At 65.5% G+C, this 55702-nt stretch carries 57 protein-coding genes (1 of these 57 cut by a window edge); 33 read left to right on the top strand and 24 right to left on the bottom strand.

What is annotated here, in order from left to right; genetic code table 11:
• The 12 genes from xdhB to uraH form a co-directional block, all read left to right on the top strand.
• Positions 1-1463: the 3' portion of a xanthine dehydrogenase molybdopterin binding subunit gene (gene xdhB / locus DV027_RS00290; protein WP_130730006.1), read on the top strand. 886 nt of this gene lie to the left of the window's left edge; only the last 1463 of its 2349 coding nucleotides appear in the window; the start codon falls outside the window, past its left edge; its stop codon occupies positions 1461-1463.
• Between the two features lie 4 nt (positions 1464-1467).
• A complete protein-coding gene (gene xdhC, locus DV027_RS00285) occupies positions 1468-2322 on the top strand; it encodes a xanthine dehydrogenase accessory protein XdhC (protein ID WP_130730005.1) in 855 nt (284 codons plus the stop codon).
• Positions 2319-3275, top strand: coding sequence for a LysR family transcriptional regulator (locus DV027_RS00280; RefSeq protein WP_130730004.1), 957 nt, complete (start codon positions 2319-2321; stop codon positions 3273-3275). Before xdhC ends, DV027_RS00280 begins: the two co-directional genes overlap by 4 nt.
• A gap of 170 nt (positions 3276-3445) precedes the next feature.
• Positions 3446-4894, top strand: a complete 1449-nt coding sequence (locus DV027_RS00275) for a SidA/IucD/PvdA family monooxygenase (protein ID WP_130730003.1) — start codon at positions 3446-3448, stop codon at positions 4892-4894.
• Positions 4895-4936: 42 nt separating this feature from the next.
• Positions 4937-5173, top strand: a complete 237-nt coding sequence (locus DV027_RS00270; RefSeq protein WP_130730002.1) for a DUF4089 domain-containing protein — start codon at positions 4937-4939, stop codon at positions 5171-5173.
• Complete coding sequence (locus DV027_RS00265) at positions 5170-6543, top strand: AtzE family amidohydrolase (RefSeq protein ID WP_130730001.1); 1374 nt, start codon at positions 5170-5172, stop codon at positions 6541-6543. The genes DV027_RS00270 and DV027_RS00265 overlap by 4 nt, the downstream gene beginning before the upstream one ends.
• The gene (locus DV027_RS00260; RefSeq protein WP_130730000.1) at positions 6537-8129 is read left to right on the top strand and encodes a gamma-glutamyltransferase family protein; all 1593 of its coding nucleotides are present in this window, start codon (positions 6537-6539) and stop codon (positions 8127-8129) included. The genes DV027_RS00265 and DV027_RS00260 overlap by 7 nt, the downstream gene beginning before the upstream one ends.
• Positions 8123-9394 (top strand): allantoate amidohydrolase, encoded by a 1272-nt coding sequence (locus DV027_RS00255; RefSeq protein ID WP_130729999.1) that lies wholly within the window; start codon positions 8123-8125, stop codon positions 9392-9394. The genes DV027_RS00260 and DV027_RS00255 overlap by 7 nt, the downstream gene beginning before the upstream one ends.
• Complete coding sequence (locus DV027_RS00250; RefSeq protein WP_130729998.1) at positions 9391-10620, top strand: pyridoxal-phosphate-dependent aminotransferase family protein; 1230 nt, start codon at positions 9391-9393, stop codon at positions 10618-10620. Before DV027_RS00255 ends, DV027_RS00250 begins: the two co-directional genes overlap by 4 nt.
• Before the next feature lie 20 nt (positions 10621-10640).
• Positions 10641-11552: an allantoinase PuuE gene (gene puuE, locus DV027_RS00245; RefSeq protein WP_130729997.1), complete on the top strand. Its 912-nt coding sequence runs from the start codon at positions 10641-10643 to the stop codon at positions 11550-11552.
• Positions 11549-12076 carry a 2-oxo-4-hydroxy-4-carboxy-5-ureidoimidazoline decarboxylase gene (gene uraD, locus DV027_RS00240; RefSeq protein WP_130729996.1) on the top strand — a complete coding sequence of 176 codons (528 nt, stop codon included), beginning with the start codon at positions 11549-11551 and terminating at the stop codon, positions 12074-12076. The genes puuE and uraD overlap by 4 nt, the downstream gene beginning before the upstream one ends.
• Positions 12073-12429 (top strand): hydroxyisourate hydrolase, encoded by a 357-nt coding sequence (gene uraH / locus DV027_RS00235; protein WP_130729995.1) that lies wholly within the window; start codon positions 12073-12075, stop codon positions 12427-12429. Before uraD ends, uraH begins: the two co-directional genes overlap by 4 nt.
• Before the next feature lie 64 nt (positions 12430-12493).
• On the opposite strand, the gene DV027_RS00230 is transcribed toward uraH, so the two are convergent.
• From DV027_RS00230 to DV027_RS00205, 6 genes are all read right to left on the bottom strand, one after another.
• Entirely contained in the window at positions 12494-12754 is a 261-nt protein-coding gene (locus DV027_RS00230; protein WP_165399081.1) for a MafI family immunity protein, read from the bottom strand.
• A gap of 133 nt (positions 12755-12887) precedes the next feature.
• Positions 12888-13916: an isocitrate/isopropylmalate dehydrogenase family protein gene (locus DV027_RS00225; protein ID WP_110566483.1), complete on the bottom strand. Its 1029-nt coding sequence runs from the start codon at positions 13914-13916 to the stop codon at positions 12888-12890.
• 173 nt (positions 13917-14089) lie between these two features.
• Entirely contained in the window at positions 14090-15862 is a 1773-nt protein-coding gene (locus DV027_RS00220) for an aminopeptidase P family protein (RefSeq protein WP_130729993.1), read from the bottom strand.
• 26 nt (positions 15863-15888) lie between these two features.
• Complete coding sequence (locus tag DV027_RS00215; protein WP_130729992.1) at positions 15889-16407, bottom strand: GNAT family N-acetyltransferase; 519 nt, start codon at positions 16405-16407, stop codon at positions 15889-15891.
• A complete protein-coding gene (locus DV027_RS00210; protein ID WP_130729991.1) occupies positions 16400-17302 on the bottom strand; it encodes a 50S ribosomal protein L11 methyltransferase in 903 nt (300 codons plus the stop codon). Before DV027_RS00210 ends, DV027_RS00215 begins: the two co-directional genes overlap by 8 nt.
• Complete coding sequence (locus DV027_RS00205; protein ID WP_130729990.1) at positions 17303-19516, bottom strand: ATP-dependent helicase; 2214 nt, start codon at positions 19514-19516, stop codon at positions 17303-17305. It abuts the gene before it with no gap.
• A 63-nt stretch (positions 19517-19579) separates the two neighbouring features.
• Between DV027_RS00205 and DV027_RS00200 the strand changes: the two genes are divergently transcribed.
• Positions 19580-20275 (top strand): JAB domain-containing protein, encoded by a 696-nt coding sequence (locus tag DV027_RS00200; protein ID WP_242621668.1) that lies wholly within the window; start codon positions 19580-19582, stop codon positions 20273-20275.
• Here DV027_RS00200 and DV027_RS00195 read toward each other — a convergent pair.
• The gene (locus tag DV027_RS00195; protein ID WP_130729989.1) at positions 20272-20964 is read right to left on the bottom strand and encodes an HAD hydrolase-like protein; all 693 of its coding nucleotides are present in this window, start codon (positions 20962-20964) and stop codon (positions 20272-20274) included. The two genes, DV027_RS00200 and DV027_RS00195, sit on opposite strands and share 4 nt — an antisense overlap.
• Before the next feature lie 83 nt (positions 20965-21047).
• Here DV027_RS00195 and DV027_RS00190 point away from each other — a divergent pair, with 83 nt between their 5' ends.
• A complete protein-coding gene (locus DV027_RS00190; RefSeq protein ID WP_130729988.1) occupies positions 21048-21719 on the top strand; it encodes a JAB domain-containing protein in 672 nt (223 codons plus the stop codon).
• Between the two features lie 92 nt (positions 21720-21811).
• Here DV027_RS00190 and DV027_RS00185 read toward each other — a convergent pair whose 3' ends face one another.
• From DV027_RS00185 to DV027_RS00175, 3 genes are read right to left on the bottom strand one after another with little or no spacing between them, the layout of a single operon-like run.
• Positions 21812-22972: a 5-(carboxyamino)imidazole ribonucleotide synthase gene (locus DV027_RS00185; protein WP_130729987.1), complete on the bottom strand. Its 1161-nt coding sequence runs from the start codon at positions 22970-22972 to the stop codon at positions 21812-21814.
• A complete protein-coding gene (gene purE, locus DV027_RS00180; protein ID WP_275100946.1) occupies positions 22969-23478 on the bottom strand; it encodes a 5-(carboxyamino)imidazole ribonucleotide mutase in 510 nt (169 codons plus the stop codon). Before purE ends, DV027_RS00185 begins: the two co-directional genes overlap by 4 nt.
• A gap of 25 nt (positions 23479-23503) precedes the next feature.
• Positions 23504-23704, bottom strand: a complete 201-nt coding sequence (locus tag DV027_RS00175) for a YdcH family protein (RefSeq protein ID WP_061272640.1) — start codon at positions 23702-23704, stop codon at positions 23504-23506.
• Positions 23705-23863: 159 nt separating this feature from the next.
• Here DV027_RS00175 and DV027_RS00170 point away from each other — a divergent pair, with 159 nt between their 5' ends.
• Complete coding sequence (locus tag DV027_RS00170; RefSeq protein ID WP_078526835.1) at positions 23864-24034, top strand: YdcH family protein; 171 nt, start codon at positions 23864-23866, stop codon at positions 24032-24034.
• 51 nt (positions 24035-24085) lie between these two features.
• Here the strand turns inward: DV027_RS00170 and DV027_RS00165 are convergent, their stop codons facing one another.
• From DV027_RS00165 to rpmE, 3 genes are all read right to left on the bottom strand, one after another.
• Positions 24086-24673 (bottom strand): DUF1013 domain-containing protein, encoded by a 588-nt coding sequence (locus DV027_RS00165; RefSeq protein ID WP_130729986.1) that lies wholly within the window; start codon positions 24671-24673, stop codon positions 24086-24088.
• Positions 24674-24971: 298 nt separating this feature from the next.
• Entirely contained in the window at positions 24972-25484 is a 513-nt protein-coding gene (locus DV027_RS00160; protein WP_130729985.1) for an Hsp20 family protein, read from the bottom strand.
• Between the two features lie 185 nt (positions 25485-25669).
• On the bottom strand, positions 25670-25900 hold the full coding sequence (rpmE, locus tag DV027_RS00155) for a 50S ribosomal protein L31 (RefSeq protein ID WP_061272648.1): 231 nt from the start codon (positions 25898-25900) through the stop codon (positions 25670-25672).
• Positions 25901-26149: 249 nt separating this feature from the next.
• Here rpmE and mscL point away from each other — a divergent pair, with 249 nt between their 5' ends.
• Together mscL and DV027_RS00145 are read left to right on the top strand one after the other, a co-directional pair.
• Positions 26150-26659 (top strand): large conductance mechanosensitive channel protein MscL, encoded by a 510-nt coding sequence (mscL, locus tag DV027_RS00150; RefSeq protein WP_078526841.1) that lies wholly within the window; start codon positions 26150-26152, stop codon positions 26657-26659.
• Positions 26660-26896: 237 nt separating this feature from the next.
• Positions 26897-27349, top strand: a complete 453-nt coding sequence (locus tag DV027_RS00145; RefSeq protein WP_130729984.1) for a hypothetical protein — start codon at positions 26897-26899, stop codon at positions 27347-27349.
• 74 nt (positions 27350-27423) lie between these two features.
• On the opposite strand, the gene secF is transcribed toward DV027_RS00145, so the two are convergent.
• Together secF and secD are read right to left on the bottom strand one after the other, a co-directional pair.
• Positions 27424-28374 (bottom strand): protein translocase subunit SecF, encoded by a 951-nt coding sequence (secF, locus tag DV027_RS00140; protein WP_130730221.1) that lies wholly within the window; start codon positions 28372-28374, stop codon positions 27424-27426.
• Between the two features lie 13 nt (positions 28375-28387).
• Positions 28388-29938 carry a protein translocase subunit SecD gene (gene secD / locus DV027_RS00135; protein WP_130729983.1) on the bottom strand — a complete coding sequence of 517 codons (1551 nt, stop codon included), beginning with the start codon at positions 29936-29938 and terminating at the stop codon, positions 28388-28390.
• A 292-nt stretch (positions 29939-30230) separates the two neighbouring features.
• Between secD and DV027_RS00125 the strand changes: the two genes are divergently transcribed.
• Positions 30231-31232 carry a Gfo/Idh/MocA family protein gene (locus DV027_RS00125; RefSeq protein WP_130729982.1) on the top strand — a complete coding sequence of 334 codons (1002 nt, stop codon included), beginning with the start codon at positions 30231-30233 and terminating at the stop codon, positions 31230-31232.
• On the opposite strand, the gene DV027_RS00120 is transcribed toward DV027_RS00125, so the two are convergent.
• The 3 genes from DV027_RS00120 to DV027_RS00110 form a co-directional block, all read right to left on the bottom strand.
• Positions 31220-33046, bottom strand: coding sequence for an ABC-F family ATP-binding cassette domain-containing protein (locus tag DV027_RS00120; protein WP_130729981.1), 1827 nt, complete (start codon positions 33044-33046; stop codon positions 31220-31222). The genes DV027_RS00125 and DV027_RS00120 overlap by 13 nt on opposite strands.
• 53 nt (positions 33047-33099) lie before the next feature.
• Positions 33100-34479, bottom strand: a complete 1380-nt coding sequence (locus tag DV027_RS00115) for an alpha,alpha-trehalose-phosphate synthase (UDP-forming) (protein ID WP_130729980.1) — start codon at positions 34477-34479, stop codon at positions 33100-33102.
• 125 nt (positions 34480-34604) lie between these two features.
• Complete coding sequence (locus DV027_RS00110) at positions 34605-35345, bottom strand: response regulator (protein ID WP_061272669.1); 741 nt, start codon at positions 35343-35345, stop codon at positions 34605-34607.
• Between the two features lie 139 nt (positions 35346-35484).
• Between DV027_RS00110 and DV027_RS00105 the strand changes: the two genes are divergently transcribed.
• The 11 genes from DV027_RS00105 to thiL all read left to right on the top strand — a co-directional run bounded on the left by DV027_RS00105 (position 35485) and on the right by thiL (position 46832).
• A complete protein-coding gene (locus DV027_RS00105) occupies positions 35485-35964 on the top strand; it encodes a sigma-70 family RNA polymerase sigma factor (protein WP_207303380.1) in 480 nt (159 codons plus the stop codon).
• A 105-nt stretch (positions 35965-36069) separates the two neighbouring features.
• Positions 36070-36642, top strand: a complete 573-nt coding sequence (locus DV027_RS00100) for a sigma-70 family RNA polymerase sigma factor (RefSeq protein ID WP_130729978.1) — start codon at positions 36070-36072, stop codon at positions 36640-36642.
• 148 nt (positions 36643-36790) lie between these two features.
• The gene (locus tag DV027_RS17800; RefSeq protein ID WP_061272675.1) at positions 36791-36973 is read left to right on the top strand and encodes a hypothetical protein; all 183 of its coding nucleotides are present in this window, start codon (positions 36791-36793) and stop codon (positions 36971-36973) included.
• Positions 36974-38779: a sensor histidine kinase gene (locus DV027_RS00090; RefSeq protein WP_130729977.1), complete on the top strand. Its 1806-nt coding sequence runs from the start codon at positions 36974-36976 to the stop codon at positions 38777-38779.
• Between the two features lie 98 nt (positions 38780-38877).
• Positions 38878-40593, top strand: coding sequence for a thiol reductant ABC exporter subunit CydD (gene cydD, locus DV027_RS00085; protein ID WP_130729976.1), 1716 nt, complete (start codon positions 38878-38880; stop codon positions 40591-40593).
• On the top strand, positions 40590-42287 hold the full coding sequence (cydC, locus tag DV027_RS00080) for a thiol reductant ABC exporter subunit CydC (protein WP_130729975.1): 1698 nt from the start codon (positions 40590-40592) through the stop codon (positions 42285-42287). The genes cydD and cydC overlap by 4 nt, the downstream gene beginning before the upstream one ends.
• Positions 42288-42421: 134 nt before the next feature.
• Positions 42422-42796, top strand: a complete 375-nt coding sequence (locus DV027_RS00075) for an OmpA family protein (protein ID WP_130729974.1) — start codon at positions 42422-42424, stop codon at positions 42794-42796.
• Between the two features lie 23 nt (positions 42797-42819).
• Positions 42820-44652, top strand: a complete 1833-nt coding sequence (gene recQ, locus DV027_RS00070) for a DNA helicase RecQ (RefSeq protein ID WP_130729973.1) — start codon at positions 42820-42822, stop codon at positions 44650-44652.
• A 47-nt stretch (positions 44653-44699) separates the two neighbouring features.
• The gene (nrdR, locus tag DV027_RS00065; protein WP_130729972.1) at positions 44700-45206 is read left to right on the top strand and encodes a transcriptional regulator NrdR; all 507 of its coding nucleotides are present in this window, start codon (positions 44700-44702) and stop codon (positions 45204-45206) included.
• Positions 45207-45278: 72 nt separating this feature from the next.
• Positions 45279-45824 (top strand): transcription antitermination factor NusB, encoded by a 546-nt coding sequence (nusB, locus tag DV027_RS00060; RefSeq protein ID WP_130729971.1) that lies wholly within the window; start codon positions 45279-45281, stop codon positions 45822-45824.
• 21 nt (positions 45825-45845) lie between these two features.
• A complete protein-coding gene (thiL, locus tag DV027_RS00055) occupies positions 45846-46832 on the top strand; it encodes a thiamine-phosphate kinase (protein WP_130729970.1) in 987 nt (328 codons plus the stop codon).
• Between the two features lie 117 nt (positions 46833-46949).
• Here thiL and DV027_RS00050 read toward each other — a convergent pair whose 3' ends face one another.
• Positions 46950-48110 (bottom strand): hypothetical protein, encoded by a 1161-nt coding sequence (locus DV027_RS00050; protein WP_130729969.1) that lies wholly within the window; start codon positions 48108-48110, stop codon positions 46950-46952.
• Positions 48111-48266: 156 nt separating this feature from the next.
• On the opposite strand from DV027_RS00050, the gene DV027_RS00045 reads away from it, so the two are divergent.
• Positions 48267-49064, top strand: a complete 798-nt coding sequence (locus DV027_RS00045; protein ID WP_130729968.1) for an SDR family NAD(P)-dependent oxidoreductase — start codon at positions 48267-48269, stop codon at positions 49062-49064.
• 255 nt (positions 49065-49319) lie between these two features.
• Positions 49320-50294 (top strand): glucokinase, encoded by a 975-nt coding sequence (gene glk, locus DV027_RS00040; protein ID WP_130729967.1) that lies wholly within the window; start codon positions 49320-49322, stop codon positions 50292-50294.
• 118 nt (positions 50295-50412) lie between these two features.
• Here glk and DV027_RS00035 read toward each other — a convergent pair whose 3' ends face one another.
• Positions 50413-50886, bottom strand: coding sequence for a hypothetical protein (locus tag DV027_RS00035; RefSeq protein ID WP_242621667.1), 474 nt, complete (start codon positions 50884-50886; stop codon positions 50413-50415).
• 45 nt (positions 50887-50931) lie between these two features.
• On the bottom strand, positions 50932-51159 hold the full coding sequence (locus DV027_RS00030) for a hypothetical protein (RefSeq protein WP_130729965.1): 228 nt from the start codon (positions 51157-51159) through the stop codon (positions 50932-50934).
• A 32-nt stretch (positions 51160-51191) separates the two neighbouring features.
• Here DV027_RS00030 and DV027_RS00025 point away from each other — a divergent pair, with 32 nt between their 5' ends.
• Positions 51192-52892 carry a thiamine pyrophosphate-binding protein gene (locus DV027_RS00025; RefSeq protein WP_130729964.1) on the top strand — a complete coding sequence of 567 codons (1701 nt, stop codon included), beginning with the start codon at positions 51192-51194 and terminating at the stop codon, positions 52890-52892.
• A gap of 40 nt (positions 52893-52932) precedes the next feature.
• Here DV027_RS00025 and DV027_RS00020 read toward each other — a convergent pair whose 3' ends face one another.
• Entirely contained in the window at positions 52933-53430 is a 498-nt protein-coding gene (locus DV027_RS00020) for a hypothetical protein (protein ID WP_207303379.1), read from the bottom strand.
• 168 nt (positions 53431-53598) lie between these two features.
• On the opposite strand from DV027_RS00020, the gene thiM reads away from it, so the two are divergent.
• A complete protein-coding gene (gene thiM / locus DV027_RS00015; protein ID WP_130729963.1) occupies positions 53599-54423 on the top strand; it encodes a hydroxyethylthiazole kinase in 825 nt (274 codons plus the stop codon).
• 1 nt (position 54424) lies between these two features.
• Here thiM and hpxZ read toward each other — a convergent pair whose 3' ends face one another.
• The gene (hpxZ, locus tag DV027_RS00010; protein WP_130729962.1) at positions 54425-54814 is read right to left on the bottom strand and encodes an oxalurate catabolism protein HpxZ; all 390 of its coding nucleotides are present in this window, start codon (positions 54812-54814) and stop codon (positions 54425-54427) included.
• A 28-nt stretch (positions 54815-54842) separates the two neighbouring features.
• Positions 54843-55295: a hypothetical protein gene (locus tag DV027_RS00005; RefSeq protein WP_130729961.1), complete on the bottom strand. Its 453-nt coding sequence runs from the start codon at positions 55293-55295 to the stop codon at positions 54843-54845.
• Between the last annotated feature and the right edge of the window lie 407 nt (positions 55296-55702).

Genomic DNA, 55702 nt, shown 5'->3' with positions numbered 1-55702 from the left:
TTACCGATGACGGGCGGATCGTGGCAGTCGACATGGTGCTCGCCGCGCGTTGCGGCTGGTCGGCCGACCTGTCCGGCCCGGTCATCGACCGTGCGCTGTTCCATGCGGATAACGCCTATTTCTACCCTGATGTGCGCCTGCGCTCGGAGCCGCTGCGCACCAACACGCAGTCCAACACCGCCTATCGCGGCTTTGGCGGCCCGCAGGGCATCGTCGCCGCCGAGCGCGTGATCGAGGAGATTGCATTCGCCACCGGCCTCGACCCGCTCGAGGTCCGGCTGCGCAATGTCTATGGCACGCATGACCGCAATGTCACGCCGTACAACATGGTGGTGGAGGACTCGATCACCCACGACCTGCTGCCCGCACTGGCCCGGCGCTGCCATTACGTCCAGCGCCGTGCGGCATGCCGCGAATTCAATGCCACCAGCCCCTACCTGCGGCGCGGCATCGCCATCACCCCGGTCAAATTCGGCATCTCGTTCACCGCCACCCATTACAACCAGGCGGGCGCGCTGGTGCATGTCTATACCGATGGCTCGGTGCAGGTGAACCACGGCGGCACCGAGATGGGCCAGGGCCTGCACACCAAGATGGTGCAGGTGGCCATGCGCGAATTCGGGCTTGGCCCCGACCAGGTGCGCATTACCGCCACCACCACCGGCAAGGTGCCCAATACATCGGCTACGGCGGCCTCGAGCGGGGCGGACCTCAACGGCATGGCGGTGCTTGATGCCGTACGCCGCATCAAGCGCAGGCTGGTGGAATTTGCCGCAAGCCACTGGAACGTGGGCGAGGACGAAGTGCGTTTTGCGCCCGATGGCGTGCATGTGGGCCATAAGGTCATCGCGTTCTCGCACCTGACCCGGCAGGCGTATTTCGCGCGTGTGTCCATGTCGGCCAACGGGTTCTACAAAACGCCCAAGATCTCGTGGAATGGCGATACGGGGCAGGGGCGGCCCTTCTATTACTTCGCCTACGGGGCCGCATGTTCGGAGGTGGTGATCGACCTGCTGACCGGCGAGACGAAGATCGACCGCGTGGACATCCTGCATGATGCAGGCCAGTCGCTGAACCCCGCCCTCGACATCGGCCAGATCGAAGGCGGCTTCGTGCAGGGCGCAGGCTGGCTGACCTGCGAGGAACTGGTGTGGGACGATGCAGGCCGCCTGCGCACCCATGCGCCCAGCACCTATAAAATCCCCGCCTGTTCCGACCGCCCGCGCGTGTTCAATGTCGAGCTGCTGGAAAACGCGCCCAACCGCGAGCACACCATCTTTCGCTCCAAGGCGGTGGGCGAGCCGCCTTTCGTGCATGGCGTGTCCGTGCTGCAGGCGATATCGGATGCGCTGGCCAGCCTTGATGGCTACCGCACCTGCCCCCGGCTCGATGCCCCCGCCACGCCGGAGATGATCCTGCGCACGGCAGATCGCCTGCGCCGCGGCCAGCCTCCCGCCTGCTGAACCCATGGGCACGGACATGCGCGCCGATCTGGCCCGGTGGCGGCTCATGGGCCAGCCGGTTGCCCGGATCAGCGTGTCAGCCGCGCGCGGCTCCACCCCGCGTGAGGCTGGTACCTTCATGCTGGTGACAGCCACGGAGCAGTCCGGCACGGTGGGCGGTGGGGACCTGGAATGGAACGCCATCCACCACGCCCGCGCCCTGCTGGCCACGGGTGGCGGGACGCAGGACCTGCGCATCGACCTTGGCGGCCACTCCGGGCAGTGCTGCGGGGGCGAGGTGATGCTGTGCATCGATGTGCCCGAGGGCAGGGGGCTGGACGCCGTCATGGCGGAACTCGAGCGCCAGCGCAGCGAGGCCCCGCTGCTCCTGCTGTTCGGGGCGGGGCATGTGGGGCGCGCGCTGGCCCATGTGCTGGCCCCGCTGCCGCTGCGGCTGGCCTGGTGCGATTCGCGCCCGCATGAATTCGGCCCCGTCATTCCCCCCGGCGTGGCGGTGCATGATGATGGCGACTGGCAGCGCCTTGTAACCGATGCGCCCGCTGGCTCCGGCGCGATGGTGCTGACACAGAGCCACGCGCTTGACAGCCTGATTGTTGCATCCATCCTCGAACGGGGCGACTTTCGCTATGTGGGCCTGATCGGCTCGCACACCAAGCGCCGCCGCTTCGAGATGGCCTTCCGCGCGCTCGGCCTGCCCGAAGACCGCATCAATGCCATGGTCTGCCCCATCGGGGGGGAGGGCGTGCGCGACAAGCGGCCCCCGGTCATCGCGGCGCTGGTGGCGGCGGAAATTGTCACGCGCTTCCTGCACGCGCCGCGGGGAGAGGGTGATGCAGATGGGGATGAGAGACGCTTATGAACGATCCGCTTTCGCGCACGCCCCGCATGATGCGCCTGCACGCGCGGGGCATTTCCTACTTCAATGCGGTGCGGGAATGCCGCTCCATCCGCGAGGCGGCGCGCAGGCTCAATGTCACGCCCTCGGCGCTGACGCGCCAGCTTGCGCAGATGGAGGCCGAAATTGGCGCGCCCCTGTTCGACCGCCTGCCCGAAGGCATGGTCCTGACCGAGGTGGGCACCATCATGGCCCGCCATATCGTGACCGTGATGCAGGATGCCGCCCGCACGGAGGAGCAGATCAACGCCCTGTCCGGCCGGCATGACGGCAGGCTGCGCATCATGGCGGTGGAAGGTATAGCAGGCCAGCTCCTGCCCGCGCTGCTCGAGCGCATCATCTCCGCCTTTCCCACCGTTGAGCTGCATGTGGAGGTCGGCGCGCCCAAGACCATCGTCTCGGCCCTGCAGGATGGGCGGGTTGACCTTGGCATTGCGTTCTCGCTGGCCCTTTACCCCGAATTGCGGCGGGTGGCGGTGGGGCATTTTCCCGTTGGCGCCGTGGTGCGGGCCGACCACCCGCTGGCGCACCTGCGCACCGTGACGGTGGAGGAATGCGTGGCCTACCGCCTGATCCTGCCCACGCGCACGCTCTCGCTCTACCGCGTGATGGAGCCGATGCTGCGCCCGTGGCAGGACCGCCTGAACGTGGTGCTGCATACCGGCTCGATCGAACTGACCAACCGCATGGTGCTTGCGGGCGCGGGGCTGGCCTTCCAGTCGCCGCTGGCCGTGGGCGTGCAGCCCGGCCAGGACAGCCTGCGCCACGTGCCGTTGCGTGACACCCGCGCCGTGACCGATCTCGGGGCGTATGTGCGCAAATCCCGCTGGCTGCCGCCCCTGCTGGAAACCGTGATCGAGGAGCTGCGCCTTGAGCTGCGCCGCGTGCAGGGTGTGAGCGACGAACGCGCGGTCTGATCTCTGTTGCGATTTAAGCAACGGAACGATGAAATCATTCTACTGGACGAAACAGCCTGCGGGCTGATTAGATCAACCCATCGTGGTGCGGTTGGGGGATATCCGTATGGCGTCGGGGGACGTCATACGGGGCTGCATCAGCCAGACAGAAAACAGATGGGGACCCGCAGATGGATACCAACATGCAGCCGAAAGACGGGGGGCTGGCGGCACTCGATGCAGCCGTGCACCGTGACCTGGAAATCATCCGCTACCCGCGCAAGGAATGGATTCCCCCCATCGAACGTGATGGCCGGCGCGTGCTTGATGTCGCGATCATCGGCGCGGGGCAGGGCGGGCTTGCCACGGCCTTTGCGCTCAAGCGCAACAACATCACCAATGTGCGTATTTTTGACCGCGCCGCGAAGGGCGGCGAAGGCCCATGGGTGACATTCGCGCGCATGATCACGCTGCGCACCCCCAAATATGTGACCGGCCCCGACCTGGGCGTTCCCTCGCTCACCCCGCGCTCATGGTATGAGGCGCAGTACGGTGCCACCGCGTGGGAGAAGCTGGACAAGATCCCCCGTGGGGACTGGCAGGCCTATCTCGACTGGTACCGCGACATCCTCGACCTGCCGGTGGCCAATGACCACGAATTCACCGGTGTTACGTGGGAGGACGGCCTGCTGCGCCTGACCTTCCGCCGCCCCGATGGCATGAGCCACGTGCATTATGCCCGCAAGCTGGTGCTGGCCACCGGCATCGAGGGCTGCGGCACGTGGCACGTGCCCGACTTCATCCGCAACGGCCTGCCGCGCGAGCGCTATGCCCATACATCCGAGGCGATCGATTTCGCGGCGCTGAAGGGCAAGCGCATCGGCGTGCTGGGCGCCGGGGCCTCGGCGTTCGATAACGCCGCCACGGCACTCGAGGACGGTGCCAGCAGCGTGACGCTGTGCCTGCGCCGCAAGGAAATCCCCTCCATCAACCCGTATCGGTGGATGGAGAATACCGGCTTCCTCGCCTACTACCCCGCCCTGTCCGATGAACTGCGCTGGGGTTTCATGCGCCGTATCTTCGAGCTCAACCAGCCGCCGCCGCAGGATACGTTCTGGCGGTGCCGCCGGCATGAAAACTTTTCCTACCGCACCGGCTGCCCCTGGACGGGCGCCCGCATGGAGGGTGATGAAATCGTTGTCGATTCGCCCACCGGCGAGATGCGCTTTGACTTCGTGATCATTGGCACGGGCTTCGCCACCGACCTGTCCCGCCGGCCCGAGACCGCATCCTTCGCCTCCTCCGTCTCCCTGTGGGGCGAGCGCTACAAGGCGCCCGCAGGGGCCGAGAGTGCGGTGCTGGAAAGCTATCCCTACCTGGGCGACTGCTACCAGTTCCTGCCGCGCGAGCCGAATGACCCGCTGGCGCCCATGCTGGCCAACATTCACAATTTCACGTTCTCGGCCACGCCCAGCATGGGGCTGTCGGGGGCTTCGATCAGCGGCATGCGCTTTGGCGTGGAACGCCTGGCCCACGGGCTGGGGCGTGACCTGTATGTGGCCGATGGCCAGCAACACCTTGAAAGTCTGCTGTCCTATGACGTGGCGGAACTAGTCAGTCTCGATCCTCCTGTTGCATGATGCGCCCCGGGTAGATTTATCCATTCGGGAGAGAGTGAGTAGATGAGCAGCGCTGTAAGCCTTTCACCTTCCGCGCCGGGTGTTGCCGGCGCGGGGGCAAGCAATGACCACAAGGTTCCCCCCGTGGCAGACATGGCCCGGATCATCGGCCTGAGCATTCCGGTGGCCTGCCTGCCCGATGTCGTGGCCAATACGGCGTTGCTGCATGGCTATGCCGACCTCGTGGCAGGCTTCGTGCTGCCTGATGACTGCGAGCCAGCCTACGAGTACGCGCCATGACCGCCCACGCCATGGGCGCAGCGCTTGGCATCGCCGCTGACATACGCGCAGGCCGCCGCAACGCCGTGGGCGTGGTCACGGCGGTCATTTCCGATATCGAGGCGCGTGACACCCGCTTCAACAGCGTGACCCGCATCCTTGGCCCCGCCGCCGTGGCGCAGGCCGAGGAAGTGGACAAGGCCATTGCCGCGGGCCGCGACCCCGGCCCGCTCGCGGGTGTGCCCTTTGGCGTCAAGGACCTGTTTGACGTGCGCGGCGAGGTGACCACCGCAGGCTCCATCGTGCTGCGCGACAACCTGCCCGCTTCCGAGGATGCAACCGTCATCGCCCGCCTGCGTGCCGCCGGCGCCGTGCCGGTGGCTACCCTGAACATGGATGAGTTCGCCTACGGCTTCTCGACCGAGAACGCGCATACCGGCACAACCCGCAACCCGCATGATCACGCCCGCCTGGCCGGTGGCTCGTCGGGCGGGTCGGCTGCGGCCGTGGCGGCGGGGCTGCTGCCCTTTACGCTGGGGTCGGACACCAATGGCTCGATCCGCATCCCCTCCGCGCTGTGCGGGGTGTGGGGGCTCAAGCCCACCTATGGGCAGGTGCCGCTGCGCGGGGTCTATCCGTTCGTTGCCAGCCTCGACACCGCAGGCCCCATGGCCGATACGCTCGAGGACCTGATGGCGGTGTACGGCATCATGTCGGGGCGGGACGTGTCAGCCCTGCCCGATGTGGCATCCGTAAAAGTGGCACGGCTGGGGGGCTGGTTCGCCCGCAATGTCAGCCCCGAGCTGACGGCTGCGATCGATGGCGTGATGGCGCATCTGGGCCATGACCCTGTCATCGAGCTGCCCGAGGTGGCGCGCGCGCGCGCATCGGCCTTCCTCATCAGCGCTGCGGAGGGCGGCAACCTGCACCTGCCCCGCCTGCGCAGGCGTTCCATGCAGTACGACCCCGCCACCCGCAGCCGCCTCATGGCAGGCGCCATGCTGCCTGCTGCCACCTATCTGCAGGCGCAGCGCTTCCGCCGGTGGTTCCGCGCCCAGGTGCACGCGGCCTTCACGCAGGCCGATGTGCTGGTGGCGCCCACCACGGTGGGTGTCGCGCCGCGTATCGACCAGCCTTCCATCATGGTGGATGGCAGGAGTGTTTCCGCGCGGGCCAATCTGGGCATCTATACCCAGCCCATCAGCCTGGCCGGGCTGCCGGTGCTCGCAACTCCCCTGGCCGTGGACGGCCTGCCGCTGGGCGTCCAGCTGATCGGCGCGCCGGGAGCCGAGGCAAAACTGTTTGCCGTGGCCGCCGAACTGCAGCGTGCGGGCCTTGCCGCCTGCCGCCCGCTTGATGCGGGTTACGCGCGGAAGGAAAAGGCATGCTGAACACGCCGCGTTCATGCCGGGGGATGGTCACATCCCCCCACCACCTTGCCAGCCAGGCCGGGCTGGACGTGCTCAAGGCAGGCGGCACGGCCATCGAGGCCGCTGTCGCTACCGCCGCGGCACTGGCCGTGGTCTATCCGCACATGACCGGCATTGGCGGTGACGCCTTCTGGCTGACCATGTGGCCCGATGGGCGGGTCGAAACCATTGATGCCTGCGGGGCGGCCGCAGGCAAGGCGGATGCCGCATTCTATCACGCGGCGGGCCATGACACGATTCCGTGGCGCGGCCCGCTTGCGGCCAATACGGTCGCGGGCACGGTATCGGGGTGGGAGATGGCCCTGTCATGGAGCCACGCCATGGCGCCGGGCCTGCCGCTTGGCCGCGTGCTGCGCGATGCGCTGTACTATGCCGAGCAGGGCGTGCCCGTTACTGCGGGAGCCGCCGAGATCACCCGCCAGAAAGTGGAGGAACTCAGGAACGTGCCCGGCTTTGCCGCGCAGTTCATGCCCGGCGGCAAGCTGCCGCAGGCAGGCGACATCCTGCACAACCCGCGCCTGGCCACGACCTTGCGCCAGCTGGCCGATGAAGGGCTTTCCAGCTTCTATCGCGGCACGGTGGCGCGTGAACTCGCCGCCGACCTGGAGGCCCTTGGCAGCCCGCTCACCCTAGCCGACCTGCAGGCCCACAAGGCGACGCACCAGCCAGCGCTCCATGCCCGCATTCACGGCGCGGACCTGTACAACATGGCCCCCCCCACGCAGGGCGTGGCCTCGCTGCTGATCCTGGCGCTGTTTGACCGGCTCAAGGCCGCGAACGCGGATGATTTCGATTACCTGCACGGGCTGGTTGAGGCGACCAAGCAGGCTTTCCGCTACCGCGACACGCATGTGGGCGATCCCGCCTACATGACCGTGCAGGCGCAGGACATCCTTGATGACCGCAAGGCGCTCGACCGCATGGCAGCGAGCATCGACCCCAACAAGGCGGCCCCCTGGCCGTGGCAGTCGCAGCAGGGCGATACGGTGTGGCTGGGCGTGATCGATTCCGACGGGCTGGCCGTGAGCATGATCCAGAGCCTGTATTTTGAATATGGCTCGGGCGTGGTGCTGCCGCGCACGGGTGTGGTGTGGCAGAACCGGGGCACCAGCTTCGGCCTTGACCCGCAGGGGTGGAACGGGCTGCAGCCGGGCCGCAAGCCGTTCCATACGCTCAACCCGGCGGGCGCGCGCTTCGAGGATGGCCGGACCATGGTGTACGGCACCATGGGCGGCGAGGGCCAGCCCCAGACACAGGCCGCCCTGTTCACCCGCTACGCGCGCTACGGCATGCCGCTGCAGCGCGCGATCACGGCGCCGCGCTGGCTGCTGGGCCGCACATGGGGGGAATCCAGCGTCAGCCTGAAATATGAGGACCGCTTCGATCCCGAGGTGATTGCCCGCATGAGTGCCGCAGGCCACCAGATGGAACGCGTGGCGCCGTTTTCCTCCATCATGGGGCATGCGGGCGCGCTGGTGCGCCATGAATCCGGCCTGCTGGAGGGGGCGACCGACCCGCGCAGTGATGGGTGTGTCGCAGCATGGTAAACGCAGGAGGCAGCATGGATCAGCCTTCGGGCCAGCGCGCGGTGGCGCGGTGCGCCGAACTGGGGCGCGCGCCGTATTCCGAGATGGAGGGCGGGCTGTTCCGCCCCTATCTCGGCCCATCCTACCGCGCCACCTGCGACCGGCTGGCCACGTGGATGCGCGCGGCAGGCATGACCACGCGCATGGATGCGGCAGGCAACCTGCTGGGCCGCTATGAGGGCCAGACGCCTGATGCCCCGGTTCTGCTGCTCGGCTCGCATATCGACAGCGTGCGCGATGGCGGCTTTTTTGATGGCATGCTGGGCGTCATCCTTGGCATCGAGGCCGTGGCCCATTTCGCGGCAGCGGGCAGACGCTTCCCCTTCGCGCTTGAAGTGATCGGCTTTGGCGATGAGGAGGGCTCGCGCTTTCCCTCGGGCATGCTGACCTCGCATGCCGTGGCGGGCGTGCTCGAACCCCCTGACCCCGCCATGAGCGACTGGGCCGAGACGGCAACCCTGGCCAGCGCGCTGGAAGGCTTCGGGCTGGATGTGGGCCAGATGCACAAGGCATCACGCAGGGGCGAAAACGTCCTCGCCTATGTCGAGGCGCATATCGAGCAGGGGCCGGTGCTCGAGGCCGAGGGCCGGGCCTTGGGCGTGGTCAGCGCCATTGCCGCCCAGCACCGCTACCGCATGACCCTGCGTGGCATGGCCGGGCATGCGGGCACCGTATCGATGGACCTGCGGCGCGACGCGCTGGCAGGTGCCGCCGAGATCATCCTCGCCGCCGAGCGCATTGGCCGTGCGGGCACCGACGGGCTGGTGGCCACCGTGGGGTCGCTTGACGTGATGCCGGGTGCGGCCAACGTGGTGCCGGGCGAGGTGGTGTTCACCCTTGACGTGCGTGCTGGCACCAATGCCGTGCGTGACCGCGCGGCACGCGAAATCCTTGCCGTGGCCCAGGCCGTGGCAAAGGCGCGCAGGCTGAAGCTCGCCATCAGCATGCAGCAGGATCTCGACGCCACCCCGTGCGATCCGCGCCTGACATCCTTCATGGAACAGGCCGTGCGCGACGTGACGGGCGCTGACCCGCGCCTTGTGGTCAGCGGGGCCGGGCATGATGCCATGATCATGGCGCATCTGGCCCCGGTTTCCATGCTGTTCATCCGCTGCGCGGGCGGCATCAGCCATAATCCGGCGGAATCCGTAACCGATGCGGATACGGATGCGGCGCTGCGGGCCATGATTGCCTTTATTGGACTTTTTGAGAGACATTTCGGATGACCCAGACATTTTTCGGCCAGATCAACCCTCCCGCCCGGCTGCTCATGGGGCCGGGGCCGGTCAACGCGCATCCGCGCGTGCTGCGCGCCATGGCCGCCGACATGCTGGGCCAGTTCGACCCCGAAATGACCGACTACATGAACCAGACGATGGACCTCTACCGTCAGGTGTTCATGACCAACAACCGTTGGACCATGCTGGTCGATGGCACGGCGCGCGCGGGCATCGAGGCGGCCCTCGTCTCGCTGGTCGAGCCGGGCATGAAGCTGCTGATCGTGCGCGCGGGGCGTTTTGGCCTGCTGCTTTCCGAGATCGCCCAGCGCATCGGCGCCGAGATCGTGACGCTGGACCTGCCCTGGGGCGAGGTGGCCAGCCTTGACCAGATCGAGGAGGCCATCATCACCCACCGCCCGCATGTGCTGGCGTGCATTCATGGCGATACGTCCACCACCATGGCACAGCCGCTCGATGGGGTGGGGGCGCTTTGCCGCAAATATGATGTGCTCTCCTATGTCGACACCACGGCAACGCTGGGCGGCATGGAAGTGGCCACCGATCGCTGGGGCGTGGACGTGGTGAGTTCGGGCCTGCAGAAATGCATGGGCGGCCCGCCGGGCTCGGCCCCCATCACCATCTCCGACCGCGCGGCAGAGCACATCTTCGCCCGCCGCCATGTCGAGGCCGGCATCCGCGGCAGCGACACCACGGACGGCACGCGCGCGCGCATTCCCTCGAACTATTTCGACCTGGCCATGATCATGGATTACTGGTCGGAAAAGCGGCTGAACCACCACACCGAGGCCACCACCATGCTCTATGGCGCGCGTGAAGCCGCCCGCGTGGTGCTGGAGGAAGGGCTGCAGGCCCGTTTCGCCCGCCATGCCAAGGCATCGCGCGCGGTGTGCGCCGGGCTGCGCGCCATGGGGCTGGAACTGTTTGGTGGCGACGAACACCGCATGACCAACGTGACCGGCGTGTACATTCCCAAGGGCATTGATGGCGAAAAGGTGCGCGGCCGCATGCGCGAGGATTTCGAGATCGAGATCGGCTCCGCCTTCGGTCCGCTGCAGGGTAAAATCTGGCGCATTGGCGCCATGGGCTACAACGCCGAGAAGCACAAGGTGCTGCTGACCATGGGCGCACTCGAAACCGTGCTGCGCCATGAGGGCCACGGCTTTGGCGCAGGCGCAGGCGTTGATGCCGCCCTTGCCGCCTATAACGACTGATAACAGGAGACCACGGCGTAATGTCTGATACAGGTGCCTATCCGCGCGACATGGTTGGTTATGCGGGCAACCCGCCAGATGCAAAATGGCCTGGCGGGGCGCGGATCGCGGTCCAGTTCGTCATCAATTACGAGGAGGGGGCCGAGAATTCGGTTCTCCATGGTGATCGTGGGTCGGAGGCATTCCTGTCCGAGATGGTGGGGGCGCAGTCCATTCCCGGCGCCCGCGCCATTGCGATGGAAAGCCTGTATGAATACGGTTCGCGTGCCGGGTTCTGGCGGCTGCACCGCATCTTTACGCAGCGCAAGCAGCCGCTCACGGTGTTTGCCGTGGCCGCCGCCATGGCGCGCAACCCCGCAGCGGTTGCCGCAATGAAGGATGCCGGGTGGGAAATCGCCTCCCACGGGCTGCGCTGGATCGACTACCAGCACGTGCCCGAGGCGGTGGAGCGTGCCCACATTCTTGAATGCATCGCGCTGCATGAAAAGCTGACCGGCTCGCGCCCGCTGGGCTGGTACCAGGGCCGCACCAGCCCCAACACCGCCCGCATCGTGGCGGAGGAGGGCGGTTTTGTGTACGACGCCGATTCCTATGCCGATGACCTGCCCTACTACGACCGCAGTTCCGGCCGGGCGCAGCTGATCGTGCCCTATACGCTCGATGTGAATGACATGCGCTTCGTGGCGCTGAACGGCTTTACCGAGGGTGAGCAGTTCTTCAACTACCTGCGCGACACGTTTGATGAACTGTACGAGGAAGGGGCGGACAGGCCGCGCATGATGTCCGTCGGCCTGCACTGCCGCGTGGCGGGTCGCCCCGGCCGTGCGCGGGCGGTGGCGCGCTTCCTCGACTATATCGCCCAGCGCGAGAAGGTCTGGGTCGCCACCCGTCTGGATATTGCCCGTCACTGGCTGGAGACGCACCCGGCATGAACCGCATCTTTGACCGGGTGAATTCACTCTCCGCCGTGCGGTTTGTCGAGCTGTTTGGCCCGATTTACGAGCATTCGCCATGGGTGGCCCAGCGCGCCCATGGGCATGCGCCCTTCAGTGGGCACGAAGCCATGCTGGCCGCCATGGCGCTGGTGCTGGAACAGGCGGATGAGGCCGAAAAGATGGCCCTCATCCGCGCCCATCCTGAACTGGCACAGCGCATGGGGGTGGACCCCACGCTCACCTCGGCCTCGGCTGCGGAACAGGCTTCCGCCGGGCTGGACCGGCTGACGCCGGATGAGTTTTCCAGCTTCCGCGCGCTCAATGAGGCCTATGCGGCCAAATTCGGCATGCCGTTCATCATCTGCGTGCGACGCTCGGACAAGCAGGCCATCCTGAACGGGCTGCGCAGCCGGCTGGAAAACACGCCCGAGGCCGAGCAGCAGACCGCACTGGCCGAGATCAACAAGATCGCAGCACTCCGCCTGGCCGATGTGCTCGAACGCCTGGAGCATGACCTATGAGCACGCTTTCCACCCATGTGCTTGACCTCGTATCGGGCAGGCCTGCTGCTGGCATGGCCATCAGCCTGTGGGCGGGGCAGGACTGCCTGTTCCGTGGCGTGACCAATGCCGATGGCCGCTGCCCTGAACTGGGCGAGCAGATGGGCGAGATGCGCCCCGGTGCCTACCGGCTGGAATTTGCCGTAGCCGCCTATTTTCGCGCGCAGGGCGCTGCCTTGTCCGAGCCGCCTTTCCTTGACGTGGTGCCGATTGCATTCGGCATGGCGGCAGCGGGGGCCGATGGCAGGGGCGGCCATTACCATGTGCCGCTCCTGGCCTCGCCGTTCGGCTTCTCGACCTATCGCGGTAGCTGAAAACCAGACGTTTCTGGTGAAGCTTTTTTCAAAAGCTTCAAAGGACATAACGCCTCACCGTGCCTCAGCGCGGCGGGGGCGCGGTGGGCGTATCGACAACCAGTCTGGCCAGATAGATCAGGCTCAGCGCACCAACGCCGCCATTGGGCAGCCGGGCCTTGAGCGCCACGATCTGCGCGAATTCCCTGACAGACAGGGGCACATTCTCATCACACAGGTGATCGCATAATATCCCGAAGGCCAGCGGGCATTCATTGAAATCGACATATTCCAGGGCGGACAGGCGTTTTTTCCTCTGGCATCCGCCCTGCAAAAAGGTGGCCAAAGGCCCGGATGTCTTTACCTGATATCCGTCATGCGGCCTCCATCCCATCATCAAAAAAGGGCCGTGGCGGTCATGCCACGGCCCTTTTTGCATGTACCCGCGGCAGGTTGCCCCGCCGCAGGCCATGGCAGGATCAGGAAACAGCCTGCTTCAGCGCCGCCGTCAGGTCGGTCGTGCTGGCCTTGCCACCAAGGTCGCCGGTGCGCACGGCGCCAGAGGAGATGACCTTCTCGATGGCCTTGTCGATACGGGTGGCCAGGTCCTGGCGGCCCACATGCTGCAGCATCATGTTGGCAGCAAGCAGCAGCGAGGTCGGGTTGGCCTTGTTCTGGCCTGCAATGTCGGGAGCCGAGCCATGAACGGCCTCGAACACGGCGGCCTTCTCGCCAATATTCGCACCCGGTGCGAGGCCAAGCCCGCCAACCAGGCCGGCGGTCAGGTCGGACAGGATGTCACCAAACAGGTTGGTGGTGACAATGCAGTCATACTGCCAAGGATCGGTCACGAGCTGCATGGCGCAGGCATCAACGATGCGCTCGTTCACTTCCACGCGGCCCTCATATTCCTTGGCGACCTTGCGGCCTTCTTCAAGGAACAGGCCGGTCAGCAGCTTGAGGATGTTGGCCTTGTGCACCAGCGTCACGCGCTTGCGGTTGTTCTTGACCGCATATTCAAAGGCATAGCGCACGATGCGGTTGCATTCCGCGCGCGAGGTGTAGCCCGCGCTGGTGGCGATGGCATGCGGGTCATCACCAACGGGAATGTAGTTTTCGAGTGCGGCGTAATAGCCCTCGAGGTTCTCGCGGAAGATAACGAGGTTGATGTTCTCGAAGCGGCCGCCCGGCACGATCGTTTTTGTGGGGCGCACATTCGCGAACAGGCCGAACTCCTGGCGCAGTGTCACGTTGATGGACTTGAAGCCACCACCGACGGGCGTGGTCAGCGGGCCTTTCAGCGCAAGGCCGGTGCGGCGGATGCTCTCGATCGTCTCCTTGGGCAGCGGGCTGCCGGTCGCCTCAAGGGCGGAAACGCCACCAAGCGCCTTTTCCCATTTGAAGGGGGCGCCAACCGTATCAAGGATCTCGACAACGGAGTCGACAATTTCAGGCCCGATTCCATCACCGGGAATCAGGGTAGCGGGAATTGTTTTTTCTGCGGACATTCTCGAACGTCTCCCTTTAGTGCTTGCTACTGAAAAGCGTTTCAGCATGCGCACCGGCTTGGCGGACCCGGTTCGTTGCCGGGTGCCCCGTCGGAACTGGTTAAAAGTCCTAGGCCCCCCAGTCCGGCGTGACAATCGGGCCACGGGGCCGGGCTGGCGGTTTTACAGTCACATTATCCGGCGTGCAGCGGTGCGCAGGCCGCCGCAAGCCATGTGCGCGCCTGAGTTTGCAGATGCGGTGCGATGCTTTCAAAAACCCGTGCATGATAGGTATCGAGCCACGTCGTTTCGGCGGCTGACAGGCTCGCCGCATCGATCAGCCGCCTATCAAAGGGGGCCAGGGTCAGCACCTCGAATTCCATGAATGACCGGCCGGCCTCGCCCACGGTGCTGGGCTGGACCAGATGCAGGTTTTCAAGCCGGATGCCAAACGCGCCGGGGCGGTAATAGCCCGGCTCGTTGGACAGGATCATGCCCGCATGCAGTGCTACAGGCCGGAACACGGGCGAGATCGTGGCCGGTCCCTCATGCACCGACAGGTAGCTGCCAATGCCGTGGCCGGTGCCGTGATCATAATTCAGCCCGCCCTCCCACAGGGCATGGCGGGCCAGCGCATCGAGCGCATGCCCGGTCACACCGGTGGGGAAGTGCGCGCGGGCAAGGGCGATATGCCCGCGCAGCACGCGGGTAAAGGCATCGCGCACATCCGTATCGGGCATGCCCGGCCCGGTCCATATGGTGCGGGTGATGTCGGTGGTGCCAAAGGGGTACTGGCCGCCGCTATCAATCAGGTAGACCTCGTTGGCGTGCAATGCGCGGTTGCTTTCGGGGGTGACGCGGTAGTGGATGATGGCCCCGTTCGGCCCTGCGCCGGAGATGGCGGGAAAGCTCTCCTCGCGGTAATCCGGGCACTCCTTGCGGAAGGCATCGAGCTGCTGTGCCGCGTCCAGTTCCGTGGTGCGGGCCGCATTGTCATCCAGCCAGTGCAGGAAGCGGCAGATGGCCACGCCATCAAGCAGGTGGGCACGCCTGCTGCCGTCCTGCTCGGTCGGGTTCTTGATGGCCTTGGGCAACTGGCACGGATCATCCTTGCGAATGACTATGGCACCGGCTTCCTCGAGCACCTGCATGAACCATATCGCGTTGCGGGCGGGGTCCACCTGCACGTGGGCCGGGGCGAGGGCGCGCAGGCCCTCCTCCAGTGCTGATGGCGGCAGCAGGGTCACGTCGGCCCCCAGCCAGTCATGTGTCTGCCGTGCCACCTTGGCGGGGTTGATGAACAGCGTCACCCGTCCGTCATCACGCATGATGGCAAAGCTCAGGCTGAGCGGGGTGTAGGGCACATCGGTGCCGCGAATGTTGAGCAGCCACGCAATCGAGGCCGGGTCGCTCAGCACCAGCGCGTGCTCGCCCGCGGCACGCAGGCTGGCGGCAATGGCTTCGCGCTTGGCCGCACTTGCCTGCCCGGCCCAGGCCTCGGGCTGGGGCACGCAGGGCGTGCAGGGGGCAGCAGGGCGGTCGGTCCAGATCTGGTCCACCGGGTTGTGGGCCAGTGGCACGAGCGTCAGCCCCGCATCACTGAACGGACGCAGCGCGCTCTCGGCAATCAGGCGCGGGTCGTAGCCGATGCGCAGTCTAGCCCCATGCTGCGCCAGCCAGCCTGCGGGCGGGGTCCGGGTAATGTGCAGCCGCTCCCAGATCGTGCCATCAACCTGCTGGTCCATCTGGGTAATGTAGCGCCCGTCGGAGAACACGGCAGCGCGGTCGGGCAGGATGGCCGCCAGCCCTGCGCTGCCGGTAAAGCCGGTGAGCCAGGCCAGCCGTTCCGCGCAGGGGGCGACATATTCGCCCAGATGCTCATCGCCACGCGGCAGGATGAAGCCGTCCACGCCCATCCGGCTCAGGGCGGCGCGCAGGGCATCGGGGCGGTTCGGAGCAGGCGACATGGGCGTATCCTTGATGGGGTTGGAACTCACACCGGCGACATGATGCGGTACAGGAACAGAAGGTCCATCCAGCGGCCATATTTGGTGCCGCATTCAGGCAGCAGGCCCCCATGCTGGAAGCCAAAGCGCTCATGCAGCTTGCGCGAAGCGATGTTGGTCGAGGTAATGCCCGCGATCATCACATGCACCTCCGCCGCCTTCGCCCGCTCGCACAGGGCCTGCAGCAGGGCGCTGCCAATGCCCTGGCGCTTGTAGGCGGGCGCGATGTAGAGCGAATGCTCCACCGTATGGCGGTAGCCTGAAAACGGGCGGAACATCTTCCAGCTACTGTAGCCCGCGACATTGCCATCGGGCATCTGCGCCACCAGCACGGGAAAGCCGCTGGCCTGACTGGTGTGCAGCCACTCCAGCCGGGCCTCGAGGGTGGTTTCCTGTGTTTCCCACATCGAGGTGCTGTTGCGGATGGCGTGGTTGACGATCTCGACAATGGCCGGGATGTCATCATCCGTCGCATCGCGGATCAGGAGGGCAGGCGTGTCAGCCATGGGGTTTGCGCAGGATCAGCGTGCCCCAGTCTCCCTCGCGCAGGTGGCGCTCGAGCACCAGCCCGTGGCGTCTGTGGGCGGCCAGCACCATGCGCACCTGCGTGTTGAGCAGGCCTGCCAGGATGGCGGTGCCACCGGGCATCAGGTTGAGCGCGAGGTCAGCGGCCATGCTGCATAGCGGGCGGGCGAGGATGTTGGCGAACACAAGGTCATAGGGCGCATGGTGGCGGATGGCGGGCGTGGACCAGCCATTGCCCAGATGGCAGTCAACCAGGTTGGCCAGCCCGTTCATGGCGGCGTTGCGCCTGGTCACCCGCACCGACCACGGGTCGATATCGGTGGCCAGCACCGGCTGGTGCAGGAGTGCCGCCGCCGCCATGGCCAGGATGCCCGAGCCGCAGCCAAGGTCGAGGATGCGCCGGGGCTTGCGGTAGGCCACCCTCTCGAGTGCGCGCAGGCAGCCGCGCGTGGAGCCGTGCTCGCCCGAGCCGAAGGCCACGCCCGCATCGAGTGTTATGGTAATGCGCTGCGGGTTGGGCGCATCCTCAAGGTGGGTGCCGCGAATGGCGAAGCGCTTGCCCGCAAGCTGCTCGGGGAAGGATTCATACGTGCGGGCCAGCCAGCCTTCGGCCTCGGTGTGGCTGCGCTCGAGTTCGGCATCCACGCCGCTGGTCAGGGCGGCGAGGATCAGGGCCGCGCGCAGCTCGTCCTCGCCGCTGCCGGTGTCCTTCACCCCTTCCACGCGCCACAGGGTCTGGCTGTCATCGAGTTCGAAGATGCCGATGGTGGCGCACACGGTGGCGAGGGCGGATTCATAGGCCTCGACCGCATCGGGCGGAACAGTGACCGATATGGTTTCAAGTTCGGTGGCGTGACGCCGGGGGGAAAGGCTCATCTATACCTGCTCAACAAATTTATCGATCACCCGCTTGGGGCCTGCTTTTTCAAACGCGACTTCCAGCCGGTTTCCCTCGACCGAGGTAATCGTGCCGTAGCCGAATTTCTGGTGGAACACACGCACCCCCACCTTCATGCCCGGCGTGGCGGCGGCGGCAGGGGTGACATCATGCACCCTGCGCGCCGCCACGAGCGGGAAGGGGGAGGAGCCGAACACGGCGGGGCGGCCGAGAAAATTGCGGCGGCTGTTGGCGCTGTCGCCCCGGCTTTCAATGTGCTCGGCGGGGAGTTCTTCTACAAACCGGCTGGGAATGGCGGACTGCCAGCTGCCATAGATGAGCCGGTTGGCGGCATGGCTGATGATGGCCAGCCTGCGCGCGCGCGTAATGCCCACATAGGCCAGGCGGCGTTCCTCCTCCAGCCCTTTCAGCCCGCCTTCATCAAGCGTGCGCTGGGAGGGGAACACCCCTTCCTCCCATCCCGGCAGGAACACGGTGTCGAATTCCAGCCCCTTGGCGCCATGCAGCGTCATGATGCTCATGCTGTCATCGCCCGCCTTCGCCTCGGTATCCATGACGAGGACGACATGTTCGAGAAACCCGCCAAGGTTTTCATAGTCGGCCAGCGAGCGCACCAGTTCCTTGAGGTTCTCGATCCGGCCCGGCGCGTCGGGTGACTTGTCGGCCTTCCACATCTCGACATACCCGCTTTCATCAAGCAGGTGGTCGATGGCCACGACATGCCCCTCGCGCCCGGCCTGCTCGCGCGCGGTGGCCAGCGCCTGCATCAGTGCGGTGAGCTGCTCCTTCGCCCGGCCCCTGATCTCGCCGGTGGCGAGCATTTCCAGCACGGCGGCGGTCAGCGGTACCTGGCGCTCGCGGGCGTGCATGTGCAGCTTCTGCAGCCCCGTTGCCCCCACGCCCCGGCGCGGCACGTTGATGATGCGCTCGAACGCCAGGTCATCGGAGGGCTGGCTGACCACGCGCATATAGGCAATGGCGTCGCGTATCTCGGCGCGCTCATAAAAGCGCAGGCCGCCCACCACGCGGTAGGGCAGGCCAAGGGTGATCAGCCGTTCCTCGAACGCGCGGGTCTGGAAGCCCGCGCGCACGAGGATGGCGATCTCGCTCATGGCGTGGCCATCGGCGCGCAGGCGTTCGATCTCGGCGCCGACCATGCGGGCCTCGTCATCGGAGTCCTGCACGGCAATCACGCGCACCTTCTCGCCTTCCGCATCCTCGCGGCCGGGGTGCAGCGTCTTGCCAAGGCGTTCCTCGTTATGGGCGATCAGGCCCGAGGCCGCGCCAAGGATCTGGCGGGTGGAGCGGTAATTGCGCTCAAGCCGCACCACGCGCGCACCGGGGAAGTCGCGCTCGAAGCGCAGGATGTTCTCCACCTCCGCCCCGCGCCATGAGTAGATGGACTGGTCATCATCACCCACGCAGCAGATGTTGGACGGCTGGCCTTCCCTGTGGGCCAGCAGGCGCAGCCACAGGTACTGGATGGTGTTGGTGTCCTGATATTCATCAACCAGGATGTAGCGGAAGTAGCGGTGATACTGCTCCAGCACGGCAGGGTGTTTGCGCAGGATTTCGGTCATGTGCAGCATCAGGTCGCCAAAGTCGCAGGCGTTGATCTGCTTCAGCCGGTTTTGATAGTCGGTATAGATCTCGGCGCAGCGACCGTTGGCGAAATCCGTGTCCTCGGCGGCCGTGATGGCGTCGGGCACGAGGCCGCGATCCTTCCATCGCTGGATCACGCCCATGATCGCCTGTGGCGGCCAGCGCTTGGTGTCGATACGGTAGGGCTCGAGCACCTGCTTGAGCAGGCGCAACTGGTCATCGGTATCAAGGATGGTGAAGCTGCTGGTAAGCCCCACATATTCCGCATGGCGGCGCAGCATGCGCGCGCATAGCGCGTGGAAGGTGCCCAGCCACAGCCCCTCCGCCGGTTCGCCCAGCAGCGCGCTCACGCGCTCGCGCATTTCGCGCGCGGCCTTGTTGGTAAAGGTCACCGCCAGGATCTGGTTGGGCCGCGCCCGGCCCGAGAGCAGGATATGCGCGAACCGCGTGGTCAGCACCCGCGTCTTGCCCGTGCCCGCGCCGGCAAGGACCAGCAGCGGGCCATCGGTTGTCTCGATCGCGTCACGCTGCTCGGGGTTGAGGCGGTTGAGGTATTCCGGCGCGTTGCCGGTAGGGATAAGGCTGTCCATCACGCTTTCTTCTATACCAATCCAGTCAGTGCGCACCAATGCTATCGGACGTGGGGAGGGGTCATGACAGAAACAAAACCCGCAAAAACACCGGCACGGGTGGGCCCCGGCGGCCACAGGGCACGCATGCGCCAGCGCATTCGCGTGGCGGGCGCGCACTCGCTGGCCGATTACGAACTGCTGGAGGTGCTGCTGTTCGCATCAACCCCCCGGCGCGACACCAAGCCGCAGGCCAAGGCGCTGCTGGCCACGTTTGGCAGCCTCGAGGCGGTGCTTGAGGCAACCCCTGCCGCCCTGCGGGCCGCGGGGCTGGGGCCGCGCGGGGTGGCGGTGATGGGCGTGCCGGGCGAGGTGGCGCAGCGCCTGGCCCATGCCGACCTGCGCGGACAGGTCGTGTTTACCGACATGGCGGTGCTGCTCGATTACTGCGACCGCCTGCCTGCCACCGAGCCTGATGGCATGCGGCTGTTCTACCTTGATTCAGCCCGCCACATGCTGGCCGATGAGGTCGTGCCCGCAGGCCCGGCCCCCGCGCAGTGCCGCACGGTGCTGGCCCGCGCGCTGGAACTGCATGCGGTCTCGCTCATTGCGGTGCGCGACATGGGCCAGCACGCGCCACCACCGCCACAAAGCCTGCCCGAACTGCGCTTCCTGCGCATGCTGCATGCCCATGCCCGCCTGCTCGGCCTGATGTTTCAGGATTGCCTGCTGCGCGGGGCGGGGCAGGTGGTGAGCATGCGGGCGCTGATGGAGCACTAGGTGTGGGGATGGGCCTCGGCTGCCGCGAATTGCTGGCGGATGGCGGCCAGCAGTTCGGCAGGCTGGCTGACCAGCGCATCCGCACCGGCCTGCACCAGTTCCTCGCGCGTGCCGTAGCCCCACAGCACGCCCAGCGCGCGCACGTGGTTGGCATGTGCGCCGCTGATGTCAAAGCGGCGGTCGCCAATCATCAGCGCGTCCTCGCGGTTGACTGCGTATTCGCGCAGCACGGCGGCGATCAGTTCGGGCTTTTCGGCTCCGCTTTCATCCTCGCGCGCGCCGGACAGGCCATCAAAAAACTGCACCAGCCCCCGCATGTGCAGGATCTTGCGTGCCAGGTAGCGCGGCTTGGAGGTCGCCACGAACAGCCGCACGCCTTCTGCCGAGAGGGTCTCGATCACCTCGCGCATATGCTCGAAAACCGGGCTCTTGTGCATGCCTGCCGATTCGTAGTGCCTGCGGTACAGCGCCATTGCCTCCTGCACCCGGTCATCGCCATACTGGGCCAGGATGTGGCCGATCAGTTCCTCGAGCGGCGGGCCGACCACCCAGGTCAGGTCCATCGACAGGTCGGGCTCATGCCCGAGGTCGCGCAGCACGGCATGGATGGATTCGACAATGCCATCACGCGAGCGGATGATGGTGCCATCAAGGTCAAAAAGTACGGTATGGGACTGATGAAGACGCATGCAGGTTCATAACCTCCTTATTTTGTCGCCATCATGCACCATGGCGGCGCGTTCTGTCCTGCAATTGTTGGGGAAGGGCCGTTTTGTCCGACCATAAGCCACCCGCCCCCGCATCGGTGCCGCTTGGCGGCAGCATCAGCCGCGCGCAGGACCATGCCTTCCTGCATCGCCTCATTCGCACGCTTGATACGGCGCATCCCGCTCCTGACCGGCTGGCAGCCAGCCTTCTGGCCCGTTTTGGCTCGGCAGGCATGGCGCTGTCGGCGCATGTGGGCGGGCTTGATGAAGTGGCGGGGCGCGCGGCCCTCGTGCCGCCGCTGCTGGCGGTGGCGCGCGAGGCGGCACTCAGGCTGTATCGGAGCCGGGTGCGGCGCACGGATGTGCTTGCGGGCCGCAGGGGGCTGGAGGCCTACCTGCAGGCCTGCATGGGCCATGAGGTGGTCGAGCAGTTCCGCGTGCTGTTCCTTGATGGGGCATGCCACCTGCTGGCCGATGACCTGATGGGCACCGGCACGGTCAACCATTCCCCCGTCTACCCGCGCGAGATCATGCACCGCGCCCTGCAACTGGGTGCCGAAAAGCTGGTGCTGGCCCATAACCACCCCGCAGGCCGCTCCGAACCGTCGGGCGCCGATATCGAGATGACCATGCGCATTGCCCAGATCGGCAAGCTGATGGGCGTTGTGGTGCATGACCATATTATCGTGGGCAACGGGCGCACCCACAGCTTTCGCGCCATGGGGCTGATTGCCTGAGCAATTGCGGTCGGGATAAAGTTCCGGGTGCCGCCTTTTTTAATAAGGCGGCGTTTTTTGAAGCTTTTTGCAAAACGCTTCAGCAGAAACTTCTATTTGCCAGCCGCGTCATCTTTTGGGTTCACGGGCGTTGCCAGTGGGCCAAGGGCGGTTTCAACGCCAAACTCACCGGGCAGGCTGCCGAGCGGAAAGATCACGTTCACATGCCCCATCTTGCGCCCCGGCCGGGCCTCGGCCTTGCCGTAATGGTGGGCCAGCAGGTGCGGGGTGGCCATGATGTCGGGCCACAGCGCCATGTCATCGGGGCCGATCAGGTTTTTCATCACCGCGTCGCTATGGCGGGTGGCAGGTGGCAGGGGCAGGCCGGTGACAGCGCGCACATGCATCTCGAACTGGTCCACCGGGCAGGCATTCATGGTCCAGTGGCCGGAATTGTGCGGGCGGGGCGCGATTTCGTTCACGCGCAGGCTGCCGTCATGGTCCACGAACATCTCCACGCCCAGCAGCCCTACAAGGCCAAGGGCCGTGGCAATGCGCCGGGCCAGGTCGCGGGCCTGCGCCGCAAGGTCTGGGCTGATGCGGGCGGGGGCGAGGCTGATGTCGAGAATGCCGTTGCGGTGGCGGTTCTCGGTCACGTCAAAGGTGCTGACATCGCCGCGTTCGTTGCGGGCCACCATCACGCTCACCTCGCAGGCGAAGCGGATCATGCCTTCGGCCACCAGCGGGTGGGGGCGTAGCGTATCGAAGGCATGGTCGAGATCGGCCGCGCTGTGAATGCGGGCCTGCCCCTTGCCGTCATAGCCCAGCCGCGTGGTCTTGAGGATGAAGGGATAGCCCAGCACGTCCGCCGCGCGGTCAAGGTCGGCCCGGCTTTCAACCGCGTGCCAGGGGGCGACGGGAATGCCGTGCTCGCCCATGAAGCTTTTCTCGGCAATGCGGTCCTGGCTGATGCGCAGGATCGCGCCCGCCGGGTGAACCGGCCGCAGGCTCGAGAGCAGGTCCAGCCCGTCGGCGCTGATGTTCTCGAACTCGAAGGTGATGACATCTACCGCATCGGCAAAGCGGCGCAGGGCATCATGGTCATCATAGGCGCCAAGGGTCACGGCATGCGCCACCTGGGCTGCCGGGCCATCGGCCTCGGTGGTCAGGATATGGGCGCGGTAGCCAAGGCGTGCGGCGGCAATGGCGGACATGCGGCCAAGCTGGCCACCACCCACAATGCCCAGAACGGAACCGGGGGGCAGCATGCTCATCGGGTCGGCTCATCCGCCACGGCCGCCGTCTGGGCCGCGCGCCACGCTGCCAGCCGCGCGCCCAGCGCCGGGTCGGACAAAGCAAGGATGGCAGCCGCCATCAGGGCGGCGTTGGTCGCCCCCGCCTTGCCAATGGCCAGCGTGCCTACGGGAATGCCGCCGGGCATCTGCACGATGGAAAGCAGGCTGTCCATGCCCTTGAGCGCATGCGATTCGACCGGAACCCCCAGTACCGGTAGCGCCGTCCAGGCCGCGCACATGCCCGGCAGGTGGGCCGCTCCACCCGCGCCCGCGATGATGACCGAAAGCCCGCGCCCCTGCGCGGCTTTTGCATATTCCGCCAGCCGGTCGGGCGTGCGGTGGGCGGAGACGATGCGCACCTCATGCGCAACATCAAGCTTTTCCAGCACGGCGGTGGCGTGGCGCATGGTTTCCCAGTCGGACTGGCTGCCCATGATGATGCCCACGCGGGGGGAGGCGGAAGAGGCGGGGGAAGGGTGGCTCACGGTTTGAAATACTCTCGTCAGGTCGTCAGGCAATACTGTCGGGGATCAGGCGGCTTTCCAGCCAGGTGATCTCGTCCTTGAGCAGCAGCTTGCGTTTTTTTAGCCGTTGCAGCTGCAATTGGTCTGATATCTGCAGCGCCATGCGGCTTATGACCGTATCAAGGTCACGATGTTCGCTGCGCAGTTCATGCAGCTTGCGAAGGAGGGTCTCGCGATCTGTCAGCATGGCGGCTCATCTGTTCGGTGGGCAGGGCCCTAGTCTAAGCATATCCGCGCCAAAAGGCGAAATGCGCACCCTGCCCCACGACCTGCAATTTTAACATGGAATTTGCCTGCGCGTCTGGTCTAGCCTGATCGGGTCGTAGCAAGGACGCTGGAGGGTTCCATGTCGTATGAAGCGCGTATCAACAGCCTCAAAACTCGCCATGCGCGGCTTGATGCCCGCATTTTTGATGAAGACCGCCGCCCGCTGCCCGATGAAGGCGCGATCAGGCGGCTCAAGCTGGAAAAACTGCGCGTAAAGGAAGAAATCGAGCGACTGGCCAGGCTGGGCTGAAAAAAAGCTCTGCTTTCCGCCCGGTGGCTGATGCCGCCGGGCGGTCAGGACTTACAGTGCGTGCTCGCTGTCGTCATCAAGTTCAAGCGGCGGGGGAACGGCCTGCCCTTCACGGGCAAGGCGTTCATTGGCGGCGGCCACCATGGCATTGAGGTCGGTCTGGCTGCACAGGCCCAGTGTTACGGGGTCGCGCGGCTTGATGTTGGGGCTGTTCCAGTGCTGCTTGCTGCGCACTTTCTCGATCGTGTCCTTGGTGGTGCCCAGCAGCTTGCTGGTCTGCTGCTCGGACAGCTGCGGGAAGTTGCGCAGGATGAACGCAATCGCATCCGGCCGGTCGTTGCGCTTGGCCACCGGCGTGTAACGCGCGCCCTTCGAGCGGCGGTTGATCGGGTTGGCAGGCGGCAGGATCTTGAGGCGCGACTCAGGATCTTTTTCGCAGCGGTCGATTTCCGCCTGGGTCAGCTGGTGGTTGGCAATCGGGTCATAGCCCACGATTCCCTGCGCCACTTCGCCATCGGCGATGGCCTGCACCTCAAGGGGGTGCATTCCACAGAATTCGGCAATCTGGGTAAAGGTCAGCGCCGTCTTTTCAATAAGCCACACGGCGGTTGCCTTGGGCATCAGGGGCAGGGCAGTCATTGTCACTCAGGTCCTACAGCGTGTGGCGCCACACGCAGGCACCTGAAAGGGTGTTTGAAACGGCTCCATCCCGAAGCGGGAACCGTGCGTACCTGCTGGCGCGCCAGAAACGGAAAACACTCGTGGAAGTGATATGAAGGTTGAGGACGTCAAAGGTCAAGACTTCAATCCGCCCGCGCCGGATGTTTCGCACCCATCAGCCCCGGCTATTGGCAATGCGCCCCCAGCCGGGCGTGGCAGCCTGCACGACAGGGGCAAGCCGGTTGGCCTGCCCCTGCCATTGCCTGATCGGCCCTGTTCAGGCCGCGCAGCCACACGCGACGGGCTGGGCCGCCATGGCAGGCGCTGCAACGGAGTCCGGCGCGGGCTGCGCGGCCTCCATGCCCATGACCTGCCCTGAGGAGATGGGAATGCGGCGTGGCTTGAGCGCCTCGGGCACGATCTGGCGCACGGCGATGCGCAGCAGGCCGTTGGTCATGTCCGCCTTTTCCACCACCACATGGTCGGCGAGCACGAAGCGGCGCTCGAAGGCGCGGGTGGCGATGCCGCGATGGAGCATCTCGCGGTCCTGCGTGTTTTCCGCCACGCGACCGGCCACGATCAGCGTATTGTCCTGCACGGTCAGTTCGATGTCATCGGGGCCGAAGCCTGCGACCGCCATAGTCAGGACATAGCGGGCATCGGACAGTTTTTCGATATTATAGGGCGGGTAGGACGGGCTGACCGGATTCTGGGCCGCCGTATCGACCAGCTGGGCCAGCCGGTCAAACCCGATCGCGCTGCGAAACAGCGGTGCGAAATCATAAGCCATGTTCAAAACCTCCATGAAGCAAGGTCTGCGGTAGGCGGCTCCTCGGTCGAGCGAGCCGCACTTTGGGGAAGATGCGAACCCGCTCGGGCGTTCGCATGGTCCAGACATGGGAATGCCCGGCCCCCCGTTCAAGGGACCGGGCATTGCCCGTAACCGCAGTGTATGTTCGGTGGAGGTAAGGGTTATCAGCCCTTCTTGCGCTGGCCCAGCGCGCCGAACTTCTTGTTGAACTTGGCGACCTGGCCCCCGGTGTCCATCATGCGCTGCACGCCGGTCCACGCCGGGTGGGACTTGGTGTCGATGTCGAGGCGGAGCGTGTCGCCCGGCTTGCCGTAGCAGGAGCGGGTCTTGTACTCGGTGCCATCGGTCATGATGACATTGATCTCGTGGTAGTCGGGGTGGATGCCGGATTTCATTTCAAAAAACTTTCGCGCTGGGCCCACCGATGCCGACCGGGGGCGTATGTTCGGCTGGCCTATAGACGAGATGGGCGCCCGAGATCAACACCCGATGGCAAGAAAACCCAAGCCTGTTGCGGGCGGGCAGGGTGTTACCGCGTTGCATCAGGGGCGCGGAATGGCAAAAAAGCGGCGTTGATGCAGTCGTCACGCGCGCCCAATGTTGCTAGGAGTAAATATCTTCTGAGAAATAAAGGATTGGCGTTAATGGCAAAACTGCCGGATCACGTGCCTGAACTGCACGTCAAGGACATTCATGTACCCGGTTGGCTGGGCGAATTCCGCAACTTCCTCATGCGTGGCAATGTGGTTGACCTCGCGGTCGGTGTTATCGTCGGCGCGGCTTTCACGGCCATCGTGAACAGCCTGGTGAAGGATATCTTCACCCCCATCCTTGGCCTGCTCATTGGCGGCATCGACTTCACCAACCTGTTCATTACCCTGCGCGGCCCGCATCTGGCCACGCTGGCCGATGCGCAGAAGGCAGGCGCCGTGACCCTGAACGTGGGCCTGTTCCTCAATGCCGTGATCCAGTTCGTCATCATCGGCTTCGTGATTTTCTGGGTGGTCAAGGTCATCAACCGCCTGACCGCGAAGAAAGAAGCCGAGAAGCCGGCAACGCCGCCCGCACCCCCGCGCAGCGAATTGCTGCTGCAGGACATTCTCGACGTGCTCAAGACCGAAGCCGCCCAGAAGGGCGAGGCCCCCAAGGCCTGAACGCACGCCCCGGGCGCAGCGCAAGGAACGGGCACCCTGTAAGGGGTGCCCGTTTTTTTGTGCCCTCTCGGGCCCTTGTGCCCGGTGGCCTGCGTGCCCACTATCGCAGGCGCGGGTTGATCGGCTGCGGCGTTTGTGTAACCCGATGGCCATGACGTGCTCCCCGGGCCTGGTCACGGCGCGGGGCATGCATTGTGCATGAGAGAGTTTTCACAGCCGTTACAGGGTTGGCGCTACATGATTGATATTCGACGACATGTCCGTTCCGGCATGCTGCTTGTGGCCGCAGCCAGCCTGCTTGCGGGCTGCCATGGCCCGCAGCGCCCGGACATGGCGCGCCTGCCCGGCCCGGCCCAGGATTACCTGCTGGTCTCGACCTATTTCATGGCCGAGGGCAGCCTTGTCAGCCGCCTGCAGGATGGCGGGCTGTCGGGCCAGCAGGTGTATGACATGGCGGCCTCGCTCAAATACGGCAAGCACACGATCATGGCCGTGCTGCAGAAGCCCTCGCGCCACGCGCGCCGCGAGGGCCAGCAGGCCGTGGCCCTGATGGTGGCCTGCGCCAACCAGCCCGATCCCTCAACGCTCAATGGCGTGGCGCCCCCGCGCTGCCTTCCCGGTGCGCCGCTCATGCCCGTCAATGCAAAAGGGCAGGTCGTGCCGCCATCGGCCGGACCTGCCCCCAGATAGTGTGAAAAGTTTTTTCGTGAAGCTTTTTTAAAAAGGCGGCACCCAGAAACTTTTACTTTTTATCGGTCATATTCTCAGGAGCGCGCGGGCGGTCGTGCATCCCGCCGCAGCCGCTTCTCGCCCATCAGCAGCAGCAGGGGCGCTGCGATGAAGATGGAAGACGACGTGCCCACCACGATCCCGAACAGCATCACCCACGCAAAGCCGGACAGGCTGGCCCCGCCAAACAGGGCCAGCGGCAGGGCGGCCAGAAAGACGGTGCATGACGTGCCCAGCGTGCGGCTCAGCGTCTCGTTGATCGAGAGGTCGATCAGCTCGGCCAGCGGCATGGTGCGGTATTTGCGCAGGTTCTCGCGCACGCGGTCATACACCACCACCTTGTCGTTGGTGGAATAGCCCAGGATGGTCAGGATGGCGGCCACCATCACCAGATCGAACTCGAAATGCGTAATGACCAGGAAGCCGATGGCCTTGGTCAGGTCCAGCACCAGCGTCACCACCGCGCTGACCGCGAACTCCCACTCAAAACGGAACCAGATATAGGCCAGGATCATCAGCAGGCTGATGCCCAGCGCCAGCATGCCGTTGCGGAACAGTTCCTTCGATACCGAGGCCCCCACCGCATCCGCCCGCAGCACCTGGGCTCCGGGCAGGGTGGCGATGGCATGGCGCACGGAGTCGACCATGGCCTGCGTGCGCGCCTCGTGGTCGGGCTCGCTGTCAGGCGGCGTGTCGAGGCGGATCAGCACGTCATCGGGGCCGCCAAAGGACTGCACGCCCGCAGCCGAGACATGCTGGGCGGCAAGGGCCGCGCGGATGACGTTGAAATCAGCCGGCCCCTGCGTGCGGGCCTCGACCACGATGCCACCGCGAAAATCCAGCCCCAGCGTCAGCCCGGGGTGGAAGAACAGGATCAGCGAGGCGATGGACAGCACGGCGGACGTGGCCAGCCCGATAAAGCGCCCGCGCATGAAGTTGATTTTCGTGCCACGCGGCACGAACCGAAGGAGGGGACGATCAAACATCATTCGGCGCGCCTCAGACCGGCAGGGTGCTGGGGCGTGTGCGGGCATACCAGCGCACCATCAGCATCCGGGAAAGGAGAAGGGTGGTAAACAGGGTCGTCACGATACCAATCGTGATGGTCAGCGCGAAGCCGCGCACCGGCCCTGTTCCGAAAACGAACAGCATTACATGCGCCAGCAGGGCGGTTGCGTTACTGTCCACGATGGTGGCGGTCGCGCGTTCGAAGCCTGCCTGCATGGCCTGCAGCGCGCTGCGGCCACGGGCCACTTCCTCGCGGATGCGCTCGTTGATCAGGATGTTGGCGTCCACCGCCATGCCCAGGGTCAGCAGCATGCCCGCCATGCCCGGCAGGGTCAGTGTGGCCTCGAACAGCGAGAGGATGGCGGTCATCAGCACCAGGTTGGCCAGCAGGGCAATGTTGGCGTACCAGCCGAACCGGCCATAGAACAGCGCCATGAACGCGATCACGAGCACGAAACCGGCTGCAAGGCTGTAGCCGCCCGCCCGGATCGAATCAGCACCGAGCGAGGGGCCGATGGAGCGCTGCTCGATCACGTTGAGCGGGGCGGGCAGGGCGCCCGCGCGCAGCAGCAGGGCGATGTCGGTGGCCTGCTGGGCGGAGAAGCCACCCGTAATCTGGCCGTTGCCGCCGGTAATGGCGGTGCGGATGACCGGGGCCTCGATCACCTTGTTATCGAGCACAATGGCGAAGCGCTTGCCCACATTGGCGCGGGTGACATCGCCAAATTCCTGCGCGCCGGTCGAATCGAAGGTGAAGTTCACCGCCCATTCGCCGCCCTGCGGGTCGATCGAGGCGCTGGCATTGGTCAGGTCGGCGCCATCCACATCCACGTGCGAGAACACCGGCAGTGTGCCCTGTCCATCGCTCATGGGCAGCATTTCCACGCCTGCGGGCGGCACGGCGGAGCCAATGGCGGAATCGGCCACGAGGTGGAAGGTCATCTTCGCCGTGGTGCCAAGCAGGTTTTTCACCCGCTCGGGGTCGCTGATGCCGGGCAGTTCCACAATGATCCGGTCCTCGCCCTGGCGGGTGATCTCGGGGTCGATGGCGCCGGTGGCGTCAATGCGGCGGCGCACGATCTCGATGGACTGGGTCACCGCATCATAGGCGCGCTGGCGGGCGGCATCGGCGGAGAGCGTGATGGCGATCTGGCCGCCTTCGCCCTGTTCCACCTGGAACTCGCCCGGCGCGTTCATCGGCATGGCGCGCAGCGCCTTGAGGTCGGGCTGGGCCTCGTCGGGCGTGCGGGGCGTGAAGGTCACGTCATGCGGGCCGGTGGCGAGGTTGCGGTAGCCCAGCCCTGCCTTGAGCAGGGTCTGGCGGGTTTCATCCTGCAGGCCGCGCAGCCTGTCGGCGGTCACGCTGGCCATGTCCACCTGCAAAAGCAGGTATGAGCCGCCACGCAGGTCAAGGCCCAGGTGGATCTGGCGCCAGGGCAGGGCGGGGCTGGGCTGGCGGATGAAATTGGGCAGGCACAGCGCCAGCCCGACCAGACATACGCCAATGACCGAAGCCATTCTGAGCCGACTGTAATACATCATGACTTGATGGAAAGCTCCCTGCGCCCGGCTGAGCCGGTTCCCTTGCCCGGCATGGTCAATGTGTCGTGTGCACGTAAAATCAGTGCGGGAACATGCCGCCCCACGCCCGATGATGCAACCGCTGATGCGCCGAGCGCCTGCCCGGCGTTGCCGTTTTGCCGCATTGGGGGCGGCAGGCGGGCAGGACGGGGGCTGGGCTATCGCCGTGCTGGCTGCTAATCCGGCAGGGTGTTTCAAAGGCATGGTCGTTTTGAAACGGCCCCGGAAGAACGGCACGCAGGAAAGGCAGGACATGGTGCAGGCAGCACGGCGGTTACGCATCGGCATTGCGGGGGCGGGGCATTTTGGCCGCTTCCATGCGCTCAAGGTGCTGTCTGGCGCGCGGGAGGAACTCGTAGGCATCCATGACCCCGACGCCGCGCGGGCACGCAGGGTGGCTGATGAGGCCGGGGGCGTGCCGGTGCTGTCCTACCCCGACCTGCTGGTCCGTTCCGATGCGATCATCGTGGCGGCGCCGGCGGAATATCATTTCGACCTGGCCCGCGAAGCCCTTGCGGCCGGAAAGCACGTGCTGGTGGAAAAACCCATGGCCGCGACGTTGGAGCAGGCCGATGAGCTGATGCACCTGGCGCACAGGCATGGCGTGGTGCTGCAGGTGGGCCACCTGCTGCGCTATTCCGCCGAGCACCGGGCCATTACCGAGCGCATCACCCGCCCGCTCTATATCGAGGCGACCCGCATCGCGCCCTACAAGCCGCGCGGCACGGATGTATCGGTCATCCTTGACCTCATGATCCATGACCTCGACCTGGTGCTGGCCATTGTCGACAGCCCGATCGAGAGCGTGGACGCGCTGGGGGCGGCGGTAAGTTCGCCGTTCGAGGATATCGCCAATGCCCGCGTGCGGTTTGAAAATGGCTGTGTCGCCACGATTGCGGCGAGCCGCATCTCGCTCAAGACCGAGCGGCGCATGCGCGTGTTCTCGCAGGAGGGTTATCTCTCCGCCGATTTCATGAAGCGCGAGCTGACCATGATCGGGCGCGAGCGCGGCCTGCCGCTGCCGGGCACTGGCGGCTTCCGCCGCGAATCGGTCACATGGCGCGACCATGACACGCTGGCCGCCGAGCACGCCGCCTTTGCCGCATCCTGCCTTGATGGCGCAAAAGTGCTGGTTGATGGCGCGGCAGGCCGCCGGGCGCTGGCGGCAGCCCTTGCGGTAACGCAGGGCATTGCCGCGACACGGGCGCGGATGGAGGCGTCGGGGCTGATCATTCCCCCCGTTCAGGAGGACTGAAGCGTCTCGCGCAGCATTTCAAGCTCCAGCCAGCGTTCCTCGGCTGCCGTAAGGTCGGCCTGCGCCTTTTCCAGCGCGGCCGTCGCAGCGGTGAAGGCCGCGGGGTCGCGGGCATAAAGCCCGCCATCGCTCAGTATGGCCCGCAGGCGCCCGATTTCCACCTCAAGGGCCGCCATCTGTCCCGGCAGCTGCTCGAGCGCATGCTTGTCCTTGTAGGTCATCTTGCGGGCAGGCTGGCGGGGCGAGGCGCTGGGCGTGACATCGGTCTGGGCGGGGGCGGCCTCACTGCGCTCGGCGCGGGGGCGGGCGGCGAGGGTTGCATCCTGCCGCTGGGCCAGCATGTCGCTGTAGCCACCGGCATATTCCACCCATCTGCCACCCCCTTCGGCCATCAGGATGGAGGAGGCGACCCGGTCTAGGAAGTCACGGTCATGGCTGACAAGCAGCACCGTGCCGGAATAGGCGGCGAGCATCTCCTGCAGCAGGTCGAGCGTTTCAAGGTCGAGGTCGTTGGTCGGCTCATCGAGCACCAGCAGGTTCGACGGCCGCGCCAGCGCGCAGGCCAGCATCAGCCGCCCGCGCTCACCACCTGAGAGCACGCCCACCGGGGTGCGTGCCTGCTCGGGGCGGAACAGGAAGTCCTTCATGTAGCCAATGACATGACGCTTCTCGTCGCCCACCTGCACCATGTCGCCACCGCCGCCGGTCAGCGTATCGGCCAGGGTGGCCCTGGGGTTGAGCGTGCGGCGCTGCTGGTCCAGGGTTACGACCGAGAGCGCGCTGCCAATATTGATCGTGCCCGAATCCGGCTGGTCCTGCCCGGTGAGCAGGCGCAGGAGCGTACTCTTGCCCGCGCCGTTCGCCCCCACGATGCCCAGCCTGTCGCGGCGCAGCACGCGCAGGTCGAGGTGGCTGACCACGGGGTGGGCGGGGTCGTAGGCGCGGCACACATCCTCTGCCACCGCGACCAGCTTGCCCGAAAGGTCGCTCTCGCGGGCTTCCATCTTCAGGCCACCTTGCGGGCGGATGGCAGTGCGGCGCTGGTTGCGCAGTTCGGCCAGCTCGGCCACGCGGCGCACGTTGCGCTTGCGGCGTGCGGTCACGCCGTAGCGCATCCAGTCTTCCTCGCGCGCGATCTGGCGGTCGAGCTTGTGGCTGTCGCGTTCCTCCTGCTCCAGCACCTCCTCACGCCATGTCTCGAAGCGGGCAAAGCCCTGGTCGAGCCTGCGGGTCACCCCACGGTCAAGCCACACCACCGAGCGTGACAGGGTTTCAAGCAGGCGGCGGTCATGGCTGATGATGACCATGGCCGATGAGAGCGAGAGCAGTTCACGCTCCAGCCATTCAATGGTGGGCATGTCGAGGTGGTTGGTCGGCTCATCGAGCAGAAGCAGGTCCGGCTCGGGGGCCAGCGCGCGGGCGAGCGCGCAGCGGCGTGCCTCGCCCCCCGAGAGGGTCGAGGGGTCTTCCGTGCCGTTCAGGCCGAGTTCGCCCAGCAGCAGTTCGGCGCGGTATTCCGGGTCGTTCGGCCCCATGCCCGCGCGCACGTAATCCAGCGTGGTGGCAAAGCCCGAGAGGTCGGGCTCCTGCGGCAGGTAGCGCACCGTGGTGCCGGGCTGGAGGAAGACCGTGCCGGAATCGGCCTGGATCTCGCCCGCCGCAATGCGCAGCAGGGTGGACTTGCCGCAGCCATTGCGCCCGACAAGGCAGACCCGCTCGCCGGGGCCGATGCCAAACCCCGCGCCATCAAGCAGCGGCGCGCCGCCAAGGGTCAGGGTAATATCCTGGAGGAGGAGAAGGGGAGGAGGAGCCATACCCGCTTATGTCGTGTCACACGGGCGGGGCGCAAGGTCCGTGTGGGCAACCCCTATTTGCGCGCGGTGCTTTCGAGCAGCCTGAGGAAGGACAGCCCCCAGCCCAGCGCGGTGCGGTTGGCGATGGCGTTCCAGCACGCCTGCCAGCGTTCACGCTTTTCGGCAGCGGACACGGCCAGCGCCTGCTCGAGCGCATCGGCCATGCCGTCATGGTCGAGCGGGTTGACCAGCAGGGCCGCGTCAAGCTGGTTGGCTGCGCCTGCCAGCCGCGACAGGATGAGCACGCCGGGGTTCGCGGGGTCCTGGGCTGCGATGAACTCCTTGGCCACGAGGTTCATGCCATCGCGCAGCGGGGTGATGTAGCCGATATCGGCCAGGCGCATGTAGCCTGCCACCGTGGGGCGCGGGCTGCCGCGGGTGAGGAAGCGCAGCGGCGTCCAGTCCGCCTGGCCGCGATGGGCGTTGAGCTTGCCGATCTGGTGCTCGAGCTTCCTGCGCAGCGCCTTGTAGGATTCGACCTCGGTGCGGCTTTCGGCCGCGATCTGCAAAAAGGTGACCTGCCGCTCGCGTTCGGGGTAGGTCTCGAGCATGCGCTCATAGCCCGCCAGCCGGTGGTCCAGCCCCTTGGTGGGGTCCATGCGGTCCACGCCAAAGATCAGCTTGCGCCCCGCCAGCGAGCCTGAAAGGCGTTTCAGGTCCTGCGAATCGGCGGCCGCGGCGGCAACGCGGGCAAAGGCCTGCGGGTCGATCTCGACGGGAAAGGTGCCCACGCGCACCGTATGGCCCTCGAACACCAGCGTGTCTTCACCTTCAAGGACCGCGCCTGCCGTGCGGGTAGCGGCGAAGATGAAATTGGCGGTGTCATCGGCGGTCTGGAATCCCAGCAGGTCCGCCTTGAGCAGGTCGCGCAGGAAGGTGCCGCCATCGGGCGCGGTGGCCAGCATGTCGGGCGCGGGGAAGGGCGTGTGCAGGAAGAAGCCGATGGGCTGGCGTACGCCATTGCGGCGCAGCAGGGCGGGCAGCGGCAGCAGGTGGTAGTCGTGAATCCAGATGATGTCATCGGGCCGCAGCAGCGGCAGCAGGTTCTCGCAGAAGCGCTGGTTGACCGACCAGTAGGTTTCAAGCTCGCGGCGCTCGAAATGGATGTGCTCGGGCAGCGAATGCATGAGCGGCCACAGCGTGGCGTTGGAAAAGCCGGTGTAATAATTGCGGTGCTCGGCGGGGGTGAGGCCGATGGTGGCGTATTCCACCCCTTCGGCCAGCTGGTGTTCAGGCGGCAGGTGGGCGGCGTCGGGGTGGCAGGTGCCGTTCCAGCCAAACCACATGCCGCCCTGGCGGGCCAGCAGGTCCTTGAGCACCACCGCGAGGCCACCGGGCCGCAGCCCCTCCTTGGGAACGGGAACGCGATTGGAGACGATGACCAGCCGTTTCATTCTGCCCTCTCTTCACTCAGCAGTCGCATGGCGGCCCAGCTTCGTCCGGCAGCACGACAGGGGGAGCATACACATCTGGCCGGCCAGCGGGATGCCGGTTGCGCCGGGACTGGCATGCGGCTTTGTCAGTTCAGCGGCACGCCGCCCGATACGGCCTGATAGGTGGAGACCGCCAGCGTCAGCGGCTCGAACGGCTTGGTGATGACAAAGGCCGGCTCGATCGTATCGCCCGTGAGCAGCCGCTCGGGGTAGGCGGTGACGAAGATGATCGGAATATCCTGGTGCTGCAATATGGCCGAGACGGCCTTCATCCCGTCGCCGCCATCGCCGAGGTTGATGTCGGCCAGGATCAGGCCGGGCCGGGTCTCGCGCGCAAGGCGCACGGCCTCTTCCTCGCTGCTGGCAACACCGGCAATGGTGTGGCCGCACTGGCGCACCAGCTCCTCGATATCCATCGCGATGATCGGTTCATCCTCGATGATCAGCACGCTGGTCTGGGCGCATGAGCGCAGGCGGGCATGGGCATCCTCCAGCATGGCGGCGGCCTGCGGCTGGGCAATGGCCAGCACGCGGGCGGCGTCCGCCACGCTGAGTTCCTCGAGCGAGGTGAGCAGGAGCAGCTTGCGCGCCAGTGGCGGCATGCCGCCCGCCTTCGCGTCCTGCGCGCCGTGCTGGGCATGGTGGCGCGAAATCCATTGGTAAAGGCGTAGCCGCGGTGGCAGGGTGGGGTCATCCACCGCCATGAGTTCGCGCAGGCTTTCGGCCACCAGAAGGTCGCCGCTCGACTGGCTGCCACATAACGCACGGGCGTAACGCCGGGCATAGGGCAGGGCGCGAAGCAGGTCTTGACGCCGTGATAGCGGCATGAGGCATTCATCTCCCCAGATAAACTGTTACACTCCGGATCATGACAGCGTTAGGCTGTGCTGCAAGAGTTGAAGAGTAAACAAACTGGAATCAAGAATACCATCTGATCCGGCACGGGTCACGCACTTGCGTGGGGAGATGCTGTCTCTCCTGCCACAATTGCGTGGTTTTGCCCGTTTCCTGACCGGCCAGCCCGCGGCGGCGGATGACCTGGTGCAGGAAACCGTGCTGCGCGCGCTCGGCGCGCTCGAGCAGTTCACGCCGGGCACCAGCATGAAGGCGTGGCTTTATACCATAGCGCGCAACCTGTTTTACGAGCAGGCGCGCAAGGGGCGGCGCGAGCGTGATGTGATGTCGGATTATGCCCTGCGCCCCGACCAGGCCGAAAGCGGCACCGGCGCGGGGGAGGCCGACGTGCTGCGCGACCTCAATGGCGCGATCTGGCAGCTCACCCCCCGCCTGCGCGAGGCGCTGGTGCTCGTGGGCGTGCAGGAAATGACCTATGCCGAGGCCGCCCATGTATGCGGTGTTACGGTGGGTACGCTCAAGGCCCGCGTGTCACGCGCGCGGGCCCAGATCATGGACTACATGCAGGCGGGCTCCGGCGGCGCAGGCTGAAGGGAACTGTCGCGCGGTGCTCGCGTTTTCGTTACATGGAAAATGTAACCTTTCATCCCTCCCGTTCATTGCACTGGCATGAACGACGAAACAGGGGAGATGAAAATGACCAGCAGCTTTCATGACCAGATGATTGCAATCCTGCCCCGACTGCGCGTGCAGGCCCTGTCGCTCACGCGCAACCGGGCGGCAGCCGATGACCTGGTGCAGGATGCCGTGTGCAATGCGCTGGCCGCCCAGCACAGCTTTACGCCGGGCACCAATTTCTCGGCCTGGATGCACCGCATCCTGCGCAACCGTTTCATTTCCGACCTGCGCAAGAAGCGCGAGACCGGCAATATCGAGGATGTGCCCGCATCCAGCATGGCCGGCAGCGGCGCGCATGAAGAACGCCTGATGGTCAAGGAACTGGCCGAGGCCATGAACCGCCTGCCCGCCGACCAGCGCGAGGCGCTGGTGCTCGTGGTGATGCAGGGCATGAGCTATGACGAGCTTGCCGCCGCAACCAGCTGCGCCGTGGGCACCGCCAAGAGCCGCGTGTTCCGTGCCCGCCGCCAGCTCGCCACGTGGCTGTATGGCGAGGAGCGCGATATCTCCACCGTTGAACTGCGCGGGGCGGTGCAGCGCCTGCGCTCGCGCACGCAGGCCCGTGTGGCTACGAACACGGCATCGGCCTGAGACGGGAATTCCCACTTTGAATTATGGCGTGAATATCGCACTGACACGGATACCTTCGTCAGTACCTCGGGAGTCTACAGGGTAATGATGCGGCCCTGGCATACAGGCAGGGGTTGTGTGAAGTGGGAATTTACTTCGGGATAATGCGATGGCTCTGAAGGACAAGTGTCCTCCCAGGCAACCAGGAAAGAAGTCCACAAGCAGATCGGATGATGCGTTCGAGCTATGGCTGAGGCGAGGGCTGCACCAGTTGTTCGATGATGTGACCAAAGAGCCTGTTCCCGAGGAGCTGCTGCGTCTTATTGAGGAAGACCGGAAGCGGACAAAATAGATGTCCGTTCCACCTTCCTCCGGTCGGGGCGGCAGGCAGGGGCGCCATCGCAGCCTGTTTACGCGGGTCGGGCGTGTGTTCGACGCCGTCCGTGGCCGGATGATGGCGATCATCCTGCTCGCGGCCATGCCCATCGCCCTGATCGGGGCCGTGCAGGCGTGGCACAGCTATCGTAATACGCTCGAGGCCCCGGGCTACCGCACGGACATGGCCGTGGCGCGCATCGACCTTGAACTGCATCATGAATCCGAGCATGTCGCATCCCTTCTGCAGGCGGTGGCGCGCATGCGGCTCGACAGTGGCGGGCTTGCGCGCATGCTCCAGCTTGTCGAGTCACTGACCGGGCGGCATTACAGCCAGATCGCGCTGGCCGATGACCGGGGCAATATCGCCGCCGCCGTCGGCCCCGACCATGACGCGACATCCCTGACCATTGACGAGATGCCGCGCTTTCAGGGTGATGTGAAGCTCGTGGCCATACCCGATGTGCTGACCGGCGTGCCCGATCATTTCCGCATCACGGTTGCGGCGATGATTGGCGATGATGCGGGCAGGCCCGCGCGCTCGGGCTACCTTACGGCCATCATGCCGCTGTCATGGCGCAGCGCCATGCTCCAGAGCAGCGACCCCCGGCTTGACCTGATGCAGCAGAACGGCCCGATCGAAATCTGGGTCATGGACAGCCACGCCCGCGCCACGGCCCCGCTGTGCGCGGATTGCAACTGGCGCGACCACCCCCCGGCGCGGATCATGCAGTGGGCGCGCTTCGAGGTTACGCATGGCGTGGAGCACGACCACATCACCCTGCCGGAGGGCTCGTATTCCATCGGGCGGGTGCAGGGCGGCGTGTATGTGCTCACCATGACTCGGCGCAACGCCAGCGAGCGGCATGCGGTGGTCATGTTCGCCATCTCGCTGGTCACCAGCGGGGTGCTGCTGCTCGTGGGGCTTCTGGGGGCCTCGAAAAGTGCTGACGTGCTGGTCATAACGCCGCTGCGCCAGCTTACGGCCTCGGTCAATCAGTGGCAGCTTGGGGGCGTGTATGACGTGCGCTCGAACTGGGCCATGCCGCTTGAGGTCAGGCAGCTTGCGCATGCCTTCAGCAAGGCCACGCGCAGGCTGGCGCGGCATGAGAAGCGCCTCGAGCGCGCGCAGGTGCGTCAGGAGCTGCTGCTCAAGGAGATGCACCATCGCGTCAAGAACAACCTGCAGATCGTGGCCTCGCTGCTCAACCTGCAGGCGGGCCGCATCCGCCAGCCCGGCGCGCGCGAGGAATTTGCCCAGGCGCGCGACCGCGTGCGCGCGCTGGCAACCCTGCATCGCTACCTTTATGCCGATGGCGAACTGTACAGCCTGAACATGCAGAGCTTCGTGCGCGAACTGTGTGGTCAGATCATGCACGCCATCGGTGAATCCGATGAAGGCCGCATCACGCTCGATATCCGCGTCGATGACCTGCTCATGGTGCCCGACCAGGCCGTGCCGCTGGCCCTGATCGTGACCGAGGCGGTCAGCAACACCATCAAATATGCCTTTCCCGACCAGTTGCACGGCACGCTTGAAGTGGGCCTGCGCGCGCTTGATGGCGGGCGGGCGTGCCTGTGGATTGCCGATAACGGCGTGGGCATGGCGGCGGGCCGCAACCTTACGGGCGCGGAAGACGGGCGCAGCGGGATCGGCATGCAGCTCATCCGCGGCTTTGCGCGGCAGCTGGGCGGCACGTTGCAGATGTTTGAGGAGAACGGCACCCGCTATGTGCTTGTTTTTCCGTTAAAGCAGCCCGATCAGGACGAGCTGGCCGACTGAATGCATGCAAAAATGCATGGCAGAGTTATCTCACGGGCAGTTTATGGCGGCGCATGATGGCTGTCCCTGTGTCGTGTCATTCGGTATAGGGAGCGGTCATGAGTGATGACAAGACAGTGATGAAGGCGTGGACCCGGGCACAGTCGCGCCTGGGGCGCAGGCAGGCCATGCCTGTCGTGTTGCTGGGTCTGGGCATATCCGCCATCGCCGTGGGGCAGGTGTGGTGCATCGCCACCGTGCTGGCCTGCGTGCTGGTGCCCGGTGGCATGCCGGTCGTTGCGTGGCCGCTGGCCGGGCTGGTCGGGCTGGCAGTGGCGCGCGCGGGGTTGCAGGCGGCATCGGACACGCTGGCCGCGCGCGCGGGCATGAAGGGCCGCGCCCGGCTGCGCGGCGGCGTGATCGAGGCCATCATGCGGGGCGGGCCGGGGCTTTTGCGCCAGCACCATACGGGCGAGCTGACCGCGCTGGCCGTTGACCGGATCGAGGCGCTGGACGGATTTTTTGCCCGCTGGCTGCCCGCTTCCGTGCTGTGGGTGGCGGCACCGCTTGTCATTGGCGTGCTGGCGGCATTCGTGCAGCCTGGCTCGGCGCTGATCATGGCCGTGTGCGGCCTTGCCGTGCCGTTTGGCCAGGCGCTGTTCGGCATCGGGGCGGCGGTGGCCTCGCGCAACCAGTTCCTGGCCATGACCCGGCTGCAGGCCCGCTTCCTTGACCGGGTGCGCGGCATCGCCACCATCGTGCTGTCGGGCCGCACGGAGGATGAAACCCGCAGGCTTGCCGCAAGTGCTGAGGAACTGCGCCTGCGCACGATGAAGGTGCTGCGCGTGGCCTTCCTGTCTTCGGCCTCCATCGACTGCGCCATGGTCGTGGCCCTTGTGCTCGTCGCCCTGCGCAATGGCGCCCACCTGATGGACCTGCATGAGCAGGGCGTGCCTGCCGCCATCATGGCGGGGCAGGTCGCGCGCGGGCTGTTCGTGGTGCTGGTGGTGCCGGAATTCTTCGCCCCCTTCCGCAGCCTTGCCCTGGCCTATCAGGACCGGGCGCATGCCTCCGGTGCCGCGAGCGCCATGCGCATCCTGCCCGATGATGCCACGCCCGCGCGGGTGGGCGGCCAGGCGGTGTGCGACATGACGGGCGGCGTCGCGGTCGCCTTCGAGCATGTCAGCTTCGCATGGGACGCCGCACGTGGCATGGCGGTTGATGATGTTTCCTTCAGCGTGCCCGCGGGCCAGACGCTGCTGCTGTGCGGTGCGTCAGGTTCGGGCAAGTCCACCATCATCGAGCTGCTGCTCGGCTTCATCCAGCCCGCCAGCGGGCGCATTACGTTCAACGACGTGGACATGGCCACGCTGGCGCCTGAAGCGCTGGTGGCCATGACCTCGTGGATCGGGCAGAAGCCGGTGCTGTTTGCAGGCACGCTGCGCGAGAACATCCTGTTTGCCCGCCCCGATGCAACGCAGGCGCAGCTTGATGCCGCGGTTGCTGCCGCAGCGGCCGGGGATTTCGTGGCCAGCCTGCCCAACGGGCTCGATACCTTTATTGGCGAGGGCGGTTTTGGCCTGTCTGGCGGCCAGGCGCAGCGCGTGGCGATTGCGCGTGCCTTCCTCAAGGATGCGCCGCTTGTGGTGCTTGACGAGCCAACCGCGCATCTCGACCCTGACACCGAGGCTGACGTGTTTGAAAGCCTGCGCCGCCTTGCCGCCCGGCGCACCGTCATCCTGGTCACCCATTCCAGCGCGGTGGCGGGGTTTGACGGCCAGCGGATCGACCTGGCGCAGGGCCATGTCGTGACCAGTGGGGAGACAGTATCGTGAAATCCTCACAGACAAGGGAACTGAACCGTCAGGCGCAGCGCGAGGGCGTGCTCGCCCCCGTGGGCCGCATCCTGCAGATCTGGCAGCGGCGCGCGCCGCTGCTTACGGCAGGCGCGCTGCTATCGCTGCTCGCGCTCATCATCGGCCTTGTGCTGATGCGCGAGGCAGGCATCCGCGTTGCGGCCATGACCATGGGCATGATCGTGGTCACGACCGGGGCGTTGCGAATCTTTGGCAGTGCGCGGGTGATCCTGCGCTACGCGGAGCGGCTGGTTGCGCATGATGCCATGTTCCGTGCGCTGGCCGATGTGCGGGTATGGTTCTTCCGCCACCTTGCGCGCGGGGCGGCGGCGGGGCTTGGCTTCCGCCGCGCGGGCGACCTGCTCTCGCGCCTCGTGTCCGATGTCGAGACGCTGGACGGGCTTTACCTGCGCATCATCCTGCCGCTGGCGGGCGCGTGCCTTGTGCTGCCGTTCCTGTTCATTGCCATCAACATGGTCTGCACGGTGCTGGCCGTGGTGGTGTGCGCGCTGTTTGCCTGCGGGGCCTTCGTGCTGCCGCTGTTTGCTGCCATGTTGGGGCGGCGTGAAGGCGGGCTGGTCAACCATGAGGCGGCCCAGCTGCGCGTGGGCGTGCTCGACATGGTGGGGGGGCTGCGTGAAATCGCGACCTTCGGGGCGGAGGGGCGCATGCTCGACCATGTGCGCGACCGTGATGCCGCCCTTTACCGCGCGCAGATGAAGCAGGCCCGCATGCTCGCCCTGGCTGGCGCTGCCTCCTACCTGTGCGGGCAGGCGGCGGTTGTGGCGGTTCTGGCCGCGGCCCTGGGGCTGGGCCTGCCGCGCATTCCCGCGCTGCAGGCTGCCGCCGTGCTGTTCCTTACGGTTGCAGCCTTCGAGAGCATTGGCGGGCTGACACGCGCGGGCGCCCTTGCGGGCAACATCACCCGTGCCGCCGCGCGCGTGGTGGCGGTGGGCGACCTGCCCGAGCATGCGCCGCCCGAAGGCACGCAGCCTGCGCCCGAGGGCACCGACATCCGCTTCGAGCAGGTTTCCTTCCGGTGGGATGCGGCGCGTGCGCCCGTCCTCGATCATCTTGACCTGAGCATTCCCGCAGGCCAGCGCATTGCGGTCATGGGGCCTTCCGGGGCGGGCAAGTCCACGCTGGCGGCATTGCTGCTCAAGGTGGTGGGGCCGCAGGCTGGGCGGATTACGCTGGGCGGCGAGGATATCGCCACCATCCGCGACGAGGCGCTGCGCGAGCGGATTGCCTGGCTGTCACAGGCGACGCATCTCTTTACCGATACGATTCGCGCCAATCTGCTGCTGGGCCGCCCGGACGCCACCGAGGCCGAGCTGTGGGCGGCACTCGAGCAGGCCCGTGTGGCCGATGTGGTCCGCGCCCTGCCCGATGGGCTGGATAGCTGGCTGGGGGAAGGGGGCGCGAGTGTATCAGGCGGGCAGGGGCGGCGCCTGGCGCTGGCGCGCGTGCTGCTGTCGCATGCGCCGATCCTGATTCTGGATGAACCGGCCACCGGGCTTGATGCCCAGACCGAGCGTGAATTCCTGCTCACCCTCAATGAGGTTACGCAGGGGCGCACGGTCATTCTGATCGTGCACCGGCTGACAGGTGTGGAAAAGCTGGATCAGGCATGGCGTATCGTGGGTGGTAAAACCGTGGCGGCTACGGCATGAAGGGGCCGCCATGCCCGCTGAAAGGATTGACGTGCCCCGCCCCAGCGGGCACGAAGTAGCGGAAAACCGGATCGGACACACCTCAAGGCTGGGCGCGGTCCGTCATGCATATCTGAAACGGGAGTAACTCCATCATGCGTCGCCTGTCCCTTCTTCTTGGTCTTGGTCTGCTGACAGGATGCGCTGGTGGCCATCCGGGCAAGTATGTCGTGTTCTTCACCCCCAATTCGGCCCAGCTTGATGCCCCGGCCCAGACCGTGATCTCGCAGGCGGCCCAGCGTGCGGTGGCCAACAATTCCAAGGTGCGCGTTGAAGGCTATGCCGCGGCCAGCCATGACCTGTCGGCTGATGAGCTGCTGGCCATCGACCGCGCCAAGATCGTGGCCCGCCAGCTTGCGGTTGATGGTGTGGATGCAGGCCATATCAGCCAGCAGCCGCGTGGCCCGATGAACAACGAGGACGGTGCGCTGGCCTCGCGCCGGGTCGAGATCGAGGTCGGCGGACACTGAGCGAAGACCCCGCTTTTCATGATATGACAGCGCCCGACGGCACCACGCGCGACCCGCGCGTGGTGCTGGCCGAGGTTTTCGGCTTCCCCGATTTCCGTGGCCTGCAGCAGCAGGCGGTTGACCAGGTCATGGCCGGGCGCGACTGCCTGGTGCTCATGCCTACCGGCGGCGGCAAGAGCGTGTGCTATCAGGTGCCTGCCCTTGCCCGGCCCGGCACGGGGCTGGTCATATCCCCCCTGATCGCGCTGATGGATGATCAGGTTGCCGCCCTGCGGCAGCTTGGCGTCAATGCGGGGGCCCTGCATTCCGAGCAGGAACCCGAGGACGCCGCCCGCGTGCGCTCGGACCTGATGGCAGGCCGGCTCGACATTCTCTACGTCTCGCCCGAGCGCCTGCTCTCGCCGGGCATGCTCGACCGGCTCGGGCGGCTCACGCTCTCGGTCATCGCCATTGACGAGGCGCACTGCATCTCGGCCTGGGGGCATGAATTCCGCCCCGAATACCGCGAACTCGCGGCCCTGCCGCAGCATTTTCCCAATGTGCCGCGCATAGCGCTCACCGCCACGGCGGATGCGCGCACGCGCAGCGACATTCTTGAAGCCCTGGCCATGCCCGATGCCACGGTGCTCAAGGCCAGTTTCCATCGCTCCAACCTCGATATCGCGGTCAAGCCCAAGACATCGGAAATCCGCCAGCTGACGGCCATCCTCGACCGGCACAGGGGGGCTGCCTCCATCGTGTATTGCGGCAGCCGCAGCAAGACCGAGCGCGTGGCGCGTTCGCTGGCGGGCAAGGGCTATGCGGCGCTGCCGTTCCATGCCGGTCTTTCGCCAGTGGAAAAACGCGCGGCACTGATGCGCTTCCGCTCGGGCGAGCCGGTGGTGATCGTGGCCACCATCGCCTTTGGCATGGGCATCGACCGGCCCGACGTGCGCGCCGTGGTGCATCTGGACATGCCGTCCTCGCCCGAAGGGTATTACCAGCAGATCGGTCGTGCCGGGCGCGATGGCGAGCAGGCGGAAACCGTGCTGCTGTATGGCGGCGATGACATGGCCCGTGCGCGCTACTGGCTGGAGCAGTCCAATGCGCCAGATGCGCAGAAACGCATCATGAGCGCGCGGCTCGAGGCCATGATCGCCCTGACCGAAACCACGGGCTGCCGCACCCAGGCGCTGCTGTCGTGCTTTGGCGAGGAACTCGACCAGCCCTGTGGCCATTGCGACAACTGCCGCAGCCCGGTGGCCACGTTTGATGGCACCGTGGCGGCGCAGAAGGTGCTCTCGGCCATCTACCGCACCGGCCAGCGCTTTGGCGCGGTGCATGTGGCGGGCGTGCTGCGGGGCAAGACATCGGACATGACGGCGCGGCACGGGCATGAAAAACTGAGCGTGTTCGGCATAGGCCGCGACCGGCCCGAGCCGTTCTGGCGCGGCGTGATCCGCCAGCTCATTGCGCGCGGCGCAATCAGGGTCACGGGCGAATATAACGCCCTTGCCCTTGAGGAAGGTCGCGCGCGCCCCATATTGCGGGGCGAGGAACCGATCATGCTGCGCGAGGACGCGACCGAGGACCTCAAGGCCGCACGTGGCACTGGCAGCGGCACGCGCCCCGCCATGGCCGACCTCACGCCCGAGGCCGCCGCCCGCTATGAAGCGCTGCGTGCATGGCGGCTGGGCGAGGCGCGTGAGCAGGAAATTCCGCCCTATGTCATTTTTCATGATGCGGTGCTGCATGATATTGCCCTCGAGCGCCCGACCACGCTGGATGAGCTTGGCATGATCCGTGGCGTGGGCGGCTCGAAGCTGGCCCGCTATGGCGAGGCGGTGCTCGATGTGCTGGCGCAGACCGGGGCCTGAGGTCGCGCCATGCGTGTTTTTGCCTCCAGATCAGGAACAGCTTGCCCATGCGTTGCCCTTTTTGCGGACATGACGACACACAGGTAAAGGACAGCCGCCCGCATGAAGATGGGGCGGCCATCCGTCGCAGGCGCATCTGTGGCTCATGCGGGCAGCGCTTTACCACCATCGAGCGCGTGCAGCTGCGTGATCTGGTTGTGATCAAGGCCGATGCGCGGCGCGTGCCCTTTGAGCGCGACAAGCTGGCGCGCTCGGTCAAGGTCGCGCTGCGCAAGCGCCCGGTTGATGCCGAGCGGATCGAGCGGATTGTCAACGGGCTGGTGCGCAGGCTCGAGGCGATGGGGGAGACGGACATCCCCTCGCGCGATATCGGGCGGCTGGTGATGGAAACGCTGCGCGAAATTGATTCGGTCGCCTATATCCGCTTTGCCAGCGTGCACTGGGATTTCCGTGAAACCAAGGATTTTGCTGATATTCTGGCCACGATTTCAACCGCAGGGCCGGGCGGGAGCAGCGAGGACTTTCCCCCTTCCGGCCCGAAAGACAAAGATTGAACTGGACCCCGCCGCCCAAAGAGGCGATGAAGCCGTGATTTTGCAGCAACGCCACAGCAGGAGTAACGCGCCATGACACAGACAGACGGCGACCGGCAGCCCAAGGTCCGTTCCCGCACCGCTTCACGCGTGGCAGCGGTGCAGGCCCTGTTCCAGATCGAGCAGGGCCATGAAGGCGCGGAGCAGGTCATCAACCAGTTCAACCGCCACCGGCTGGGTGGGGCCGGGTCCGAATATGCCGAAGGCCAGGTGCCCGAGGCCGATGCGCGGCTGTTCGGCATTGTGGTGCGCGGGGCGATGGCCCGGCAGGAGCGCATCGACGCGCTGCTGCACGAGATCCTGCCCGCATCGTGGCCGCTGGGCCGCCTTGACCCGGTGCTGCGCGCCATCATGCATGCGGCAGGCGGCGAGATGCTGGCCGCTGACCCGGCACCCGCGCGCGTCATCATCAATGAATACATGGATATCGGCCATGGCTTCCTGGCTGGTGATGAGCCGCGCATGCTCAACGGCGTGCTCGATGCCCTGTCACGCCGCGTGAACGAACCGACCCCCGCAGCCCCCGTCGAGGTGGTGCAGGAAATTGTTGATGAAGCACCCGACAGCCCGGCTTCCTGAAACGGAGTAAGGAGGGCGGCCATGGCACCGGATCGCGCCGAGGAGAACGGCCTGCCGGCTGAATTCGGCTTTATTGCCCGTGTGTTCCGCCCGCTGGCCGGCAACGGCGCACTGGACCTGCGCGATGACGCTGCCGTGTTCACGCCGCCTGCCGGGCGGCAACTTGTCGTTGCGGCGGATGCCATGGTCGAGGGCGTGCATTTCCTGCCCGATGACCCATCGCACACCATTGGCCGCAAGCTGCTGCGCTGCAACCTGTCCGACCTTGCGGCCATGGATGCGACGCCTCTGGGCTATCTGCTGACCGTGTCCATGCCGCCTGCGCGTGACGAGGCCTGGTTTGCCGGTTTTGCAGCGGGCCTCGCGCAGGACCAGCAGCAGTTTGCCATTACCCTGCTCGGTGGCGATACGACCGCAACATCCGGCCCGCTGGTGCTTTCGCTTACCATACTGGGGCATGTGGCGCCTGGCATGGCGCTGCGGCGCAGTACCGCGCGGGCGGGTGATGGCATATGGGTGACCGGCACGATTGGCGATGGCGCCATGGGCCTGCTGGCCCGGCAGGGGCAGGTGCCCGACCCCGATGGCTTCCTGGCCAGCCGCTACCAGTTGCCGCGCCCGCGGCTGGGGCTTGAACTGGGTGGCATTGCCTCGGCTGGCATGGATGTGTCGGACGGGCTGGTGCAGGATCTGGGCCACATGGCACGCGAGAGCGGGGTGGGTGCCGTGATCGAAGCTGCACGGGTACCGCTTTCCGCCGCCGTGCGCGCGCTTGGCCTCATATGGTTGCCGCAATGCCTGACAGGCGGCGATGATTATGAACTGCTGCTGGCCGTCCCGCCCGCACAGGAAGCCCGCCTGCTGGCCCATGCAGCCCGCGTGGGCGTTGCCGTGACCCGTATTGGCCAGATCGTGCCGGGGAGCGGCGTGCAGGTGCGTGATGGGCTAGGTCGCGACATGAAGCTGGGCCGCCTGGGCTGGAGCCACATCGCCAACCCTGAAACATAAAGAAGTCTTTTGTGAAGCTTTTTTCAAAAAGCTTCAAAGAACACCGCCTTTTTGAAAAAAGGCGGCACCCAAAAACTTTTATCATTTTTTATCAATGAGTTGTTTTCAAACAGTCTCTTACTCTTCCAGCGAGCGGTCATACACCCGGTAGCGCTTGCATGGCTCAGGCGTGATGCGCTCGATCAGACGGCGCATCGATGTGTTGGTTTCCAGCACCCAGCCCAGTTCGATGGTGCGGTAGGGCAGGCTGCGGCCACGCTTCATGAGTTCGGTAATGGCAAGGGCCGGCATGATCGCGCCAAGGGCGGTGCCATCAAGCACCGAACTTACGCCAAGCAGGATCACGCGGGCGGAATGGAACTCGTGGCGCAGCAGCCGCTTGCCCAGCTTGAGCCAGCCCAGCGGCGAGGGGTCGCCGTTCAGGTCGGCCGAGATGTCGAACACGTTGGGCACCACCAGCGCCACGCAGACCGGCTTGCCCGCCTGCTCGATCAGCACGAAATGCTCGGGCTTGAGCAGCGGCTTCATCTCCACGATCATGGATTCGATGTCTTCGCGCGCCAGCGGGATCGAACCCCAGTTATTGCGCCAGGCATCGTTGTAAAGCTGGCGCAGGATCTCGCCATCTTCCTTGATGCGGTCCATGCGCAGGCCGCGCGTGGTGACATTGCCCAGCCTGCCTTCACCCAGCCGCAGGCTGGCGGGCACGAGATGGGCTTCCTCCGCATCGGGGCCGGTGTGCATCTGGTAGGCCACGAGGTCGCGCACCTTGGTGCAGCCGCAGGCCTCCATCATGCCGGGCAGCCATTTGGGGTGCCACGGCATGGCGACCATGGGCAGCGCGTGGTGGCCTTCGAGCATCATCCCGAACTCGCCATTGCTGTCCAGCGTCTGGGGGCCGCGCATGGTCTTCATGCCGCGCTGGCGCAGCCAGGTGCCGGCGGCATCGAGCAGGGCGGAAACCACTTCAAGGTCGTCAATCGCATCGAGCGCGCCAAAAAAGCCGATCGGCTCGCCATAATGTTCCATCGAGATGGGGTCGATCTGCGCCGAGATGCGGCCCACGGGCCGCCTGCCGCGCATGGCCAGGAAATACTGCGCCCGCCCGTTGCGGAAAAAGGAGTTCTTGCGCGGGGTGAGCAGGTCGCGCTGGGTCAGGTCGAGCGGGGGCACATAACCCGGCAGCCCCGCATAGAGGTGGCGGGGCAACTGGATGAAGGTGGTCATCTGACGAAAGCCGGAAACGGGTATGATAGTAAGACGATCGGTTTCGTTCATGACCGGTTCGTTGCATCCTGAACATTACCGGCATCGACCTTCATTCCGTGGCGAAACGGGGCAGGCTATGCAGGCATGGGTTGAAAGAAATGATTCGGTGGTCCGTCCTGTTGTTGTGCTCATGGCACAGATGGACCCTGAAAAGGAAGATGGACAATGACAGTAAGCTCTGCATCACGCACGGATGAAGGCCGATATGTGCTGATTACGGGGGCCTCGAGCGGGATAGGAGCGGAACTGGCATGGCTCTATGCAGCCCAGGAGCGGCCGCTTGTGCTGTGGGGGCGCGACGCGGGGCGGCTTGAGGCGGTCGCCACGCGCGCGCGTGGTTGCGGCGTGGCGGTCGAGACCCGCGTGCTTGACCTGGCGGATGGGGCGGCCGCCATCGCAGCCCTGCGCGCCGATGATGCGGCCCACCCCATCGGCATCGCCATCCTCGCTGCCGGACTGGGTGACATGCGCCGCAGCGATGAGGTGGTGGAAAAGGCGGAGGACGTGCTGCGGCTGGGGCTGGTCAATTACGCCACCCCTTCCGCCATGGCGGCGGCGGCGGCGGAATGCATGGTGCCGCGCGGGCGGGGGCATATTGTCATGCTCAGTTCGGTCGCGGCCTTTCATGCGCTGCCGTTTGCCGCGGCCTATTCCGGCTCCAAGGCTGGGCTCAAGCGCTTTGCCGAGGCCCAGCAGATGGCCCTCGCCCCCTTGGGCATCGGGGTGACGCTGGTCTCGCCGGGGTTTGTCGATACGCCCATGAGCCGCCGCGTGGTGGGGGCCAAGCCCTTCCTGCAGGGCGCGCCCTCTGCTGCCCGCCGCATTGCGCGCGCGGTGGCGCGTAACCAGCCGCATCTGGTCTTTCCGTTCGTGTTCTCGGTGCTGCGGCTGATCGACACATTGGTGCCGTGGCCGCTCAAGCGGCGCATCCTTGCCGCCATCAGGGCGGACCAGACGGACTGATTGCGCCCATGCGCGGGGGTTATAAAATGTATTTTAGTCCTGATCGTGGCGATTATGGCCATTTTGTGACCTCGATCAATGAAATGCCGACCCGGCTGGTCTCTTTTCAGGCCTGAGATGTGAACCCACGGGTCTGCGAAGCCTCAATTCATCCGCCTGTTGCATGCAATGCCGAGGGCGGGCACACTTGCAGGCTATTTTTATTACAATGATGCGGGCAGCAAGCTGCCGTATGGCCACGGAGCGTGACCGGACATGAAAGAGATCGTAGCAGTTGACATTGGCGGAACCCATGCGCGGTTCGCCATTGCCCAGGTGGACCAGGGGCGTGTCGTCACACTGGGGGAGGCCACGACCCTGAAATGCGCCGACCACGCCAGCCTGCAGCTGGCATGGGAAGCCTTCGCGCGCGTGGTCAACCGCCCGTTGCCCAAGGCGGCCGGCATTGCCGTGGCATGCCCGATCAAGGGCGATATCCTCAAGCTGACCAATAACCCGTGGGTGATCCAGCCCGCGTGGCTGCCGGTCAAGTTGGGGGTGGATGAACTGATCCCGGTCAATGACTTCGGTGCCGTGGCCCATGCCGTGGCGCAGGTGGGGGCGGACAGCCTCCAGCATATCTGCGGGCCTGACGTTCCGCTGCCCGAGCAGGGTGTGACCACAGTGGTGGGGCCGGGCACGGGGCTGGGCTCGGCTTACATCGTGCGGCGCAAGAATGGTTACTTCGTGTGCGAGACCGAGGGCGGCCATATCGACTTCTCGCCGCTCGACCAGTTGGAAGACCGGATCCTGACCGTGCTGCGCCGCCGTTACCGCCGCGTGTCGGTCGAGCGCGTGGTGTCCGGGCCGGGCCTGCTGAACCTGTATGAGGCGATTGCCGAGATGGGGGAACTCTCGGTCAAGGCGCGTGATGACAAGGCCCTGTGGACCATGGCGCTGGAAGGCTCCGACCCCGTGGCGGCGGCGGCCCTCGAGCGGTTCTGCCTCAGCCTGGGCACCGTGGCGGGCGACCTTGCGCTGGCACAGGGCGGCAGCGCGGTGGTGATTGCTGGCGGCCTTGGGCTGCGGCTGGCCAAGCACCTGCCCAATTCCGGCTTTGCCGAACGCTTCGTGGCGAAGGGCCGGTTCGAGGGCATGATGTCGGAAATGCCGGTGAAGCTGATCACCTACCCGCAGCCCGGCCTGCTGGGTGCGGCCGCGGCCTTTGCCGAGGCTTACCGCCAGGACTGAAAGCCGGTTTGGACAATGGCTGACTGATAAAAAAGAATAAAAGCATCCCGATGCCGCCTCTTTGCAAAAAGGGCGGCATTTTTTTAAGGATTGGCTGAAGTCCGCGCTGCCACCAGCTTCAGCCGCGCCACAGATGGCCGGGCATGGCATCGTAATGCCGGGTCAGGAAATCAAGCAGCAGGGCGAGAACCTGCCCCATGTGCTTGGGATCATGGCGGGCATGGCGGGCGAGTTCTGGCAGGGGGCGGTGATCGATCATGGCGGCGATGAGCACGCGCTCGTAACGCGTCCCGATGATGTCATGGATATGCCGGTACCGGTTGATCGATCCGCTCCGCCCGTTGAGCGGGCGGCGCGACAGGCCGAGCGATGTCCGGTCAAACAGCGGGTCTTCAAGCCCCATCACGCCAATGCGGTAATCCGTGGCCCAGAACCGAGCCGCCGCGACCTGGCGGGCGGTAATGATGCCATCATGGCGCAGGGTCTCGATAAGGGGGGGAAGTGCCGGGTCATGATCCGCCTGCGTGCCATGGGCGGTTGTCTGGGCAGTCAGGGGCGCGGGACTGTCGGCAGGCAAGGGGCGTACTTTCATGATCGCGTAAGGGTGTATCATCTTCGCGTTGCGGCGGGTGGTCAATCACATGATGTATGCCGGTGCCGCCTTCCCATAAAAAAACGGCATCACCCGGGTGCAGGTGATGCCGCAAGTTTCCGTGGGAAGGGTTGGGAAATCGACGGTTGGGATTCTGTCGGGTGACCCACGGGTTGCATTCTTGATAATGATAATCACTATCATTATCAAGATAAAAATTGACGCCAGCTTCACCCGCTGCTGCTGGACCCGCACCCCAAAACGTGTTGCCATGACCCACACCTTCAAAGCAGGCAGGGAACAGCATGGCCATTACACCGCTTGAGGTCGCGGCAAGGGGAACAGGCGGGCGGCGCGGCGCCGACATCCTTCTGGAAATTCTGGAAAGTGAAGGGGTCCGCTATATCTTTGGCAATCCCGGCACGACGGAACTCCCCCTGATCGATGCCCTGCAGCGCCGCCCGGACCTGAAATACATCCTGGCCCTGCAGGAGGCGAGCGTGGTGGCCATGGCCGATGGCTATGCGCAGGCGGCAGGCCGCCCCGGCTTTCTCAACCTGCACACGGCGGGCGGGCTGGGGCATGGCATGGGCAACCTGCTCAATGCCAGCGTATCGCAGACACCGCTGGTGGTGACGGCGGGCCAGCAGGATTCGCGGCATACCATTTCCGACCCGCTGCTGTTTGGCGATCTGGTCAGCATCGCCACCCCGGCCGTGAAATGGGCGCAGGAAGTGCTGCATGCCGACCAGTTGCCCGTGCTGGTGCGCCGGGCCTTCAACGATTCGATGGCAGCGCCGTCAGGGCCGGTTTTCCTGTCGCTGCCCATGGATGTGATGGAGGAGGCCAGCGATATCGACATTGGCAGCCCCTCTGTCATCAACCGCGAGGCCATAGCAGGCGGCCTGCCCGAACTGGCCCGCGCGCTGGCGGGCATTGCGCCGGGGCGGCTGGCCATCATCGCGGGCGATGAGGTGCATGGGGCGGATGCCGCGGCACAGGTCGCCGCCGTGGCCGACATGCTGGGCGCGCCGGTTTATGGCGCGTCATGGCCCTCGCGCATTCCGTTCGCCACGTCGTGCCCGCTCTGGGCAGGCAACATGCCCACGCGCGCTACCGATATCGCCACCCGCCTTGCGGATTATGATGCGATCTTCGCGCTGGGCGGCAAGTCGCTCATCACCATCCTCTATTCCGAGGGCTCGCCCGTGCCGCCGGGCTGCGCGGTCTATCAGGTCTCGGCCGATGCGCGTGACCTTGGCCGCACGTTCCAGACGCCGCTCTCCCTCGTGGGCAATATCCGCGCCTCGCTCGATGTGCTGTTGCCGCTGTTGCAGCACGAGACCGAACCGCGCCGCAAAGCCCATGTCGCCGCCCGTGAAAAAGTCGTGGCCGCCCGTGCCCACAGGCGCCTCGAGGCCGAGGCGCTGGTGGCGGCCCACCAGGATGATGCGGTCATTGCCCCATGCGTTGCCGCCCACGAGGCCGTGCGCGCCATTGGGCCACAGGTTGCCATTGTGGATGAGGCGATCGCCACGTCGTCCTATACGCGCATGTTCCTCAACAGCGACTGGGCAGCTCAGTATTCCTTCCTGCGTGGCGGCGCGCTGGGCTGGGGCATGCCGGCTGCGGTCGGGGCCTCGCTCGGGCTGGGGCGCGAGCCGGTGGTCTGCCTGGTGGGCGATGGCGCGGCCCTTTATTCCCCGCAGGCGATCTGGACCGCAGCGCATGAGCAGCTGCCCGTGACATTCGTTGTGATGAACAACCGCGAATATAACGTGCTCAAGGGCTTCATGCGCGGGCAGACCCATTATGTCTCGGCCCGGCAGGGGAATTTCCTGGCGATGGATCTGTGCGATCCGCCCATTGATTATCAGGCGATGGCGACTTCATACGGGCTGGAGGCCCGGCAGATCACGCGGGCTGCCGATATTGCTCCGGCCATTGAGGCCGCGATGGCATCGGGGCGGCCCAACCTCGTCGAGATCGTGATCAGTACGCTCTAGCGGATTGGGGGCGCTTTTGAAAAAAGGCGCCCCAAAACATCTAGCGGATGGGGAAGCTGCAGGCCGCGGGCATGGCCTCGGCCCGCTCGCCACCGGGATTGACCTTCAGGGTCAGGCGCATGACGGCAGCCGCCAGATGCGCCCCACTCGTGCGCATGCTCGCCTTGATGTCAACGCCGTGGTTGTTATCAAGCACCGTCACGTTGCGGCCCCGGCCAATCGTGCCTTCGGCCCGCACCGACCAGTACGTGCCGTTGATGTCGGACAGGCGGGCAAGGTTATAGACCTTTCCTTCGCCCCGTAGCGTGCTGTAACCGATTCCCACGGCGCCACCGCCCGTGATCTTGACCGGGTAGGAATGGCCGCCAAAATAAAGCCGCCCCTTGCCCCATGAATAACCGCCGGCAAGGGCCGCGTCATGCAGGCGAAAGCAGAGCGAAGCCGTTGGCTGGCCCAGCGCGTCAGCCGCCTGGGCGGAGGGGGCGGCCAGTAGTCCTGCTGCAAGAAGGACAGGGGCGGAAAGAAGAACTGGGCGCACGATATGTTCCTGTTACGATAGGCTGGCTGGGAGCATGAAGGTCGTCACTGGGCTCCGGCATGGTTGACCGGCTTCGTCCTTTGTTTTTCAGTTGATTATCATCAAAAGGCAACCCCTGTCTGTTTCATGCCCTCTGCCTGCATGACAGGAAGGGAAGGAAACATACCGATGCATCCTGTAACATGTGCCCCGCGCCGCATGCAGCATGACAGTCCCGATTGTGGTCCCGTCCTGCGGCGCATTCGCACGCAGGCACCTTTTGTTTATGGGCTGACGAATTATGTCGCAGCCACCCTGAGCGCCAACGTGCTGCTTGCGGCTGGTGCCGCCCCCGCCATCGGGGCGGCGCCCGGCTGGCCTGCCGGCTTCGGGGCGCATGCCGGTGGGCTATGGGTGAACGCGGCGGGGCTGATCAATACGACAGGGCACGACATGCTCGCGGCAATCGATGCCGCCAATGCGGCAGACGTGCCATGGGTGCTCGATCCCGTCGCCATGGGGGCGGGTGTTGCGGAATATGATGATATTATTCGCACCATGGCGGCGCGCAGGCCCACTGTCATTCGTGGCAATGCCAGCGAGGTCATGGCCCTGGCAGGTGGCGCTGCCACCGCGCGCGGGGTGGAAACAACGGCCTCGATCGCGCAGGCCGTGCCGCTGGGGCAGGAGCTGGCGCGCAGGCTGGGCGCGATTGTGGCCATCAGCGGGCCGGAGGATCATGTCCTTTCCCCTGACGGCGCGCAGATCATCATACCAGGCGGGCATCGTTGGTTGACAGCCGTAACCGGCGCAGGCTGCGCCCTCGGCGGCCTGATTGCAGCAGGGCTTGCGGTAACGCCCCGGCCGGATGAGCGGCTGATAACGGTTGCAGCCGTGCATGCCCTGTATGCCCGCGCGGCTGAAAAAGCAGCCGGGCCAGCGCAGGGGCCGGCCTCCTTCGCCACGGGGTTTGTCGATGCCCTGGCGCAGCTTCAGGGCGTAGCAGACGATTAAATCAGGAAATATCCGCCATGAGGGAAACGTGCGCCGCGATGATCTTCCAGCCATCGGGCATGCGCACCCATGTCTGGCTCTGCCGCCCGATGCGTTCGCTGCCGTGGCGGCGGAATTCCAGGTCAACCGTGCCCAGGTCCGCGCCAATGGCGGTAATGTGCCGGCGCAGCACGTCGCGTGGCGGCGAGCCACCCGTGCGGTTGCGGCGGAAGGCGGCGATTTCGTCATACCCATAAAGCGTCTCGCCCACGCCATACCGCACCGTTTCAGGCCCGTGATAGAACAGGGCATCGAGTTCGGGGATGTCGTTTTCACCCAGCGCACGCTCGTAGCGGTCGGACATGGCGGTCAACTCCGCTACGATTTCATGGCGGTTCAGTTCCGGTGGCATACGGTTTTCCCTTAATAGATGTGACTGGTCAGGATGCCGGAGCAGGCGGAGTGGTATGCGGCGCCTCATCCGTCACGTTGATAACAGCCTCATCGGAAATCGACACCACTTCCGACGGCGGCCGATGGGCCACCTCATCCGTTTTGCGGGTCAGATCATTGATGACCGTTTTCAGTTCGGTCACTTCATCACGCACGTCATTGAGAATTTCCATCAGCGCCGCATGGTCTTCCGCCGCGCGCTGGTCTGCTCCCCGGCTCAGAACCGCGTTGCCCACCATCAGTGCAGGCAGGGCAACGAGCTGGATGCAGTTGCTTATATAGAGCAGCGTGTTCTGCCATGCAGGAGCTGCCAGCGGAATGAGCGAAAAAACCAGAAAGCCATAAACACACCAGATGCTGCCGAATATGATGGTCATGCGCACGGCAACGCGCTCATTGACCTCGCTCACGAGGGAAGATTTGGGGGACTGATTCGTCATGAGACCCTGCTTTTTGCAATGAATGACACTGATTGAGGCGGTATGTCTCAAAACATGTCACTTTGCGCCTGCCTTAAATGGATAGGATTTATGCCCCGAATGGGGGAAGCCCCTTTTTGTCGGTTGTTTTTTCATGGCCCGTAATCCGCAGTCTGGTGCCATTTTCTGGGTGTATTCCCGGATGTCGGAACAAGTTTTTTCACTTCTGCTGCGATTTTCTGATTGACGGTATGTGATGGTGGTCCTATATCCCCAATCACCGGCGGCGCTGAGGAAACTTCTTGAGCTTCTTTGGTGGATTTGCTAGGTTACTCGGCCCTGTTGGGTTGAGGGTTCTTTGACAAGAGAATAGAGAGAGTATCTGGAAGGGATATGCTGGCGGCGCGATTGTTGTCTTTAGGGATGAT

The sequence above is a fragment of the Komagataeibacter xylinus genome, from assembly GCF_004302915.1.
In the GTDB taxonomy this organism is placed as follows: domain Bacteria; phylum Pseudomonadota; class Alphaproteobacteria; order Acetobacterales; family Acetobacteraceae; genus Komagataeibacter; species Komagataeibacter xylinus_C.
This window is presented reverse-complemented; position numbering and strand designations above follow the sequence as displayed.

Bases quoted from the DNA above. Each gene is read 5' to 3' on its own strand.
- DV027_RS00220 (WP_130729993.1), bottom strand. From the start codon at position 15,862: ATGTCGCCTGCTCCGAACCGCCCCGATGCCCTGCGCGCCGCCCTGAGC.
- uraH (WP_130729995.1), top strand. From the start codon at position 12,073: ATGAGCACGCTTTCCACCCATGTGCTTGACCTCGTATCGGGCAGGCCT.
- DV027_RS00250 (WP_130729998.1), top strand. From the start codon at position 9,391: ATGACCCAGACATTTTTCGGCCAGATCAACCCTCCCGCCCGGCTGCTC.
- DV027_RS00225 (WP_110566483.1), bottom strand. From the start codon at position 13,916: ATGTCCGCAGAAAAAACAATTCCCGCTACCCTGATTCCCGGTGATGGA.
- DV027_RS00145 (WP_130729984.1), top strand. From the start codon at position 26,897: ATGATTGATATTCGACGACATGTCCGTTCCGGCATGCTGCTTGTGGCC.
- rpmE (WP_061272648.1), bottom strand. From the start codon at position 25,900: ATGAAATCCGGCATCCACCCCGACTACCACGAGATCAATGTCATCATG.
- DV027_RS00105 (WP_207303380.1), top strand. From the start codon at position 35,485: ATGCTGTCTCTCCTGCCACAATTGCGTGGTTTTGCCCGTTTCCTGACC.
- DV027_RS00125 (WP_130729982.1), top strand. From the start codon at position 30,231: ATGGTGCAGGCAGCACGGCGGTTACGCATCGGCATTGCGGGGGCGGGG.
- DV027_RS00260 (WP_130730000.1), top strand. From the start codon at position 6,537: ATGCTGAACACGCCGCGTTCATGCCGGGGGATGGTCACATCCCCCCAC.
- DV027_RS00030 (WP_130729965.1), bottom strand. From the start codon at position 51,159: ATGGCAACACGTTTTGGGGTGCGGGTCCAGCAGCAGCGGGTGAAGCTG.
- DV027_RS00165 (WP_130729986.1), bottom strand. From the start codon at position 24,673: ATGACTGCCCTGCCCCTGATGCCCAAGGCAACCGCCGTGTGGCTTATT.
- cydD (WP_130729976.1), top strand. From the start codon at position 38,878: ATGAGTGATGACAAGACAGTGATGAAGGCGTGGACCCGGGCACAGTCG.
- DV027_RS00210 (WP_130729991.1), bottom strand. From the start codon at position 17,302: ATGAGCCTTTCCCCCCGGCGTCACGCCACCGAACTTGAAACCATATCG.
- DV027_RS00200 (WP_242621668.1), top strand. From the start codon at position 19,580: ATGACAGAAACAAAACCCGCAAAAACACCGGCACGGGTGGGCCCCGGC.
- DV027_RS00045 (WP_130729968.1), top strand. From the start codon at position 48,267: ATGACAGTAAGCTCTGCATCACGCACGGATGAAGGCCGATATGTGCTG.
- secF (WP_130730221.1), bottom strand. From the start codon at position 28,374: ATGTTTGATCGTCCCCTCCTTCGGTTCGTGCCGCGTGGCACGAAAATC.
- DV027_RS17800 (WP_061272675.1), top strand. From the start codon at position 36,791: ATGGCTCTGAAGGACAAGTGTCCTCCCAGGCAACCAGGAAAGAAGTCC.
- thiM (WP_130729963.1), top strand. From the start codon at position 53,599: ATGCATCCTGTAACATGTGCCCCGCGCCGCATGCAGCATGACAGTCCC.
- DV027_RS00090 (WP_130729977.1), top strand. From the start codon at position 36,974: ATGTCCGTTCCACCTTCCTCCGGTCGGGGCGGCAGGCAGGGGCGCCAT.
- DV027_RS00100 (WP_130729978.1), top strand. From the start codon at position 36,070: ATGACCAGCAGCTTTCATGACCAGATGATTGCAATCCTGCCCCGACTG.
- DV027_RS00215 (WP_130729992.1), bottom strand. From the start codon at position 16,407: ATGGCTGACACGCCTGCCCTCCTGATCCGCGATGCGACGGATGATGAC.
- puuE (WP_130729997.1), top strand. From the start codon at position 10,641: ATGTCTGATACAGGTGCCTATCCGCGCGACATGGTTGGTTATGCGGGC.
- secD (WP_130729983.1), bottom strand. From the start codon at position 29,938: ATGATGTATTACAGTCGGCTCAGAATGGCTTCGGTCATTGGCGTATGT.
- DV027_RS00050 (WP_130729969.1), bottom strand. From the start codon at position 48,110: ATGAACGAAACCGATCGTCTTACTATCATACCCGTTTCCGGCTTTCGT.
- glk (WP_130729967.1), top strand. From the start codon at position 49,320: ATGAAAGAGATCGTAGCAGTTGACATTGGCGGAACCCATGCGCGGTTC.
- DV027_RS00255 (WP_130729999.1), top strand. From the start codon at position 8,123: ATGGTAAACGCAGGAGGCAGCATGGATCAGCCTTCGGGCCAGCGCGCG.
- recQ (WP_130729973.1), top strand. From the start codon at position 42,820: ATGACAGCGCCCGACGGCACCACGCGCGACCCGCGCGTGGTGCTGGCC.
- DV027_RS00170 (WP_078526835.1), top strand. From the start codon at position 23,864: ATGTCGTATGAAGCGCGTATCAACAGCCTCAAAACTCGCCATGCGCGG.
- DV027_RS00075 (WP_130729974.1), top strand. From the start codon at position 42,422: ATGCGTCGCCTGTCCCTTCTTCTTGGTCTTGGTCTGCTGACAGGATGC.
- DV027_RS00270 (WP_130730002.1), top strand. From the start codon at position 4,937: ATGAGCAGCGCTGTAAGCCTTTCACCTTCCGCGCCGGGTGTTGCCGGC.
- DV027_RS00175 (WP_061272640.1), bottom strand. From the start codon at position 23,704: ATGCTGACAGATCGCGAGACCCTCCTTCGCAAGCTGCATGAACTGCGC.
- DV027_RS00195 (WP_130729989.1), bottom strand. From the start codon at position 20,964: ATGCGTCTTCATCAGTCCCATACCGTACTTTTTGACCTTGATGGCACC.
- thiL (WP_130729970.1), top strand. From the start codon at position 45,846: ATGGCACCGGATCGCGCCGAGGAGAACGGCCTGCCGGCTGAATTCGGC.
- DV027_RS00185 (WP_130729987.1), bottom strand. From the start codon at position 22,972: ATGAGCATGCTGCCCCCCGGTTCCGTTCTGGGCATTGTGGGTGGTGGC.
- DV027_RS00205 (WP_130729990.1), bottom strand. From the start codon at position 19,516: ATGGACAGCCTTATCCCTACCGGCAACGCGCCGGAATACCTCAACCGC.
- nusB (WP_130729971.1), top strand. From the start codon at position 45,279: ATGACACAGACAGACGGCGACCGGCAGCCCAAGGTCCGTTCCCGCACC.
- DV027_RS00110 (WP_061272669.1), bottom strand. From the start codon at position 35,345: ATGCCGCTATCACGGCGTCAAGACCTGCTTCGCGCCCTGCCCTATGCC.
- xdhC (WP_130730005.1), top strand. From the start codon at position 1,468: ATGGGCACGGACATGCGCGCCGATCTGGCCCGGTGGCGGCTCATGGGC.
- DV027_RS00025 (WP_130729964.1), top strand. From the start codon at position 51,192: ATGGCCATTACACCGCTTGAGGTCGCGGCAAGGGGAACAGGCGGGCGG.
- nrdR (WP_130729972.1), top strand. From the start codon at position 44,700: ATGCGTTGCCCTTTTTGCGGACATGACGACACACAGGTAAAGGACAGC.
- hpxZ (WP_130729962.1), bottom strand. From the start codon at position 54,814: ATGCCACCGGAACTGAACCGCCATGAAATCGTAGCGGAGTTGACCGCC.
- DV027_RS00160 (WP_130729985.1), bottom strand. From the start codon at position 25,484: ATGGCTTATGATTTCGCACCGCTGTTTCGCAGCGCGATCGGGTTTGAC.
- DV027_RS00120 (WP_130729981.1), bottom strand. From the start codon at position 33,046: ATGGCTCCTCCTCCCCTTCTCCTCCTCCAGGATATTACCCTGACCCTT.
- uraD (WP_130729996.1), top strand. From the start codon at position 11,549: ATGAACCGCATCTTTGACCGGGTGAATTCACTCTCCGCCGTGCGGTTT.
- DV027_RS00005 (WP_130729961.1), bottom strand. From the start codon at position 55,295: ATGACGAATCAGTCCCCCAAATCTTCCCTCGTGAGCGAGGTCAATGAG.
- DV027_RS00035 (WP_242621667.1), bottom strand. From the start codon at position 50,886: ATGAAAGTACGCCCCTTGCCTGCCGACAGTCCCGCGCCCCTGACTGCC.
- DV027_RS00280 (WP_130730004.1), top strand. From the start codon at position 2,319: ATGAACGATCCGCTTTCGCGCACGCCCCGCATGATGCGCCTGCACGCG.
- DV027_RS00265 (WP_130730001.1), top strand. From the start codon at position 5,170: ATGACCGCCCACGCCATGGGCGCAGCGCTTGGCATCGCCGCTGACATA.
- mscL (WP_078526841.1), top strand. From the start codon at position 26,150: ATGGCAAAACTGCCGGATCACGTGCCTGAACTGCACGTCAAGGACATT.
- DV027_RS00275 (WP_130730003.1), top strand. From the start codon at position 3,446: ATGGATACCAACATGCAGCCGAAAGACGGGGGGCTGGCGGCACTCGAT.
- DV027_RS00115 (WP_130729980.1), bottom strand. From the start codon at position 34,479: ATGAAACGGCTGGTCATCGTCTCCAATCGCGTTCCCGTTCCCAAGGAG.